General features: G+C 71.5%; 50 protein-coding genes and 1 pseudogene (1 of these 51 running past the window's edge). 31 read left to right on the top strand and 20 right to left on the bottom strand.

The annotated features are described in order from the left end of the window. Positions 1-231: 231 nt before the first annotated feature. Both OG943_RS10100 and OG943_RS10105 read right to left on the bottom strand, forming a co-directional pair. Positions 232-1041, bottom strand: coding sequence for an enoyl-CoA hydratase/isomerase family protein (locus tag OG943_RS10100; RefSeq protein WP_328609453.1), 810 nt, complete (start codon positions 1039-1041; stop codon positions 232-234). Between the two features lie 109 nt (positions 1042-1150). Beyond that, entirely contained in the window at positions 1151-3124 is a 1974-nt protein-coding gene (locus tag OG943_RS10105; protein ID WP_328609454.1) for a TIM-barrel domain-containing protein, read from the bottom strand. A 390-nt stretch (positions 3125-3514) separates the two neighbouring features. Here OG943_RS10105 and OG943_RS10110 point away from each other — a divergent pair, with 390 nt between their 5' ends. Both OG943_RS10110 and OG943_RS10115 read left to right on the top strand, forming a co-directional pair. Then, the gene (locus OG943_RS10110) at positions 3515-6538 is read left to right on the top strand and encodes a DEAD/DEAH box helicase (protein WP_328609455.1); all 3024 of its coding nucleotides are present in this window, start codon (positions 3515-3517) and stop codon (positions 6536-6538) included. Next, positions 6531-7262 carry an SWIM zinc finger family protein gene (locus OG943_RS10115; RefSeq protein ID WP_328609456.1) on the top strand — a complete coding sequence of 244 codons (732 nt, stop codon included), beginning with the start codon at positions 6531-6533 and terminating at the stop codon, positions 7260-7262. Before OG943_RS10110 ends, OG943_RS10115 begins: the two co-directional genes overlap by 8 nt. An 84-nt stretch (positions 7263-7346) precedes the next feature. Here the strand turns inward: OG943_RS10115 and OG943_RS10120 are convergent, their stop codons facing one another. After that, positions 7347-9899 (bottom strand): SMP-30/gluconolactonase/LRE family protein, encoded by a 2553-nt coding sequence (locus tag OG943_RS10120; protein ID WP_328609457.1) that lies wholly within the window; start codon positions 9897-9899, stop codon positions 7347-7349. A 269-nt stretch (positions 9900-10168) separates the two neighbouring features. On the opposite strand from OG943_RS10120, the gene OG943_RS10125 reads away from it, so the two are divergent. Beyond that, positions 10169-10948 carry an SDR family NAD(P)-dependent oxidoreductase gene (locus tag OG943_RS10125; RefSeq protein ID WP_328609458.1) on the top strand — a complete coding sequence of 260 codons (780 nt, stop codon included), beginning with the start codon at positions 10169-10171 and terminating at the stop codon, positions 10946-10948. A 213-nt stretch (positions 10949-11161) separates the two neighbouring features. On the opposite strand, the gene OG943_RS10130 is transcribed toward OG943_RS10125, so the two are convergent. The 3 genes from OG943_RS10130 to OG943_RS10140 are packed head-to-tail and all read right to left on the bottom strand — an operon-like array spanning position 11162 to position 13689. Further along, positions 11162-12208 (bottom strand): alcohol dehydrogenase catalytic domain-containing protein, encoded by a 1047-nt coding sequence (locus tag OG943_RS10130; protein ID WP_328609459.1) that lies wholly within the window; start codon positions 12206-12208, stop codon positions 11162-11164. Continuing rightward, the gene (locus tag OG943_RS10135) at positions 12209-12961 is read right to left on the bottom strand and encodes an SDR family oxidoreductase (protein WP_328609460.1); all 753 of its coding nucleotides are present in this window, start codon (positions 12959-12961) and stop codon (positions 12209-12211) included. Beyond that, complete coding sequence (locus OG943_RS10140; RefSeq protein ID WP_328609461.1) at positions 12958-13689, bottom strand: FadR/GntR family transcriptional regulator; 732 nt, start codon at positions 13687-13689, stop codon at positions 12958-12960. The genes OG943_RS10135 and OG943_RS10140 overlap by 4 nt, the downstream gene beginning before the upstream one ends. A 38-nt stretch (positions 13690-13727) precedes the next feature. Between OG943_RS10140 and dgoD the strand changes: the two genes are divergently transcribed. The 10 genes from dgoD to OG943_RS10190 all read left to right on the top strand — a co-directional run bounded on the left by dgoD (position 13728) and on the right by OG943_RS10190 (position 25170). Further along, positions 13728-14876, top strand: coding sequence for a galactonate dehydratase (gene dgoD, locus OG943_RS10145; protein WP_328609462.1), 1149 nt, complete (start codon positions 13728-13730; stop codon positions 14874-14876). Between the two features lie 134 nt (positions 14877-15010). Continuing rightward, a complete protein-coding gene (locus OG943_RS10150; protein WP_328609463.1) occupies positions 15011-16135 on the top strand; it encodes a substrate-binding domain-containing protein in 1125 nt (374 codons plus the stop codon). Next, positions 16132-17640, top strand: a complete 1509-nt coding sequence (locus tag OG943_RS10155; protein WP_328609464.1) for a sugar ABC transporter ATP-binding protein — start codon at positions 16132-16134, stop codon at positions 17638-17640. Before OG943_RS10150 ends, OG943_RS10155 begins: the two co-directional genes overlap by 4 nt. Then, positions 17637-18641, top strand: a complete 1005-nt coding sequence (locus tag OG943_RS10160) for an ABC transporter permease (RefSeq protein WP_328609465.1) — start codon at positions 17637-17639, stop codon at positions 18639-18641. Before OG943_RS10155 ends, OG943_RS10160 begins: the two co-directional genes overlap by 4 nt. 9 nt (positions 18642-18650) lie before the next feature. Further along, positions 18651-21008: an RICIN domain-containing protein gene (locus tag OG943_RS10165; protein ID WP_328609466.1), complete on the top strand. Its 2358-nt coding sequence runs from the start codon at positions 18651-18653 to the stop codon at positions 21006-21008. Positions 21009-21015: 7 nt separating this feature from the next. Next, positions 21016-21897: an SMP-30/gluconolactonase/LRE family protein gene (locus tag OG943_RS10170; protein WP_328609467.1), complete on the top strand. Its 882-nt coding sequence runs from the start codon at positions 21016-21018 to the stop codon at positions 21895-21897. Beyond that, positions 21894-22862, top strand: coding sequence for a Gfo/Idh/MocA family protein (locus OG943_RS10175; protein WP_328609468.1), 969 nt, complete (start codon positions 21894-21896; stop codon positions 22860-22862). Before OG943_RS10170 ends, OG943_RS10175 begins: the two co-directional genes overlap by 4 nt. Further along, positions 22859-23791, top strand: a complete 933-nt coding sequence (locus OG943_RS10180; protein ID WP_328609469.1) for a sugar kinase — start codon at positions 22859-22861, stop codon at positions 23789-23791. Before OG943_RS10175 ends, OG943_RS10180 begins: the two co-directional genes overlap by 4 nt. A gap of 1 nt (position 23792) precedes the next feature. Next, entirely contained in the window at positions 23793-24563 is a 771-nt protein-coding gene (locus tag OG943_RS10185) for an IclR family transcriptional regulator (protein ID WP_328609470.1), read from the top strand. After that, entirely contained in the window at positions 24553-25170 is a 618-nt protein-coding gene (locus tag OG943_RS10190) for a bifunctional 4-hydroxy-2-oxoglutarate aldolase/2-dehydro-3-deoxy-phosphogluconate aldolase (protein WP_328609471.1), read from the top strand. The genes OG943_RS10185 and OG943_RS10190 overlap by 11 nt, the downstream gene beginning before the upstream one ends. An 84-nt stretch (positions 25171-25254) precedes the next feature. On the opposite strand, the gene OG943_RS10195 is transcribed toward OG943_RS10190, so the two are convergent. The 4 genes from OG943_RS10195 to OG943_RS10210 all read right to left on the bottom strand — a co-directional run bounded on the left by OG943_RS10195 (position 25255) and on the right by OG943_RS10210 (position 29571). Continuing rightward, positions 25255-27000: a CocE/NonD family hydrolase gene (locus tag OG943_RS10195; RefSeq protein ID WP_328609472.1), complete on the bottom strand. Its 1746-nt coding sequence runs from the start codon at positions 26998-27000 to the stop codon at positions 25255-25257. A 77-nt stretch (positions 27001-27077) separates the two neighbouring features. Next, positions 27078-27689: an SDR family NAD(P)-dependent oxidoreductase gene (locus OG943_RS10200; protein WP_328609473.1), complete on the bottom strand. Its 612-nt coding sequence runs from the start codon at positions 27687-27689 to the stop codon at positions 27078-27080. 82 nt (positions 27690-27771) lie between these two features. After that, on the bottom strand, positions 27772-28359 hold the full coding sequence (locus OG943_RS10205; RefSeq protein ID WP_328609474.1) for a TetR/AcrR family transcriptional regulator: 588 nt from the start codon (positions 28357-28359) through the stop codon (positions 27772-27774). 189 nt (positions 28360-28548) lie between these two features. Beyond that, on the bottom strand, positions 28549-29571 hold the full coding sequence (locus OG943_RS10210) for a S1 family peptidase (RefSeq protein ID WP_328609475.1): 1023 nt from the start codon (positions 29569-29571) through the stop codon (positions 28549-28551). A 185-nt stretch (positions 29572-29756) separates the two neighbouring features. Here OG943_RS10210 and OG943_RS10215 point away from each other — a divergent pair, with 185 nt between their 5' ends. From OG943_RS10215 to mdoH, 3 genes and pseudogenes are all read left to right on the top strand, one after another. Then, positions 29757-29981, top strand: coding sequence for a hypothetical protein (locus OG943_RS10215; RefSeq protein ID WP_328609476.1), 225 nt, complete (start codon positions 29757-29759; stop codon positions 29979-29981). Positions 29982-30186: 205 nt separating this feature from the next. After that, positions 30187-31077, top strand: coding sequence for a glycosyltransferase (locus OG943_RS10220; RefSeq protein ID WP_328609477.1), 891 nt, complete (start codon positions 30187-30189; stop codon positions 31075-31077). A gap of 12 nt (positions 31078-31089) precedes the next feature. Further along, positions 31090-32037: pseudogene (gene mdoH, locus OG943_RS10225) on the top strand (glucans biosynthesis glucosyltransferase MdoH); the annotation flags it as partial. 159 nt (positions 32038-32196) lie between these two features. On the opposite strand, the gene OG943_RS10230 reads toward mdoH, so the two are convergent. Then, entirely contained in the window at positions 32197-32802 is a 606-nt protein-coding gene (locus OG943_RS10230; protein WP_328609478.1) for a TetR/AcrR family transcriptional regulator, read from the bottom strand. Between the two features lie 99 nt (positions 32803-32901). On the opposite strand from OG943_RS10230, the gene OG943_RS10235 reads away from it, so the two are divergent. Genes OG943_RS10235 through OG943_RS10275 form a run of 9 tightly spaced genes read left to right on the top strand, consistent with a single transcriptional unit; the run spans position 32902 to position 41788 of the window. Continuing rightward, positions 32902-33693, top strand: coding sequence for an MlaE family ABC transporter permease (locus OG943_RS10235; RefSeq protein ID WP_328609479.1), 792 nt, complete (start codon positions 32902-32904; stop codon positions 33691-33693). After that, a complete protein-coding gene (locus OG943_RS10240) occupies positions 33693-34544 on the top strand; it encodes an MlaE family ABC transporter permease (RefSeq protein ID WP_328609480.1) in 852 nt (283 codons plus the stop codon). The genes OG943_RS10235 and OG943_RS10240 overlap by 1 nt, the downstream gene beginning before the upstream one ends. Beyond that, complete coding sequence (locus OG943_RS10245; RefSeq protein ID WP_328609481.1) at positions 34541-35776, top strand: MCE family protein; 1236 nt, start codon at positions 34541-34543, stop codon at positions 35774-35776. Before OG943_RS10240 ends, OG943_RS10245 begins: the two co-directional genes overlap by 4 nt. Continuing rightward, positions 35773-36783, top strand: a complete 1011-nt coding sequence (locus OG943_RS10250) for an MCE family protein (RefSeq protein WP_328609482.1) — start codon at positions 35773-35775, stop codon at positions 36781-36783. Before OG943_RS10245 ends, OG943_RS10250 begins: the two co-directional genes overlap by 4 nt. Further along, the gene (locus OG943_RS10255) at positions 36780-37772 is read left to right on the top strand and encodes an MCE family protein (protein WP_328609483.1); all 993 of its coding nucleotides are present in this window, start codon (positions 36780-36782) and stop codon (positions 37770-37772) included. Before OG943_RS10250 ends, OG943_RS10255 begins: the two co-directional genes overlap by 4 nt. After that, on the top strand, positions 37769-38854 hold the full coding sequence (locus OG943_RS10260) for an MCE family protein (RefSeq protein ID WP_328609484.1): 1086 nt from the start codon (positions 37769-37771) through the stop codon (positions 38852-38854). Before OG943_RS10255 ends, OG943_RS10260 begins: the two co-directional genes overlap by 4 nt. After that, a complete protein-coding gene (locus tag OG943_RS10265; protein ID WP_328609485.1) occupies positions 38851-39894 on the top strand; it encodes an MCE family protein in 1044 nt (347 codons plus the stop codon). The genes OG943_RS10260 and OG943_RS10265 overlap by 4 nt, the downstream gene beginning before the upstream one ends. Then, the gene (locus OG943_RS10270) at positions 39891-41045 is read left to right on the top strand and encodes an MlaD family protein (RefSeq protein ID WP_328609486.1); all 1155 of its coding nucleotides are present in this window, start codon (positions 39891-39893) and stop codon (positions 41043-41045) included. The genes OG943_RS10265 and OG943_RS10270 overlap by 4 nt, the downstream gene beginning before the upstream one ends. Continuing rightward, positions 41045-41788: a hypothetical protein gene (locus tag OG943_RS10275; protein WP_328609487.1), complete on the top strand. Its 744-nt coding sequence runs from the start codon at positions 41045-41047 to the stop codon at positions 41786-41788. Before OG943_RS10270 ends, OG943_RS10275 begins: the two co-directional genes overlap by 1 nt. 10 nt (positions 41789-41798) lie before the next feature. Here the strand turns inward: OG943_RS10275 and OG943_RS10280 are convergent, their stop codons facing one another. Then, the gene (locus OG943_RS10280) at positions 41799-42455 is read right to left on the bottom strand and encodes a TetR/AcrR family transcriptional regulator (RefSeq protein WP_328609488.1); all 657 of its coding nucleotides are present in this window, start codon (positions 42453-42455) and stop codon (positions 41799-41801) included. A gap of 94 nt (positions 42456-42549) precedes the next feature. Between OG943_RS10280 and OG943_RS10285 the strand changes: the two genes are divergently transcribed. Next, positions 42550-43602 (top strand): oxygenase MpaB family protein, encoded by a 1053-nt coding sequence (locus tag OG943_RS10285; protein WP_328609489.1) that lies wholly within the window; start codon positions 42550-42552, stop codon positions 43600-43602. 41 nt (positions 43603-43643) lie between these two features. On the opposite strand, the gene OG943_RS10290 is transcribed toward OG943_RS10285, so the two are convergent. The 5 genes from OG943_RS10290 to OG943_RS10310 form a co-directional block, all read right to left on the bottom strand. Then, entirely contained in the window at positions 43644-44345 is a 702-nt protein-coding gene (locus OG943_RS10290; RefSeq protein WP_328609490.1) for a TetR/AcrR family transcriptional regulator, read from the bottom strand. Next, positions 44342-44797, bottom strand: coding sequence for a hypothetical protein (locus OG943_RS10295; protein ID WP_328609491.1), 456 nt, complete (start codon positions 44795-44797; stop codon positions 44342-44344). Before OG943_RS10295 ends, OG943_RS10290 begins: the two co-directional genes overlap by 4 nt. 16 nt (positions 44798-44813) lie before the next feature. Then, positions 44814-45905 (bottom strand): oxygenase MpaB family protein, encoded by a 1092-nt coding sequence (locus OG943_RS10300; protein ID WP_328609492.1) that lies wholly within the window; start codon positions 45903-45905, stop codon positions 44814-44816. A 112-nt stretch (positions 45906-46017) separates the two neighbouring features. Further along, complete coding sequence (locus tag OG943_RS10305) at positions 46018-47766, bottom strand: multicopper oxidase family protein (RefSeq protein WP_328609493.1); 1749 nt, start codon at positions 47764-47766, stop codon at positions 46018-46020. A gap of 120 nt (positions 47767-47886) precedes the next feature. Next, a complete protein-coding gene (locus OG943_RS10310; protein WP_328609494.1) occupies positions 47887-48447 on the bottom strand; it encodes an HAD family acid phosphatase in 561 nt (186 codons plus the stop codon). Between the two features lie 140 nt (positions 48448-48587). Here OG943_RS10310 and OG943_RS10315 point away from each other — a divergent pair, with 140 nt between their 5' ends. After that, positions 48588-49457, top strand: coding sequence for a helix-turn-helix domain-containing protein (locus tag OG943_RS10315; RefSeq protein WP_328609495.1), 870 nt, complete (start codon positions 48588-48590; stop codon positions 49455-49457). Between the two features lie 60 nt (positions 49458-49517). Here OG943_RS10315 and OG943_RS10320 read toward each other — a convergent pair whose 3' ends face one another. Continuing rightward, positions 49518-50468, bottom strand: coding sequence for a LysR family transcriptional regulator (locus OG943_RS10320; RefSeq protein WP_328609496.1), 951 nt, complete (start codon positions 50466-50468; stop codon positions 49518-49520). A 128-nt stretch (positions 50469-50596) separates the two neighbouring features. Between OG943_RS10320 and mdlC the strand changes: the two genes are divergently transcribed. The 3 genes from mdlC to OG943_RS10335 are packed head-to-tail and all read left to right on the top strand — an operon-like array spanning position 50597 to position 54854. Then, positions 50597-52144, top strand: a complete 1548-nt coding sequence (mdlC, locus tag OG943_RS10325) for a benzoylformate decarboxylase (RefSeq protein WP_442874779.1) — start codon at positions 50597-50599, stop codon at positions 52142-52144. A 12-nt stretch (positions 52145-52156) separates the two neighbouring features. Further along, complete coding sequence (locus tag OG943_RS10330) at positions 52157-53611, top strand: benzaldehyde dehydrogenase (RefSeq protein WP_328609498.1); 1455 nt, start codon at positions 52157-52159, stop codon at positions 53609-53611. 46 nt (positions 53612-53657) lie between these two features. After that, complete coding sequence (locus OG943_RS10335) at positions 53658-54854, top strand: MFS transporter (RefSeq protein WP_328609499.1); 1197 nt, start codon at positions 53658-53660, stop codon at positions 54852-54854. 17 nt (positions 54855-54871) lie between these two features. On the opposite strand, the gene OG943_RS10340 is transcribed toward OG943_RS10335, so the two are convergent. Together OG943_RS10340 and OG943_RS10345 are read right to left on the bottom strand one after the other, a co-directional pair. After that, a complete protein-coding gene (locus tag OG943_RS10340) occupies positions 54872-55087 on the bottom strand; it encodes a hypothetical protein (RefSeq protein WP_328609500.1) in 216 nt (71 codons plus the stop codon). A 170-nt stretch (positions 55088-55257) separates the two neighbouring features. Continuing rightward, positions 55258-55827 (bottom strand): carboxymuconolactone decarboxylase family protein, encoded by a 570-nt coding sequence (locus tag OG943_RS10345; RefSeq protein WP_328609501.1) that lies wholly within the window; start codon positions 55825-55827, stop codon positions 55258-55260. Between the two features lie 357 nt (positions 55828-56184). Between OG943_RS10345 and OG943_RS10350 the strand changes: the two genes are divergently transcribed. Beyond that, positions 56185-57139: the 5' portion of an alpha/beta hydrolase gene (locus OG943_RS10350; protein ID WP_328609502.1), read on the top strand. 383 nt of this gene lie beyond the right edge of the window; 955 of the gene's 1338 nt are visible here — the first part of the coding sequence; its start codon is at positions 56185-56187; the stop codon falls past the right edge of the window.

Consider the following 57139-nt stretch of genomic DNA (forward strand, 5'->3'; position numbering starts at 1 on the left):
CCCCGGGCACCGTCCAGATTCATGGCACTGGCCTTTCACCGCCGATCTGGATGGGGGCGCCGGGGCCAGGTGCGAGCCCACCCGTGGTTGCTCGATCGTCGCGAACAGGCCACGCGTTGTCTGTCCACAGCAGACTCAAGGTCGACCGAGATCGCGCGCTTCCCTTGTTGAGACCGGACCTGTACAGACTGTTGCCGGAGTCGGCGGGGGGTCAGCCGGGCCGCCGAGCGGTCATCCCTGCCACCGCTTGGGGTCGGGCTTGCGGTGTTCGCGGTGCGACGCCAGGCCTTCGTGTACCTCGGGGCCGCCGAAGCCGTAGAACTCGAGTGCCAGTGAGGAGTCGAACAGCGCGCCTGCGACCTGTCGGTACCACATGTTCAGCGATTGTTTGGTGAAGCGGATCGCGTTCGGGGCGCCGGTGGCCAGCTCGTGCGCGATCTCGCGCGCGGTCGGCAGTAGCTCGTCCGCGGTGTCGACGCACAGGGAGACCAGGCCGATCCGCTCGGCTTCCGCGCCGGTCAGCGGGCGGCACGTCATCAGGTAGTACTTGGCTTTGGCCATCCCGCACAGCAGCGGCCAGCAGATCGCCGCGTGGTCGCCGGCCGCGACGCCGAGGCGGGTGTGGCCGTCGATGATCTTCGCGTCCGCGGTGACGACCGAGACGTCGGCCAGCACACCGGCGACCAGCCCGGCGCCGACGGCGGGGCCGTGGATGGCGGAGATGATCGGCTTCGAGCAGTCGATGACGTTGTAGACGAGGTCTCGGGCCTCGCGCATGGTGCGGGTGCGGGCCTCGTAGTCGGTGGCCAGTTTCTCGACCAGGTCGAACGAGCCGCCCGCGGAGAAGCCCTTGCCCTCGCCGCGTAGCAGGATCGCTTTGACGGCCGGGTCGCGGTCGAACTCGCGCCAGATGTCGGCGAGGTCGGCGTGCGCGGCCTCGCTGACCGCGTTGAGGTTGGGCGCGTCGAGGACGAGTTCGAGCACGCCGTCTTCGTCCGGGCCGTCGACCCGCAGGTGTTCGAAACGTGCGTAGCGGCTCATGCCTTTCCCTTCCCGAGGAACAGGCCCTCGCGGTCGTACTTCCGAAGCTGCTGGACATCATCGTCCGAGACGGCCGGAAGTTCCGCCAGGCTGTTGGCCAGGACGAGGGTCAGCGGGTCAGTGCCCCGATGAGGTCCGCCCAGCCCGGAGCGCCGATCCGGACGAACATGGGCGCGGTGTCCAACGGCGCCGGGTAGTTGTGCAGCGTGCGGCCGCCCGGTTCGATTCGCTTGGTGTGGGGGTCGAACCACAGTCCGGCGGGCAGCGTGATGTCGCGGGCGGTGCCGGCGGTGATCATCGGCGCCGCCAGCACGGCGGGGCCGAGCATCCACTCGTCGTCGATCGTGTCGAAGCGGTGGTCCGCCGGGAAGTCGAAGTACACCGGACGCATGATCGGGGTGCCGTCGGCGACCGCCTGCTGCACCTGTGTCTTCAGATAGCCCGCCAGCTTCGCGTGGGTGCTGACAGCGTCGGCGTACAGCTTCGCCGTGTCGGCCGGGTAGACGACCGTCTTGCCCGTCGTCGTGTCGACCGTCGTCACCGGGGACGTCGACGCGTACATCAGCGGCATCAGCGACGCGGCCTGGGCCCAGCGGACCAGCACCTCGCGGGTGGGCGGCGGCATGCTGTTCGACCCGCCGATCATGTCCGTCTCGACGAACGGGTAGCCATCGGTCGAGATCGCCGACGCACGGCGCAGGGAGGTGCGCAGGCCGTCCCAGGTGGTGTCCGCGTCGACCGCCCGGATCACGAACCCGTAGTGCTGGTTGCCCCAGTGCGTGCGGATGCCCGCGCCCTGCTGGTCGAACGCGTCCGTCATGTCCGCGCCGAGCTTCTGGTAGTCCTGCGGGGTCAGGTTCCCGGTGGTGGCGCACCGGTCGTCGAAGAAGCGGGTGTCGAACTTGAAGCCGTCGACGCCGTAGTCCGCCATCAGCTTCCGCAGGTTGCCGGCGTACCAGTCGCGGGCCTGCGGGTTGCCGAGGTCGATGATGCCCGCGGTGCCGTTCCACCAGGTCACCGTGCACGGTTCGGACGTGCTCCCCTTGGCGTGCACCAGGTAGCCGTGGTCCCGGGCGTAGGCGTAGTTCGCCGAGTCCAGATTGACCCAGAACGTCGTCCACAGGCCGAACTTCTGGCCCATCGCGTGGATGTCGCCGGCCAGCTTCTTCGGGTCCGGGAACGTCTTGGCGTCGAAGGTCAGGTTGCCGTAGTTCGACTCCCATTTGTCATCGAGCTGCACGGTGTGACCGCTGACGCCCGCCTTCTGCAGGTCCCGCGCCCACGAGAGCACCTTGTCCTGGTCGATGTCCCGGTAGTACTGCGCCCAGGAATTCCACAGTGGACTCGTGAACTCGGCGTCGGTCGCGTCGCTCTTGGCGGGCTTGCCCACCTCGCCGATGTAGTCGTCGTACACCGCGCGGCGGCTCGACTCGACGAAGACCGTGCTCGTGTACTCCGCGGAGTTCGTGACGGTCAGGTCGGCGCGCCCGCCGGCCAGCGCGACCTTCATCGGCTGCGCGGTGCGGACGAACAGGCCGACCGACTTCGAGGTGAAGAAGTACGGCTCCTGCATCATGTAGCTGGCGGGGGAGAACTCCGGCTCGTCGACCACGCCGGCGGAAAGCGGGTACGGCTGGGCCTTCCCCTCGCTGGTTTCGCCGCCGCCGTACCAGTGGCCGGACGTCGCCAGGTCGAAGTGGGTCGCCCGCCGGCCGGCGGCGAGCCCGCCGACCGACCAGCTCAGGTCGAATCGGTCCGGGCGCGGGGTGATCCGCAGGGTCACCGTGCGGCCGGCGGTGCTGTCGGCCTCGGCGACGACGGTCGCGCCGTCCCGCGAGACGGACCGGACGCGGGTCGCCACGCCGCCGTCGAAGGTGAACGCGTCAGCCGCGGTGCGCAGCACCTGCTCACCGCCGCGCGACACGCTGATGCCCAGCCGGGCGGTGTCGATGCGCAGCTGGTAGCCGGGGGAATCGGGGCCGCGCGGCACCGAGACGGACGAGAGCGAATCTGCGGCGGCGGGAGCCGCGACGGTGCCGGCGAGGACCAGCCCGGCTGCCGCGTACGCCAGTCGTCGATGCACTTGAGCCTCCCGAAATGCAAGATGATGCTCGTTGGCGCGTTGTAATGTGCAGTAATAAGCACATGGGATGGGAGGGTTTGTCAAGGTCTGTGGGCCATCCGGCGATGTGGCGACGCGGCGGGGGCGCTGGGCCTGTGGCGACGTGACGGCAAACAGGCCGGACCTCGCGTCGCCGGCGGAGTGCGGGCTAGGCGCGGCGGTAGAGCCACCAGTACCCTCCACGGTGAACCCGGCCGACGAAGGAACACCCGGCCGAACCGCCCCGGGTGGCATCGGCCGGGACGGAGTGCGTCCGGCCCACCCCCGTTTCGGTCGCGAGAATCCTCAGGTGGACGCCTGCTGCCTGGCCCGCCGGCGCGGGAACCGGATCGGACGAAGGAGCCCCAGACCTTGCCCTTGGTGCACGCGGTGTGGTCTCCGGGCCGGGGTCTGCTGCTCTGGGCGGAGCACGACCGAGGACCGGTCGGCACGTCGAGTCGTTCGGCGCAGATCGCGCTGCCGCATCCGTTCGCGGTCTCCAGCGCGAAGCTGACCGCGCTGCATCCCGGCAAGCCCACGTCGGTGACGTTGCTGCTGCCGTCGCGGGCGAACCGGCCGCTCGCCTCCTCCGAGGCCGCGGCGGGCGGTAAGCGGCGTGGCCCGGCGCCGTCGTTGCGGCCGTGGTCGGTGCCGGCGTTGATCGTGGACGCGACCGAGCTGGACGATCTCGACGATTCGGCCTCGTACGGCGCCTCGGTCACCTACCTGCGGGCGGTGGCCCGCCTGGCCGCGGATCTGGTGCGGCGCGGACGGGTCCTGCCGACGCTGGTCCGCCGGGGCGATACGGCGGAGGCCCGGTGGCGCCCGGTGCTGCAGGGCGTGGATTTCGTCGCCTTCGACGCACTGGTCGCGGCCATGCCGCCGGTCGGGCGGGCCGAGCAGATCGCGCCACTCATCGGGGCCTCGCCGCGCGCGCTCGTCACCGATGCGCTCCACGCCCTGGCCGACGCGGCGGTCCGGGACCGCCTGGCGCGGGCGGATCCTCCCGTCGACCTGCGCGGGGGCCGGGGCGCGGCCGGGGTGTGGCTGGCCGCTTTGCAGGGCGGCGTTTCCCGCGTCGAGCTGCCACTGGGTGAGCTCGGTGTCGTGGCCGACGCCGTCGCGAAGTGGGACGAGGTCGCCGATACCGACGTCGTCGATGGCCGGGCGTGTTTCCGGCTGGCCGAAGTCGGCACACTGCGCCCACCGGCCGCGGACGATCCCGACGACCAGACCGGCGACGGCACCAAGTGGCAGCTGCAGTTCCTCCTGCGGGCGACGGCCGATCCGAGTTTGCTGCTGTCGGCGGAGCAGATCTGGTCGGGCCAGGCGCACGGGCTGGTCAGGGAACCGAAGGGGCTGTTCGTCGCCGAACTGGGCCGGGCCGCGCTGGTGGAACCGATGCTGGCGCCGGCACTGCGCAGGACTCAGCCGTCCGAGTACGACCTGACCGTCGAGGAAGCCGAACAGTTCCTCACCTCGGGCGCGACCCGGCTCATCGAGGCCGGGTTCGAAGTGCAGCTACCGGCGACCTGGGACGGCAGGCGCCGGCTCGGGCTACGGCTGTCGGTCCGCAGCACGCCTTCCGAGCAGGTCGTCGCCCGCAGCCGGGTGGGCCGCGACGAGCTGGCCGGGTTCCGCTGGTCGATCGCGGTGGGCGACGACGAAATCGGCGAAGACGAGCTGCTCAGGCTCGTCGCGGCGAAGACACCGCTGGTGCGGCTGCGGGGCCGGTGGATCAGCGTCGATGCCGACCGGCTCCGCGCCGGTCTCGAGTTCCTGCGCCGCGACCCGCACCGGCCCACCCAGCGCCCCACCGCGGCCGAGCTGCTGGAGCTGGTCCACCTCGCTCAGGAAACGCCGCTCCCGGTCACCGACGTCAGCGCCGACGGCTGGGTCGGGGACGTCCTGGCCGAGCGGGTCCACCAGGCCCTGCAGCCGGTCGAGTTGCCGCCGTCGTTCCGGGCCACGCTGCGCCCCTACCAGCAGCGAGGGGTCGCCTGGCTGGCTTTCATGTCGGCGCTGGGGCTCGGTGCGTGCCTGGCCGACGACATGGGCCTCGGCAAAACCGTCCAGACGCTGGCGCTCGAGGCCGTCGAGCGGGCAGACGACGATCGCCCGCCGACGCTGGTGCTGTGCCCGATGTCGCTGGTCGGCATGTGGCAGCGGGAGGCGGCGAACTTCGCCCCAGGCCTTCGTGTCCACGCCCACCACGGCAGCGCCCGCGCACACGGGGACGCGCTCGCCGAGCAGGTCGCCGCGGCCGACCTCGTCGTCACGACCTACGCCACCGCCGCCCGTGACGCCGACGAACTCGAGACGTTCACGTGGCGACGCCTGGTGCTCGACGAGGCGCACGCCATCAAGAACGCCGACACCGCGACAGCCAAGGCGGTGCGGCGGTTCACCGCCGGGCACCGGCTCGCGCTGACCGGCACTCCGGTGGAAAACCGGCTGGCGGACCTGTGGTCGGTGCTGGACCTGCTCAACCCCGGGCTGCTCGGCAGCCGGTTCGAGTTCCGGCAGCGGTTCGCGGCCCCGATCGAGCGCGGCGGCGACACCGCCACGGCCGCCGCCCTGCGCCGGCTCACGCAGCCGTACCTGCTGCGCCGGGTGAAGACCGACCCCGCAATCGTCCCCGAGCTCCCGGAAAAGATCGAAATCAGGCAGGAGTACCGGCTCACCCGTGAACAGGGCACGCTGTACCGCGCGATCGTCGACGAGATGATGAAGAAGATCGCGAACAGCCACGGCATCAAGCGCCGCGGCAACATCCTCGCCGCGATCACGAAACTCAAGCAGGTCTGCAACCACCCCGCGCACCTGCTGCACGACGGCTCCCCGATCGGGCACCGCTCCGGCAAGGTCATCCGCCTCGAAGAGATCCTGGCGGAAATCCTGGCGTCGGGCGATCGGGTGCTGTGCTTCACGCAGTACACCGAATTCGGCCATATGCTCGTGCCGCACCTGTCGGACCGGCTCGGCACCGAAGTCGCGTTTTTGCACGGTGGCCTGGCAAAAGGGTCGCGAGACGCGATCGTGGACCGCTTCCAAGCCGCCGGCGGGCCGCGGATCCTCTTGCTCTCGCTCAAGGCCGGCGGCTCCGGGCTCACGCTGACCGCCGCCAGCCAGGTCCTGCACCTGGACCGCTGGTGGAACCCGGCCGTGGAGAACCAGGCCACCGACCGGGCGTTCCGGATCGGGCAGGGACGGAACGTCCAGGTCCGGAAGTTCGTCTGCCCGGGCACCATCGAGGAACGCATCGACACCGTGATCACCAAGAAACGCGCGCTGGCGGGAATGGTCGTCGGCGAGGGCGAAAGCTGGCTCACCGAACTGTCCGCGGACGCGCTGCGCGGGGTGCTCACCCTGGGGGAGGAAGCGATCGATGACTGAGCCGCTCCCTTGGTGGCCGACCCGGTTCATCAGGGCGCTGACGGCGATCGGCATCCTCCTGCCCGCGCGCGGGCAGGGGCGCGTCGTGTCCTTGGAGGCCGGCGCCGGGCGCGTCGACGCCGAGGTCCAGGACGGACGCCCTTACCAGGTGCGAATCGGACTGACGGCGTTCGGGAAGTCGGACTGGGCGGCGATCACCCATGCCCTCGCCGCGAAGGCGTCGTCCACGGTCCTGCTGCTCAGCGGCGAGCTGCCCCACGACGTCGAACAGATCTTCAAAGCGGTCCGGCTGCCCCTGTTCCCGTCGTCGGCGCGGGAAGTGTCGCTGGACTGCACCTGCCCGGACGCCGAGGTGCCGTGCGGCCACCTGAACGCCGTGTTCTCCGCGCTGGTGGCGCGGGTCGGCGACGATCCGTTCACCCTCCTCGCTTTGCGCGGCCGGAACCGCGAAACTCTGTTGGAGGAACTGAAGAACCGGCTCATCTCCGCCGAGCCGCTCGATCCTGACGACCGGTCTCCGGCCCTGACCGAAGTCATGGACACCTTCTTCGACTGCGGTCCGGCCCCGGGCCTGGGCGGCGCGGCGCCGTTGCACGGGCCCCGAACGCCGTGCGACGCGCTACTGGACCAGGCCCCGCCGTTCGCGATCACGGTGGGCGGCGACGACGTCGCCGAGCTGCTTCGGCCGGTGTATCGGGCACTCGCCGGAGAGCATGGCACTTAGCTTCGGCGTGACGGAGGACTTCGAAAGATTGGCGCAATGAGCGACGAATTTCACCAATCGGCTGCCCATTGACGCGGGCTTGGCTCAATACGGCCAGCCTGGCACATTCAACCGGACACTGTAGAGCCCGAAGTTGCCGCTGTCACCGCCGCCGGATGGGACGCCGGAGGTGATGTAGAGCGTCCTGCGATCCGGCCCGCCGAAGGCGACATTCGTCGCGTTCGGCCCGGCCGAGATCGTTCCCAGAGCCTGGCCGGCGGGGGAGAAGACGTGCACCGTTCCGTCGCTGTAGGTGATCTGGTAGATGTTTCCGACGCAGTCGATCGTGCCGCCGTCGGTCCCGGCCAATGAGGTGAAGTCCGCGCGGGCGCCGGTGCTGCCGTCGGGGTTGACCGGGTACCGGTAGATCTTCCCGGTGGCGTTTCCTCCCACGTACAGGGTTTTGCCGTCCGGCGACAGCTCGATCCCGTTGGGCTCGCGGATGGTGTCGTCGATCAGCGAGACGGCGCCCCCGGTGATCCGGTAGACCCCGGTCCGGCCGGACATCTGGTCCGGCCGGCCGGCGCGCTGGAAGTCGGGGTCGGTGAAGTACACCGTGCCGTCCGCGCCCAGGGTGACGTCGTTCGGCGAGTTGAACAGGTGACCTTGGTAGTTCGCCGCGAGCGTCGTTCGCTGCTTCGTCGCCAGGTCGTAGGACGACACGCTGCGCTGGTCGTGCGTCGCCGCCACGACGGACTTGCCGTCCCGGCCGATGGCCAGGCCGTTGCTGCCCGAGCCGGCGAGGAAGGTGGTGAACGCCCCGTCCGCCGGTGTGTAGCGCAGGATGTCCGAGGGCTGGACGTGCTGCGGTCCGGTGCCGTCGTGCATGTTCGTCAGCAGCAGCGTCTGAGTCGCCGCGTCCCAGGTGGGGCCTTCGAGGAAGTTGAACCCGTCTTTGATCTTGGCCGCGCTCAGCGTCGGTGAGGGCAGGGGATCGGGGAACGGCCCGCCTGGGCAAATGCCGTCGTCCGTCGGCGAGCTCGACTGTGCCGGGACCGCCCACTGCTGGTGGGGCCTCGGGCCGGCGGGCGCGGCTGCCGCGCTGACCGTGCCGGCGGGGCCAGGTGTTCCCGGCGCCTCGGTCCGCGACTGCGGCTGGTTGCCGCCGGGGCCGGTGATCGCGCCGGTGCCCGGCCAGGTGAACGTGGCCATCGAGCCGCCGGGCAGGGAGTAGCCGAAGGACTTGCCGCCGAAGGACACCTTGAAGTTCTGAGTGCCCCCGCTGTTGAGCGCGACGAGCACGATCTTGCCGTCCGGGTTGCGGAAGGCGACGTTCTGGATGCCGCCGTCGCCGTAGGCGGTCGAGGAGATCCGCACGGCCCCGGGCCGCACGAACTTGCTCAGGTGACCGAGCACGTAGTACTCCGCGTTGTAGGTGACGCTGCCGCCGTTCACGGTGGCGACGCCCATGCAGTTGGTGCAGCTGCCGATCACCGGCCCGTGGTTGTTGTCCAGGGCCATGTTCCACGTCGTGACGGTGCGGGCCCAGTTGCGGGTGGCGCCGATCGCCAGGTTGATGCCCTGCCAGCGCAGGCTGTCCGCGAACGTGTTCGACGCGGTGGCCGACTGGGTGCCCGAGCACTCGGTGAAGAAGATGTCCTTGCCAGGCTGGGCGTTGTGCACTGTGGACTGTCCACTCGGGCTACCGCCGTAGCAGTGCCACGCGGACCCGGCGACGTTGGCGCCCGCACCGTTGTTCACGGTCTGGGCGTAGCTGGTGTCGTCCCAGTTGTGGTCGTACCCCAGGATCTTCGTGTTCTGGCCGGCCGCGCGGAGCTTGGGGGCCAGATTGTTGATGACGGTGGTCTGCTGGCCCGCCGTCATCAGCATGCCCGGGTAGCCGGGCGGCGAGAACTTCGGCTCGTTCTGCACGCTCAGGTAGTCGATCGGCACGCCCGCTGCCTGGTACGCCTGCGTGAACTTGGTCAGGTAGTCGGCGTAAACCCCGACGCGGCTGTCGTTGAGAGAGCCGCCGATGAGGTTGTTGCTGGTCTTCATCCACGCCGGCGCGCTCCACGGAGTGGCCATGACGGACAGCTTCGGGTTGAGCGACTTGGCCTGCTTCACCAGCGGCAGGATGTAGGCGTTGTCGTGTGCGACGGAGAATCGCGAGAGGCTGGGGTCGGCGGCGCCGTCGTCGTAGGTGTAGAAGCCGCGTGAGAAGTCGCTGGCGCCGATCGGCTGGCGGAGAAAGCTCAGGCCGACGCCGCTGCTGGGGTTGAACAGCGCGTTCATGATCTCGTCGCGGCGCGAGGAGCTGGTGATGTTCCACGCGGCGGCGTCGGTCAGGGAAGCGCCGAATCCGACCATCGACTGGTAAGTCGTGCCCGGGTCCACGGTGATGACGGGGCCGCTGCCGCCGCTGCCGAACGAGACGTCGCCCTGCCGGCTCAGCAGGTTGGCTCGGTCTGGGGTGGTGAGCCATACACTGGCGGTCGTCGCCGCGAAGGCGGGTGACACCGGGACGGCCAGGTACGTCCCGAGGGTGACGGTCACCGCGGCGGCCGTCAGGGCGGCTGTCCGCAGGTGCGAGCGGGTCCGTGGTACGGCGCCGGGCCGGGATTCCCGCCGGCCGGGACTGCCTGGGGTCGAGGGCATGACGCTCCTTGCCGCGGGGAGGACCCTCCACGCGATCGTGAAACAGGACAGAGCCCGTGGCGGCGGCGTGATCCATGAGACAGCTGTTCCCCCTGTTTCGTCAAGTCCTGAAAAAAGTCGGCCGGAGGCCGCCACAGGCCCCGCTGATGCCCTGCGGGTATCACAGGAGCCGGAAGAGGTCTTGGACGAGGGCGGGCTCGCGACGCACAGTGGAAGACGCACAGTGGAACAGGAGCGGGAGTCCGTCCCCGCAGGATGGAGGTTCTGTCGTGGCGCGGGTACTGATCACCGGGTCCTCGGACGGTCTGGGCCTGATGGCCGGCCGGCTGCTCGTCGGCCAGGGCCACTCGGTTACGTTGCACGCCCGCGACACCCGGCGGGCCGACGACACCCGTGCGGCCTTGCCCGATGCCGACGACGTGCTCGTGGCCGACCTGCTGTCCCTCGACGGGATCCGTTCGCTCGCCGGGCAAGCGAACGCCGCCGGCCCCTTCGACGCCGTGATCCACAACGCCGGCATCGGGTACCGGGAGCCCCGGCGCATCGAGACCGTCGACGGCCTGTCCCACCTGTTCACGGTGAACGTGCTCGCGCCGTACCTGCTGACCGCGCTCGTCGCCCCGCCGCACCGGCTGGTGTACCTGAGTTCGGGCATGGCCCACGGTGGCGACGCGGGCCTGTCCGATCCACAGTGGACGAACCGGCGGTGGAACGGTTCGCAGGCGTACAGCGACAGCAAGCTGTTCGACATCCTGCTGGCCTTCGGAGTCGCGCGGAGGTGGCCACGAGTGCTGTCGAACTCGGTCGAGCCCGGCTGGGTGCCGACCAAGATGGGCGGCCGCGGCGCGCCCGACGACCTGGACCTGGCGCCGGTGACCCAGGCGTGGCTGGCGGTCGGCGACGAAGAGGCCGCGACCGTCACCGGGCGGCACTTCTACCACGGACAGCAGCGGTCCGTCCCCCGTGAGGCGCACGACCCCGCGGTGCAGGACGGGTTCCTGGCCTATTGCGCCGAGCTGACCGGCGTGGAGATCGTTGACGCGCGCTGATCACTTCGGAGGTAGGCGAGTTTCCCGAACGTGGCCACCGCAGCCGGCGGCTCCGGCACGGCGAAAGGCAGACCGGCGGCGGCAAGGGGGCGCTTGGCGCGGTACCGGTGCGAGTGTCCCCGGATCTTCCTCGGTTACGCCGCGGTCTTCACGCCGGCGATCTCGCTTTCCCTTGGAGCGGCTGCGCTTTCGCTGCGTTCGCGCTAGCACCGGTCAGGGCGCCCCGAACCGCAGCAGGACCTTGCTCGACCGCTCCGGCCGGCTCGCCACGGCCAGGGCTTCCTCCGCTTCGTCCACTGTGTACTCCGTGGACACGATGGGCGCGAACAGATCCGGGTTCCCGGCGATCGTCGCCAGGGTCTCGGCCATCCCGCCCGCGAACCGGCTCGAGCCGGTGAACGTCAGCTCGCGGGGGACCGTCAGGTGCCACGGGGCGGCGACGCTGTGGCCGGGGAGCTGGCCCACCTGCACCAGCGTCCCGCCCGGGGGCAGCGCTGCCAACGCCGTCGCGACCGCCGCGGGCGCGCCCGACGATTCGAACGCGACGTCCACCGGCGGCAAGGGTTCGCCGGCGCTCAGCGTCCGGGTCGCGCCGGCCTGCCGGGCCACTTCCAGCGGGCGGGCGTGGAGGTCGGTGACGGTCACCTCGGCTGCGCCGTCGAGGTGCGCCAGGGCCACCACCAGCAGCCCGATCGGGCCGGCGCCGGTGACCAGGACACGACGGTCACGCACGCCGCCGGCCAGCGCGGCCATGCGGGTCAGCGCGTGCCGGGCCACGGACGCCGGTTCGGCGAGCGCTGCCGTGCGCAGCGGGAGTTCGCACGGCACGGGGACCAGGCGGTGGCCGGGCACCAGCAGCCGGTCCGCGAAGCCGCCGTGGGTGTGCGGGCGGCGGGCGGCGCTGCCCAGGTACCTCAGGGACGGGCACAGGTTGTCCCGGCCTTCGCGGCAGCGCGGGCACTCCCCGCACGTCTGCGCCGGGTGGACGGCGACGGGGGTGCCGGCCCGCGGCCCCGAGCCGTCGGCGGCCGCGGTGCGGACGGTGCCGACGACCTCGTGGCCCAGCACCATCGGGTCGGCCAGCACGGATTCGCCGACTTCGCCGCGCTGCCAGTAGTGGACGTCGGAGCCGCACACCCCGCCGTAGGCCACGTCGACCACCGCGTCGCCCGGTCCGGGGGAGACCTCCGGCCACTCCCGGACCGCCAGCCGGCCGGCGCCGAGCACCGTCACGGCCCGGCCCATCGGGATCACGGTCACTCAGATCACCGCCGTCAGTCCGCCGTCGACGTACACGACCTGTCCGTTCACGAAGTCTGACGCCGGCGACGCGAGCCACACCGCCGGGCCGGTGACGTCCTCCGGGCGTCCCCACCGGCCGGCGGGGGTGCGCCGGGTGATCCACGCCGAGAACTCCGGGTCCGCCACCAGGGACGCGTTGAGCTCGGTGTCGAGGTAGCCCGGCGCCAGGCCGTTGACCTGGATCCCGTGGCCCGCCCATTCCGCGCACATCGACCGGGTGAGGCCGGCGAGCCCGGTCTTCGCCGCGGCGTACGGCGCGGTCGTCGGCCGGACCAGGTGGGTCTGCACCGAGCAGATGTTGACGATCTTCCCGCTGCCGCGCGCGATCATGCCGCGCGCCAGCGTGCGGCCGACGACGAACGCGCTCGTGAGGTCGACGTCGACGACGCGGCGCCAGTCCTCGACCGGCAGGTCGGTGAGCGGGCCGCGGACCTGGATCCCGGCGTTGTTCACCAGGATGTCCGGGCAGCCGTGCTCGGCCACGAGCCGCTCGAGCGCCGCCTCCGCCGCGTCGCTGTCGGAGACGTCGAAAGCACAGGTGAGGACGCCGTCGCCCAACTCGGCGGCCGCGGCTTCGAGCTGCGCGGCGTCGGGGCTGTTGAGCACCACCCGCGCGCCGGCGGCGAGGTAGGCCTCCGCGATGGCACGGCCGATGCCGCGCCGCGAGCCGGTCACCAGCGCGAGCCGGCCGGTCAGGTCGAAGGGCGTCACGTCAGATCTCCTTCGGCCGCGCCGAGAACTTCGGCCCGGGCTTCGCGCACGAGTGCTCGGGACGCGGCTTCGGCCGCGGCCTGGTCGCCGGCGGCCACCGCGTCGACGAGCTCGCGATGCCGGTCGAGCGACACCGCGGTCTCGTCGCTGAACGAACGGTGGCCCGCGTACCGGGCGCGCAGGGTGGCCAGCACGGTCTGCACGAGCTGGCTGAGCACGTCGTTGTGCGCCCCGCGCAGCAGGGCTTCGTGGAACGCGGTGTCCGCGGTGGCGAAGTCGTGCGGTTTCCCGTCCTCGAACGCGGTTGTCATCCCGGCCAGCGCTTCGCGCAGGGTCCGCGTGGTCTCCTCGTCCCGGCCGGCCGCGGCGCTGCGCGCGGCCATCGGTTCGAGGGCCTCGCGCAGGGTGAGCAGCTCGCCCAGCTGACGCCGGGAGTCGGGCCCGGCCGCGCGCCAGGTGATCACGCGCGGGTCGAGCAGGTTCCACGCCGCGACGGGCAGCACGGTGGTCCCGACGCGGTGCCGCGGCTGGACCATGCCGAGCCCGGTGAGCGTGCGCAGGACCTCGCGCACGACCGAGCGGGACACCCCGTGGTCCTGCTCGATCCGTTCCGTGGACAGCACGGAGCCGGGGGCGAGCTCGCCCGTGGCGATCCGGCTGCCGATCGCGTCGACCACCCGTGCGTGCAGGCCGCCCGGTCCGCTCAGCGGGTTCACTTTGCCTCCCATTTGAGTATGATAAATCATACTCTAACGAAGGAGTGGGTATGCGGGTGACCGACGTCGAGACCTTCCTCGTCGCGCCGCGGTGGATGTTCGTCAAGGTCTCCACGGACGCCGGGGTCCACGGCTGGGGCGAAGGCGGGCTCGAAGGGGCGGCCGACGTCACCGCGGCGGCGGTCGCGGCCTTGGCCGAGCAGGTCGTCGGCGAAGACCCCCGCCGCATCGAGGACCTCTGGCAACGGCTCACCAAGGGCGGGTTCTACCGCGGCGGCCCGGAACGGTCGTCGGCGATCGCGGCACTCGACCAGGCCCTGTGGGACATCGCCGGGCGACGGCTGGGCGTGCCGGTGTACGAGCTGCTCGGTGGTCCCGTGCGCGACCGCGTCCGCGTGTACGGCTGGATCGGCGGCGACTCCCCGCACGACGTCGCCGCCGCGGCCACCGCACAGCGCGAGGCCGGGATGACGGCCGTGAAGATGAACGCCACCGCGCAGTTCCCGCCGATCCCGAGCGCGAGCGACGTCGCGGCCGCGAGCGACCGGGCCGGGCAGGTGCGGGCGGCGCTCGGCCCGGACCGCGACTTCGCCGTCGACTTCCACGGCCGGGTGAGCGCGGCCGCCGCGCCGCGCCTGATCGAGGCGCTGGAACCGTTCGACCCGTTGTTCATCGAGGAACCCGTGGTGCCGGAACACAACCACACGAACCTGCGGCGGCTCGTCGAGAGCACCAGCCGCCCGATCGCCACCGGCGAGCGGCTCTTCTCCCGCGGCGACTTCCTTCCGGTGCTGGAGGCCGGTGTCCGGGTGGTGCAGCCCGACCTCGCCCACGCCGGCGGGATCTCCGAGGTACGCCGGATCGCCGCGCTCGCCGAGACGTTCGGCGCGGTCCTCGCGCCGCACTGCCCGCTCGGGCCGCTCGCGCTGGCCGCGTGCCTGCAGGTCGACTTCGCCACCCCCAACTTCCTGATCCAGGAACAGTCGCTGGGCATCCACTACAACCGCACCGCCGAGCTGCTCGACTACGTGGCCGAACCGGAGGTCTTCACGTTCACCGACGGCCACGTCGCGCGCCCGGCCGGTCCGGGCCTCGGCGTGGAGATCGACGAGGGCGCCGTCCGGCGGGCCCACGAGCGCGGGATGCGCTGGCGCACACCGGTGTGGACGCACCCCGACGGCTCATTCGCGGAATGGTGATGTGCAGAGGGCGCAACAACGGCACTGCTTCGCCCGGGAAATCTTGACAGGAAAGGAGGCCCGGCGCAGTCTTCCGCGCTAGACGTGCTCACTGCGCACACGGGTGTGCAAATCGCGCAACAAAGGAGTTCGCCATGACCGTCACCCGCGTCCTCATCACCACGACCGCACTCGTCGCCGCGACGGCGCTCACCCTTTCCGGCTGCACGTCGGCGACCGACGACGCGAAACAGCAATCCGGCCAGGCCGCCGCGAAACTGACCGGCTCGACCGAGTTCAACGACGCGAAGCTGGGCGAGCTCGCCGGGAAGATCAAGCAGGCCGTGCAGGGCAAGGGCGCCGGTGCCGTCCGTGTCGCGATGGTGATCAACAGTCCGTCGGCGTACTGGACCGAGGGCCGCACGGGCATGGAGAACGCGGCCAAAGAGCTTGGGGCGCAAGCGAACTTCCAAGCACCGGCGGGCGGTGACCTCAGTGCCCAGCTGTCCATCCTGGACACCCTGCGTGCGGACAAGGTGGACGGGTACACCGTCTCGGCCGTCGACCCCCAGGCCGTCATCGGGTCGGTCGGCGCCGCCCAGAAGGCCGGGATCGGCGTGGTCGCGATCGACTCCCCGCTTTCCGGGACGCCGGATCCGGTCACCTACCTCGGTACCCCGAACACCGACGCCGGGCAAAAGGCCGGGGAATCGATGAAAACGCTCCTCGGCGGTTCCGGAAAGGTCGCCATCCTCACCGGTTCGCTGACCGCCGCGAACGCGACCCAGCGCATCGCCGGATTCAAGAAATCGATCGAAGGAACCGGCATCCAGGTCGTCGACACGCTCAACGATGATTCCGATCCGTCGAAAGCGCTGTCGAACGCGCAGACCGTGCTGCAGGCGAATCCGGACCTCTCCGGGATCTACACCGTGTGGTCCTACGACGGCCCCGCGGCCGGGCAGGCGGTCAAGGCGGCGGGCAAGGCCGGCGCGGTGAAGGTCGTCGCCGACGACGCCGAGCCGAAGACCGTGGAGTTCGTGCGCGACGGCGTCGTCCAGGCGATGGTGCTGCAGCGGCCGTACCAGCAGGGTTACCTCGGCGTGTACCTGCTGACCGCGCTGAAGGTGCTCGGCAAGGACGCGACGAATCAGCTCCTGCGGCCGTACCTGGCCGAGAAGGACGGCGTCAGCACGCTGAGCTCGGGCATCGGCCTGGTCACCGGCGACAACCTGCAGACCTATCTGGACGACCTCAAGAAGCTGGGGGTCACGCAGTGACCGCCGCCCACGTCGAGGCGGCCGGGCTGCGCAAGCGGTACGGCACCGTCGAGGTGCTCAACGTCGACCGGCTGGCGTTGCGCGGCGGCGAGGTCGTCGCCGTGCTCGGTGAGAACGGCGCCGGCAAGTCGACCCTGATCCGCGTGCTGACCGGCGCCACCGCCGCCGACGAGGGCCGGGTCGCCATCGGCGGCACGGCGTTGCGCAACGGCGACCCGGCGCACGCCCAGGAACTCGGGGTGGCGACCGTGTCGCAGGAGTTCCCGCTCGTGCCCGAGCTGTCCGCGGCGGAGAACCTCATGCTGGGCCGGCGCGCCGGCACCGGGCGGGTCGTGTTCGACCGCCGCGGGACCGAACGCGCCGCCCGCGCGATGCTCGCCCGCATCGGCGCCGACATCCCCGTCCGACGCCCGGTCGCGCGGCTGTCGGTCGCCCAGCGCCAGCTCGTGGAGATCGCGAAGGCACTGGGCCGGGAGCCGTCGGTGCTGGTGCTCGACGAGCCGACCTCGGCGCTCGGCCCGGTCGAGGCGCGCCGCGTGCTGAAGTGCGCGCGGGACCTGGCCGCCCAGGGCAAGGTCGTGCTCTTCATCGGCCACCGGCTCGACGAGGTGCGCGAGATCGCCGACCGCGTCATCGTGCTGCGCAACGGGCGGCTCGTCGCGGACCTGACCCCGGAGCAGGCGACGCACGAGGCGATGATCCGCGCGATGGCCGGCGACGAAGCCGAGGTGCTGGTCGAAGGCGATCCGCCGCCACCGGGCGACGAACCGGTGCTGACCGTGCGGGCGCTCGAGGCCGCCGGCATCGGGCCCGTCGGCTTCGAGGTGCGCCGCGGTGAGATCCTCGGCGTCGCCGGCCTGATGGGCTCCGGGCGCAGCCGGCTGGTGCACGCGCTGATGGGCGCCACACCGGTCACCGCGGGTTCGATGCGCCTCGACGGCCGCCCGTACGCGCCGAAGCACCCCGCCGACGCCGTCCGCGCGGGCGTCGGCCTGGTCCCCGAAGACCGGAAGCACCAGGGGCTGCTGCTCGACGCCCCGGTCCGCTGGAACATCTCGCTCGCGTCGCTGCCCCGCCTCGCCCGCCACGGCTTCTACCTCGGCCCGCGCGCCGAAAAGGCGTTCACCGACGAGGTGCGGCGCTCGGTGCGGGTCCGCTGCGCCACCCAGGAACAGCCGATCGGCACGCTTTCGGGCGGCAACCAGCAGCGCGCGATCTTCGGCCGCTGGTTCGCCACCCGCCCGAAGCTGCTGCTGCTCGACGAGCCCACCCGCGGGGTCGACGTCGGCGCGAAGGCCGAGATCTACCACCTGGTCGAGTCCTTCGCCGCGCAGGGCATGGCCGTGGTGATCGCCTCCTCCGAACTGGAGGAGCTGATGCGGCTGACGCACCGGACCGTCGTCCTCGCCGGTGGCCGGCTCGCCGCGACCGTCCCACGCTCGGCGTACAGCAAACAGGCCCTGATGACCGCCGCCAACGGCGTCCCGGAAGGAGTGGCACCGTGACCGCCACGGAGACCGGACCGGCCGCGCCGGACACCGTGCCCGAGCGGGGCGGCCCCTCGTTCCTGCGCGGCAAGGAGATCGGCGTCGTCGGCGCCGTCGTGGTGGTGTTCGCCGTGTTCGCGCTCGGCAACGCCAACTTCGCCGGCCTGTCGAACCTGCAGACCATGGGCGTCGACCTGGCCCAGTACGGCCTGCTCGCGCTCGGCGTCAGCTTCGTCATCATCACCGGCGGCATCGACCTGTCGGTCGGCTCGGTGGTCGCGCTGTCGGGCGTGTGGTCGGCGTGGCTGAACGTCCACGCGGGACTGCCCGACCTCGCCGCCATCGCCGTCACGCTGGTGACCGGCGCGGCGATCGGGCTGATGCACGGCTTTTCGGTGACCATCCTCGGCGTACCGCCGTTCGTCACGACCCTGGTCACGCTCGTCGCCGCCCGGGGCGCGGCGCTGGCGCTCACCCAGGGCTTCCCGATCGACGGCGTCGGGGCGACCTTCACCAGCGTCGCGCAGTACCGGATCGCCGCGATCCCGGTGCCCACACTGCTGTTCGCCGGCGCGTGCGTGCTGGCGTGGTTCTTCCTCGAACGCACCCATGTCGGCCGCCAGCTCTACGCGGTCGGCGGCAACGCGGAAGCGTCCCGCCTCGCCGGGATCCGGACGCGGCGGCGCGTGGTGCTGGCCTACGTCGTCAGCAGTGTGCTCGCCTCGGCGGTCGGCGTGCTGGTGACCGCGCGGCTCACCGTCGGCCAGCCCAGCGTCGCCACGGGCTGGGAGCTCAACGCGATCGCGGCCGCGGTCATCGGCGGGATCAGCCTGAGCGGCGGCGTCGGCCGGGTGATCGGGGTGGCGTTCGGCGCGGTCCTGCTCGTCTGCATCAACAGCGGCCTGGTCATCCTGCACGTTTCGCCCTACTACCAGCAGATCGTGCTCGGCGCGGTGCTCGCCGTCGCCGTCGTCACCGACCGGCTGCGCGCCCGCCGGTCCGAACGCCACCAGAGCTGAGGAACCACCATGAGACGCACTCTCTTCGCCGTGCTGGCCCTCGCGCTGGCCGCGACCGTGCCCACCCCCGTCCGCGCCGAGGCCGCGGAGACCACATACACCATCGTCGAGGCGCAGAGCGGCAACGCCTTGGGCCTGACGCGCACCGGGACCGACCCGGTCGTCACCGTCGACCCGTACGCCGGGAACCGCGACCAGCTGTGGCGGCTGGCCGACCTCGGCGACGGCTGGAACGAGATCGTCAACGACGGGACCGGAAAGGCACTGTCCACAGTAGACGGCCACGCCGACGACGGCGCCGTCGTGCACCTGTGGGACTACCTGGGCACCTTCCCCGACCAGCACTGGCGCGTCGCCGACGCGGGCGGCGGCACGGTCGCCATCGCCAACCAGGGCACCGGCAACCGTCTGCTGTCCACCAAGGACGGACAGACGGCGGCCGGCACCGAGGCCCAGTTGTGGAGCCCCGTCGCAGGCCGCGCCGGGCAGACGTGGAAACTCGTCCCGACCACCTTCGAGCGCGGCGTCACCGTGCACGACGACGCCGTGGGCCAGGCCCCGCGGACCGACGTCGCCACCGGGCTCGAGGACGTCAACCACGAGATCTACGGCGGCATCTACAGCCAGCTGCTGTTCGGCGAGGCGTTCCAGGAACCCGAGCACGACGCCGGCGTCAGCGGCATGTGGCGGCCGGTCACGACCGGGGGAGCGCGGGGCGCCTACGCGCTCGACGCGACCGCGCCGTTCAAGGGCAAGCAGGACCAGCGGATCACCTTCGTCTCCGGGCGTGGCAGCGTCGGCGTCGAGAACCGCGGCCTCAACCGCCAGGGCATCGGCTTCGTGAGCGGCAAACCGTACGAAGGCAAGATCACCCTGCGGACGACGCGACCCGTGAGCCTCGCCCTGCAGAACGCGGACGGCAGCCGGACCTACGCCCGGACGTCGATTCGCCCGCAGGGCTCCGGCTGGCGCACCTACAGCTTTTCGCTCACCTCATCGGCCACCGATGCCCACGCGCGGTTCACCGTCGAACTCACCGCGCCCGGCACCGCCGACGTCGGGTACGCCTTCCTGCAACCCGGTGACTGGGGCCGTTTCCACGGCCTGCCCGTCCGCAAGGACGTCGCCGACGCGATGGTCCAGCAGGGCCTGCGCGCGATCCGGTTCGGCGGCTGCGCCAACAGCGGCTGCGGCGACGTCTCGGACTACAAGTGGAAGACCATGATCGGCGACCCGGTGACCCGGCCGGTCACCCAGGGCTTCTGGTACCCGTACGAGTCCAACGGCTGGGGCATCTTCGACTTCCTCCGCCTCGGCGAGGCGATGGGCATCGAAGCCGTGCCTTCGCTGAACATCGACGAGACCCCGCAGGACATCGCCGACCTGATGCAGTACCTCTACGGCGCGAAGGACACGACGTGGGGCGCGAAGCGCGTCGCCGACGGCCACCCCGCGCCGTACGCCGTGCACCGCCTCGAACTCGGCAACGAGAACGCCGTCGACGAGACGTACTGGACGAAGTTCAAGGCACTGGCCGACGTCATCTGGTCCTACGACCCGGCGATCAAGCTGGTCGTCGGCGACTTCACCTACAGCGACGTGATCACCGACCCGTTCCACTTCACCGGCGGCGGCAAGGTGAACACCCTTGCCGCGCACCAGAAGATCCTCAACCTCGCGAAGCAGTACGGCGCCGAAGCCGACTTCGACATCCACCTGTGGACCCAGGACGCCGGTGGCGTGCCGTCCCAGATCCGGGCGCTCGACAGCTACGCCGACCAGCTGGGCCGGATCGCCCCGGGCGCGAAGTACAAGGTCGTCGTCTTCGAGCTGAACGCCGACAGCCACGACCTCGCCCGGGCGATCGGCAACGCCTACGCGATCAACGCCCTGCAACGCCGGCCGAAGGTCGACGTCGTCTCCTCGGCCAACGCGCTGCAGGTGGACGGCCAGAACGACAACGGCTGGGACCAGGGCCTGGTGTTCCTGAACCAGAACCAGGTCTGGGCCCAGCCGCCGTACTACGTCCACCGGATGAAGGCGGCCTCGTGGCAGCCGGACGTCCTGCGCACCGACGTCACCGGCGGCGACGAGCTGTTCGACGTCACCGCACTGGCGAGCCCCGACCGGAAGAAGCTGACGATCGACGTGGTCAACGCCTCGGACACGCCGCTGACCTACACCCTCCGCCTCGACGGGCTCCGCGGCCGGGCCGCGGTGAGCGTCCTGGAAGGGCGGCCGAACGGCGTGAACACCGCCGGGAATCCGCGCAACGTCGTCCCGGAGGAGTCCACTGTGGACCTTTCGACCGGATCGGTGACCCGGGTTTTCCCGGCCCACTCCTACACGTCCCTGCGACTCGGTTAGGCGGGCCATGCGCACCTACCAGGCCCAGGCGTGCCTCGACGAGCGCGCCGACCACGCGGAGGGCCCGCTCTGGGACGACGTCCGCGGCGAGCTGCTGTGGGTCGACCTCGACGCGGGGCTCGTCCGCCGCGCGATTTGGGACCCTCCCCGGCTTTCCGTCGTGGAGACGTACTCGCTCGGCGAAGCGGTCGGCGCGGTCGTGCCGTGCGCCGACCCGGCCGACGGCTGGGTCGTGGCGAGCGAGTTCGGCTTCGCCCGGCTGGGCACCGACGGCTCGCTGCGAAAGCTCGCCGAGCCCGAACGTGGCCGCCACTCGCGGATGAACGACGGCGCGGCCGACCCCCGCGGCCGGTTCTGGGCGGGCAGCATGGCCCGCGACCGCAAGGCGGGCGCGGGTTCCCTGTACCGCCTCGACGGCACCGAAGCCGTGCGCGTGCTGGCGGGCTCGACGATCTCGAACGGCCTCGCCTGGCGGAACCCCGACGAGTTCTACTACATCGACACGCCCACCCAGCGCGTCGACCTGGTGACCGCGGACGGCCGGCGTGAACCGGCGTTCGCCGTCGACCCGGCCCTGGGCGCGCCGGACGGGATGGCCATCGACGCCGAAGGCGCGCTCTGGGTGGCGCTGTGGGGCGGCTCGGCCGTCGTCCGGTTCAGCCCGCGCGGCGAGGTGCTCGCCCGGGTCGACGTCGCGGCCGGCCAGGTGAGCAGCTGCTGCTTCGGCGGCCCGGACCTGGCGACGCTGTTCGTCACGACGTCCCAGGAAGGCTTCACCCCGGAGCAGGCCGCCGCGGAACCCCACGCGGGCAAGCTCTTCGCCGTGGACACCGGGATCGCCGGGCTGCCGGCCGACCGGTACCGGCCCGACGAAAGGACCGCCTCGTGACCAGGGTGGCACTGGCCGGCTGCGGGGCGATGGGCGAGATCGTCGCCCGCACCGTCTACCCGGCCCTCGGCGGCCTCACCGCCGCGATCGACCCCGACCCGGCGCGCGCCGGCGCGGTCGCCGAGCTGACCGGCGCGCGGCCGTTCACCTCGCTGGCCGAAGCCCGGCGGGAAGCCGGGATCGAAGCGGTCGACGTCCGCGTGCCCCACCACCTGCACGCGGCTGTGGTCCTGGAGGCCCTCCGGTCCGGGTGCCACGTCCTCGTCGAGAAGCCGTTCGCCACCACGCTGTCCGACGCCCACGCCATGGTCGCGGCGGCCGACGATGCCGGGCTGGTCCTGGCCGTCGCCGAGAACTACCCGCACCTGCGCGCGGTGCGCGACGCCCGGGCCGCCTTGGCCGCGGGCCGGATCGGCGACGTCGTCGCGCTGCGCTCCACCCGCGCGTACCAGGTCGGCGGGGTGTGGGTGCGCGACGGCTGGCGCCATGGCGGCGGGCCGTCCGGCGGCATCCTGCTCGACCAGGGCACCCACCAGGTGAGCCTGCTGCGCTGTCTCGGCGGGCCGGTCGCGGCGGTCGCGGCCGCCGGTGACGCCGACACCGTCGCGCTCACGCTGCGGATGGCGAGCGGGGTCACCGCCCAGTCCGTGCTCACCTGGTCCGCGCCGGGCCCGGCCGCCCAGGCCGAGGCCACCGTGCTCGGCACCGGCGGCCGGCTCGGCGTCGTCGTCGACTACGACGCCGACGAGGGCGGCTGCCACGTCTGGACGCCGGCGAGGAGCGAGCACACGGGCAAGGAGAACTACTACGACAGCCACCGCCGGATGGTCGAGGACTGGCTCGGCGCGATCCGCACCGGCGCCGAACCGGTTGTGCCCGGCCGGGAAGGCCTCGCCGACCTCGCCGTGGTGCTCGCCGCCGCGGAGTCGCTGGAGCGCGGCGGCGGTTTCGTGGAGATCCCGTGACGCGGCCGGACGTCGTGTGCCTCGGCGAGAGCATGGCCCAGCTGGTGCCCGCCGACGGCGAGCCGCTGCGCCACGCGACGCGGTTCGCCCTCACCACCGCGGGCGCGGAGTCCAATGTGGCCCGGGCGCTCGTCCAGCTCGGCAGCACGGCGTCCTGGGTGAGCCTGGTCGGCGAGGACGCACTGGGCACCAGGCTGCTCGACGACGTCGCCGCGGCCGGAGTCGATGTCTCGCTGACCCGGCGCCGGCCCGGACGGACCGGGTTCTTCGTCAAGGACCCGCACCCGGGCGGCTCCACGGTCACGTACTACCGCGATGGCTCGGCGGCCACCCGGCTCGGCCGCGCCGACGTCGACCGGGCGCTGGCCGCGCGGCCCCGGCACCTGCACCTGTCCGGAGTCACGCCTGCTCTGTCGGCATCGTGTCGCGACGCGGTCGGCTACGCACTCGGCTGCGACATCGCGACCAGCTTCGACGTCAACCACCGTCCCGCGCTCTGGCCGGACGCCGGCGAAGCCGCGACCGTCCTCAGTGGACTGGCTCGCCGCGCGGACGTCGTGTTCACCGGGCTCGACGAAGCGGGGGCGCTCTGGGGCGCCAAGACCGCCGGCGACGTGCGCGAGCTGCTGCCCGAGCCGGCCGTCGTCGTGGTCAAGAACGGCGGGACCGACGCGACGAGCTTCGGCCCGGACGGCGTGGTCATCGTGCCCGCGCTGCCCGTCGACGTCGTCGAGCCGGTGGGCGCGGGCGACGCCTTCGCCGCCGGCTGGCTGCACGGGATGCTGACCGGCCTGGCGCACCCGGCCCGGCTGCGGCTCGGGCACCTGCTGGCCGGCGCCGCGCTGACGTCGCTGTCCGACCACTTCCCCCTCCCACGGCCGCCCGCCGAACTCGTCCGGGCCGCCGTCGCGCCGACCCCAGGGAGCTGACATGTCCCAGTCCGTCGACCGGGCCGCCGTCATCCTCGACGCCTGCGCCCGCGGGCCACGCCGGCTCTCCGACCTCGCGCAGGAACTCGACGTGCACCGGTCCACCGTGCTGCGGCTGCTGCAGACGATGGAACGGCACCGGCTGGTGCGGCGGCTCGACGACCTCACCTGGGCCATCGGGTTCGGCCTGATCGGGATGGCGCTGGAGTGCCTCGACGGGATGGACCTGCGCACTGCCGCCCGGCCCCGGCTGGAGCGGCTCGCCCGCGAAGTCGGCCACACGATCCACCTGGCCGAGCTCGCCGGCACCGACATCGTCTATGTCGACAAGGTCGAAGGCCACGGTGCGGTCCGGATGGCTTCGCGGATCGGCGCGCCGGCCCCGGTGCACACCGCCGGCGTCGCGAAGGCCATCCTGGCCGGCCTGGCGCCCGACCGGCGTGACGCGATCCTCGCGACCACGACGTTCGAGAAGTTCACCGCGTCGACGATCACCGGCCCCGGCGACTTCGCCGCCGAACTGACCCGGGTACGCCAGCAGGGCTACGCCGTCGACGACGGTGAGTACGAGAGCTTCCTGGCCTGCATCGCGGTTCCGGTGCGCGACCACGCCGGCGCCGTCCACGCGGGAGTGTCGATCACGGCGCTGTGCGCGATCGAACCGCTCGAACGCCTCCGCCGGCACCTGCCGCTGCTCTGGGAACTGGCGTCGGAGATCTCGCAGGACCTCGGCTGGGACGGCACTTCGGGGGTGCGCCGCCATGCCGGCTGACGACCTCTTCGCCCGGCGCTTCACCGCGCTGCCGGTCATGGTGATCCTGCGCGGCCACGATCCCGCCACCACCGTGCGGCTCTGCCGCGACGCCCGGGCGCTGGGCGTCGAGCTGATCGAAGTTCCTTGGCACGGTGAGGAATCCGCGCCGTCACTGGCGGCCGCCGTCGAGTGGGCGCGCGAAGAGCCGGGCGCGTGCGTCGGCGCGGGAACCGTCACCACGCTCGACGCCCTCGACGTCGTCCGGGGGCTGGGCGCCGGGTTCACCGTCGCGCCGGGCTTCGACGCGCGCGTGGCCCAGGCGAGCGTCGGGCACGGCCTGCCGCACCTGCCCGGCGTCGCCACCGGAACCGAGGTGGGTGCCGCGCTCGCCGCCGGTTTCCGTTGGCAGAAGGCCTTTCCCGCGAGCGTGCTGACGCCCGCCTGGATCACCGCGCTGCGGGCGCCGTTCCCCGGCGTGCGGTTCGTCGCGACCGGCGGGGTCGACGCCGGCAACGCGGCGGCGTTCCTCGGCGCGGGGGCCCGCGCCGTCTCCTTCGGCAGTTCCTTCACCCCGGAGGCCGTGCTCGCCGTGCGGCCTCCGAGAACGGCGGACAACGAGGTGTGAGCGCCGGTCGGTCTCCGCGGACTGGGCCAAGGCACGCGTCTTCCGGCACGGTTACCGCAGCTCTGCCGGCCCAGGGTGGATGACCTACCGCGACGGAATGACCGGCAGCAGCAAAACCGGACGCTGCCCGGCTCGGCTGGCCAGCGTGGTCACGCCGCGGTAAGCCGGACGGTCACGATCACCCGGCAGCTCGTGCCAGTAGGCGCCGCTGCCGCGGAGCTCCCGGCCGTAGGTGAGCTCGTGCGGGCCGGGCAGCTGGTGGGTGTAGTCCTGGCCTCGGACCGAAACGCCGATCCGGTACCCGGCCGGGGCGACGATCGAGAACGGCCAGATCTCCACGTTCGCCTCGTAGGTTTCCCCGGGGGTCACCGGCGCCGGCCCGGTGTGGGCGTGCCACGGCCGGTACGGCAGGGAACGGTCCGGGTCGAGCGCTCGCTGCGAAAGGCGCAGCCAGCCCTGGCCGAGCGGGCCGTGGGGTTCGAACGCGGTGGGGAAGAGCACCTCCTCGCCGCCGGGGGAGAACAGGTGCATCGTCACGAAGAGGTCCGCGTCCTCGGTGGTCGAGGCGACGAACAGGTTCACCGCGGCGGGGCCGGTGATCTCCACCTCCCGGTCCAGCGGGGGCAGGGTGAAGAGCACTCCCTCGGACCGGGCCTCGAACGCGGTCTCGTGCTCCCCGGCCGGTTCCTCCCCGACGAGCGAACCCGCGCCGAGGTCGAGGTGATAGCGGGTCCAGTCGGTGCGGGCGAGCGGCCACTCCTGCTCCGTGCGGACGAAGAAGCTGTCCGGCGTCCTGACCTTGAACTGGACCGGTGGCCGCCGGTCCCAGCCGTTGTCCTCGCCCTTGAGGAAGTGGTCGAAGAACTCGCGCTGCAGCTCGACCCCGTAGTCGGTGTAGAACTCGGTCCAGTGCTCGAGACCGTGGACTTCCAGCCACTTCCGGCTCGAAGCGATCCGGGAGTACGCCTCGAAGTTGCCCCGCGAATGCAGGCCCATGCCACCCCAGTTGGAAGCCGACAGCACGGGCACGGTGATCTTCTCCAGCACTGCGGACCGGCGCCGGTAATAGTCGTTCTCGTACGGGTTCGCGCGCAGCACGTCGCCGATCGCGATGGCGTTGGCCGCCAGCTCTTCGGGCGTTCGCACCGGTTTCCCGGACACCCGGCGGCCGGTGTGCGGGTTCAGCGGCGCCTCACCGCGCCCGTGCTGGACGCGGGTGACCTGGTACGGCATCCAGCTCGGCAGGAACTCGGTCGGGATGCCGCCGTGGTGGGTGTACTCGCGGTAGTAGTCCGAGGCGCCTTCCCACGGGCAGATCGCGGCCAGGTGCGGCGGCGCGAGCTCGGCCACCTGCCACTGGTTGCTGGCCAGGTAGGAGATGCCGAGCAGGCCCACCTTGCCGTTGCTCCACGGCCGGGTGCCGGCCCATTCGATGCTCTCGTAGAGGTCCTGCGTTTCGCGGGGGGAGAAGAAGTCGATCGCGCCCTCGCTGCCGCCGGCGCCGCGGGTGTCGATCCGCACGCAGACGTAACCGCGCGGCACCCAGCGCTCGGGGTCGGGGTACTCCCACACCTGGTAGGCGTTGGTGGAGTGCGCGGCGACCTCGGGGTGCTCGGTCAGGAGCGAGCGGAACTGCGAGGGGAAGCCCTCCTGGAACGAAAGTCCCTTGCCGTACGGGCTCGCCGCGAGCAGCACGGGGTGGGGCGCGTCGTCGTCGGGGCGGAAGATGTCGGCGGCGAGGGTCACCCCGTCGCTCATCGTGATGCGGACGTCCCAGTCGACGCGCATGCCGTCACGCAGTTCGCTCTTGGGCGGGTAGTGCTCGGTCATGAGGGTTCCCTTTTGTTGGGGCTGGTGGGTTTCAGCGCCGCCATCGCGGCGATCCCGGCGAGCGGGAGAACAGTGGGCTAGGGACAAGGCGGTCTGCACCGGAAGCGGGGCCGCGAACGCGAAGATGCCGACACCGAGCACACCGATGCCGGCGAAGCCGCCGATGTTGAGCAGCTGAGGCTTCCGACGTAGGTATCGAAGACGTTCTCGGCCGGCCTTCGGTCCGCGGCGTCCTGCGCGCCGCTCACCTTGACGAGTGCGGCGCCCGCCGGGCCGCGCCGCACGAAGGTAGCGACCCAGCCGCCGTCGATCAGCAGGCTCGACCCGTGGAGGTAGCCGGGGCCGGCGAGCAGCTCGTCGATGGTGTCGCCGAACGGCGTCGGCAGGAACACACCCGCGGCGTGGGCCAGCACGTCGATGGCGCCGAACCGGTCGAGGGCGCGGCCGACGACCTCGGCCGGCCCGCCGTCGGTGGTGACGTCTGCGCGGACGGCCGCCGCGCCGGCCCCGGCGCTCTCGAGCTGTGCGTGGACTTCGCCGAGCCGTGTGCGGTCCCGGCCGACGAGGACCACCTGCGCGCCGGCGTCGCCCAGCTCGCGGGCGATCTGGGCGCCGATGCCGGCGCTCGCCCCGGTGACGACCGCGACCTTGCCCTCGAGTGTCCTGCCCGTACCCGGCACTGTGCGCACCCCGCGTTCACGTTAGAAAACTTGCGTTAAGCGAGTATGCGCAGGGGTGGGCCACTAATGCAAGATTTCTTGCAAAACAGGGTCAGTGATCACCCAGGAGGCGGTCGACCAGCACGTCGAGGGCCTCGTCGGGGTGCTGGTAGCCGAAGATCGCGCGCAGGTAGATGGGCGCGAGCACGATGTCGAAGACCTCGGCGACGGTCGGTGGGCGCGAAAGGCCGGCGGCGTTGTGGTCGATCGCGCGCTGGATCTGGTCGGTCCGCTTGCGCAGGTAGGTCGCGGCCTCTTCACGCCGGGGCGACACGCCCGGGTTGTCAAGCGCCGAGCCGGCGGCGGCCAGTGCCCGGTAGAGGGCGAAGCCTTCGTGGGTGCTGACCTGCCCGGCCACCGAGCGGGCCCAGGCGAGCAGGTCCGCGCGCAGGTCGCCGGTGTCCGGGAACGGCGACTCCTCGTTGAGGTGGGTCACGGCCACGTCGAGGACGAGGGCCTCGATGGTCTTCCAGCGCCGGTAGATGGTGACCTCGTGGATGCCCGACCGTTCGGACACCTCGCGCACGGAGATCGTGTCGCGCCCCTCGCCGAAGAGCGCGCGGACGGCCGTATGCACCGCGTTCCGGGTGCGCGCGGTGCGCCCCCCGGGGCGGGTCCGGTCGTCGGATGCCTCAGTCATCCCCGCAGATTAGCCGAGCGCCCCGATCCTCGGCCCGCTGACGGCGAAACCGAATTCGAGGGGGCGGTAATTTTTGGTTTATTCTCGGCGCGGTTCCGTCATTCCGTGACATATCCGGGAATCCCGAAGGCCGCCTCCGGAAGATTTCCCGGAGGCGGCCTGGGGTCATTCAGCCGCTTTTGGCGGAGCTCACGCCAGGGTGAGGCCGTAAGCCGAAAGCTCACGGGTCAGCGGGTAGAAGTAGCTCACCGACGGGCTGCCGCCGGAAAGCGTGCCGAGGCCCTTCGAACCGTCGTACGCCGGGCCGCCGGAGTCACCGTGGTCGGTGTGGGCGGTGGTGCCGAACTCGTGGTTGAGCACGCCGACGTCGAAGTTCACCGACTGGTCGACCGAGGTCACCTGGCCGGTGCCGCCACCGGTGGTCGAACCCTGCTTGGAGATGCGCTCGCCCACCTTCGGGGCCGCGGCGCTGGTGATGGCCTGGCCGGTGTTGATCCGGCCGGGCCCGGTGCCGTTGGGGCGGGTCAGCAGGCCGGAGTCCGCTCCGGGGCAGTCGCTTTCGACGACCCGCGCACCGCTGACGTCGCCGCCGCTCCAGGTGCCGCCGAGGTTGGTGCAGTGGCCGGCGGTCAGCAGGTAGGGGGTGCTGCCGCGCTTGACGTTGAAGCCGAGGGAGCAGCGGCCCTGGCTGTTCTGGATGGCGTCGCCGTCGGCGATGTAGAGCTCCAGCTTGCCGGTCCGGTGCTCGATCCGGACGCTGTCGCCGTACTGCTTCGTCGCGGTGGTGACCTTCTCCGCGGTGGCCGGGGTCGCCGCCGAGTAGACGGTCACCACGACCTGGTTGGTCGAGGTGTCGATGCCCCAGGCGGTCTGCGGGACGTCACGGACCGAGTCCAGCTTTTCCTTGACGCCGGTCAGCGCCGCGGAGCTGTGCCTGACCTTCTTCGCGGTGAGCCCGGCGGCCCGGACCTTCTGCGCGCCTGCGTCATCAAGGACGTTGACGACGGCCTTGCCGTTGTCGAGGTAGTAATCCCCGGACGCGTCCCCCAGCGAGGCGACCACCTGATCGGCCTGCGCGATGGCCGTGTTCTGGGCGAGCGCGAACGCGGCTTCGCCCGACAGCGGCGCGGCACCGGCGGGCGCGGTGCAGAGCGCACAAGCGAGAGCGCCTGCGGCGAAAGCGGTAAAGGCGAATTTCTTCCGTGCGGTCATCAACATCCTCCGAGCGGGGTTTGGGAAGACGAAAAGAGCTGCGGTGCGCGCACAAAGGGAAGCAGGGAAAACTATCCCCAGCATCGGAGTCGGACACCACCCACGAAAGTCGCCTCTTCACCCAAACTTCACATCGCTTTCCCGTCGCCGTCCGGACCGCCGCAAGCGGTCCTGGCCTCCTTCTGATGAAGACGGCACGAGCGGTACTGATGGTCGCAGCGCTCACCGCGGCCGCCGGAGTACTCGGCGCGACCGGCGCCTCGGCGTCCCCGGCGATGATCTTCAGGTCCACTTCCCAGGGCGCGATGGCCTGGTTGGCGGCAACGCTGCCGGTGGCCGGGACGACCGCGGTGGACACGCTCGACCAGCTCGGCCGCACTTCGGGCAAGGTCGTCATCAAGGTGACCTGAAGTAGTTTTTATCCATTAGGGCAGACCGAATAGCCATCGGTTGACGTGGTGCAGAATCCGGACACATCCTCGGTTTTGTTCGGAGCTCGCCATTTCGTTTCAGCCCGTTGGAGATCGTGTGGGTCCCGATAGTGACAGACGACCACTGTGTCGTGCTCCACAGCCGGTCAGTCTGTCCGCGGCGGAACGCGCGGACTGAGCGGCGATGGATGTTCAGACCGGAACCGCCGGGCTTGACGCGGGGGAAGCCCGGCTGCCGGCCGAATCCCCGCTGGCCATGCCAGAGCAGTCCCTGCGTGAAGGCAGCCTGCGTGTGCGCCGCCACCGCACCTCGCCGCGCCTGATCGGCCTGCGCCGCCTGTACATCCTGGCCGGCACCGCGGCGATGACGGCCGCGGCCTCCTTCATGATGTGGAGCGCGCTCTCGGCCGACGGCGTCACCGTGCTGGAGCTTTGTTTATTGTCGCTGTTCACGGGCTTGTTCGCGTGGACCGCGCTTTCCTTCACCAGCGCCGTGGCCGGCTTCCTCACCGCTGTGTTCAACCGTGGTCACCGGCTGGGCATCGACCCGGACGCGCCATTGCCGGCTGTGCACAGCCGGACCGCGCTGCTGATGCCCCTCTACAACGAAGATCCGGGCCGGGCGCTGGCCGGACTGCGCGCGATCTATGAATCGGTGGCCGAAACCGGCTCGCTGGACCGGTTCGACTTCTTCGTGCTCAGCGACACGCGCCGCGAGGACATCGCGCGCTCCGAGGAACAGGTTTTCGCCGAGCTGCGCGACACCGCGCGGGATGGCCACGAGCGGCTGTTCTACCGCCGCCGTGGCGACAACGGCGGCCGCAAGGCCGGAAACATCGCCGACTGGGTGCGCCGGTTCGGTGGCGCCTACCCGCAGATGCTGATCCTGGACGCGGACAGCCTGATGTCCGGCGACACCATCGTGCGCCTGGTCGCCGGGATGGAGAACAACGCCGGCGTAGGCCTGATCCAGACCCGGCCGGCGGTGATCGGCGGGCACACCCTGTTCGCCCGGACGCAGCAGTTCGGCGGCCGGGTCTACGGCCCGGTGATCGCCCGCGGCGTGGCCTGGTGACATGGCGCGGAAAGCAACTACTGGGGCCACAACGCGATCATCCGGACGCGCGCCTTCGCCGAACAGGCCGGCCTGCCGGCGCTGCCCGGACGCAGGCCGTTCGGCGGCCACGTGCTCAGCCACGATTTCGTCGAGGCCGCGCTGATGCGCCGCGGCGGGTGGGCCGCGCACATGCTGCCGTACCTGAAAGGCAGTTACGAGGAAGGCCCGCCCACCCTGGCGGCCCTGCTGGTGCGCGACCGCCGCTGGTGCCAGGGAAATCTGCAGCACGGCAAGGTGGTGGGCAGCCGTGGCCTGCACTGGATCAGCCGCGCGCACATGATGATCGGCATCGGCGACTACCTCACCGCGCCGATGTGGGCCCTGCTGATGGTGGCCGGCATCGCCGTGCCGCTCTCCCAGGGAGGCGTCGCGCAGGGCGAGGAACAGGTGGTGGGCCTGTTCGGCGTCACGATGGCCGTGCTGCTGGCGCCGAAGGTGCTGGGCTACCTGGCTTTGCTGTTCGACCCGGCCGGCCGCCGCGGCTGTGGCGGCGCCGCCCGCGCGTTCCTCTCCATGGTGGTGGAAACCGTGCTGTCCGCTCTGCTGGCACCGGTGGTGATGTACGCGCAGTCGCGCGGGGTGGCCGAAGTACTGCTCGGCAAGGACTCCGGCTGGGACGCGCAGCAACGCGACGAGGGCAGGCTGCGCTGGTGGGCGTTGCTGAAGAGCTACGGCTGGCTGAGTGTGCTGGGTGCTTTCATGGGTGCTCTGGCGTGGGCGGTGTCCCCGGCGCTGGCGGTGTGGATGTCGCCGCAGGTGGTGGGCATGGTGCTGGCCGTCCCGCTGGTGGCGCTGACCTCTTCTCGCGGCCCGGGCGGCCGGCTGCACCGGCTGGGCCTGCTGGACATCCCCGAGGAGAACGCCCCGCCGCCGGTGCTGGCGCGCGCGGCACAGCGCGGAGAAGGCGCGGGTCAGTAAGGGGCTGGCCGGTCAGCTTGAGCGGGGTGTGGGGGTAACCCGTCGCTGGAGTCTCGGGTTACCTCGGCGCGGACGGCTTCGACGAGCGTTTCGACTTCGGGCTGGACCTGATCCTCAGTTCGTGACGATGATCGCCACCGATCCGTGCTCGTGACCCGCTCAGTCGGCCTTCGACAGCTGCCCGAGGTGCTCCGCCAGCATCCGCGAAGACCGCTGGCCAGCCGGGCCGAGCAGCTGCGGCGCCCCGCCGGTCACCACGCCCAGCCCACCGATCAGCACCAGCAGCCGGTCGGTTTCGTGCGCCGGATCCAGGGTCGCGGGCAGCTCCCCGCGCGCGATGGACTCGGTGAACGCGTGCTTCAGCCAGGCGGTCAGGGCGCCGTAACCGGATTCGCGGCCTTCGCGGGCCACGAGGCGGTGCGCGCCGCGGTCGCCCCAGAAGGCGAGCCAGACGGTCCAGGTGTGGAGGCGGTCTTCGTCCAGGGGCAGCAGCGCCTGGGCGCCGCGGCTGATCGCGTCGAGGCCGGTGCTGCCGTGGACCGCGTGGACGATCCGCTCGGCCGCGACCTTGTTGTTGTAGCGCAGGACCGAGGCCATCAGCTCGGCCTTGTCCTCGAAGTAGTGCGTCACCGAGCCGGTGGTCACCCCGGCTTCGGCGGCGACCGCGCGCACGGTCGTGGCCGGCACGCCCTGGACCGCGACGAGGCGCCACGCCGCCGCGATCAGGCGATGGCGGCTGCCGGGGTCCCGCGTGCGACGTGCCACGAATGGATCCTAGCGGGCATAACAAACGTTGCGTAACCTGCGTCACGTAACACTCGTTCTTACTTTCGAGTAGGCAGTGACGCCGGCGAGGGAGGACGCATGACCGCACCGCCGCGTGGACGCACGGTGACCGAGGTCGGCGTGCTCTTCGGCTTCGGCGCCGACGCCGTCGTCGCGGCCTGGCGGGCGGTGCGGCTCGGCCGGTTCGCCTGGCGCGAGGCCGTGGGGCAGATGTGGTTCCTCGCCGGGGTGACCGCGCTGCCCTCGGTGCTGGTGATGATCCCGTTCGGGGTGGCGGTCGCCGCGCAGGTCGGCTCGCTCACCGCGCAGATCGGCGCGCAGGCCTACAGCGGCGCGGTGGTCGGGCTGCTGGTCGTCGGCCAGGCCGCGCCGCTGGTCTGCGCGCTGATGATCGCCGGGGTCGGCGGGTCCGCGATGTGCGCGGACCTCGGCGCCCGGACGATCCGCGAGGAGACCGACGCCCTCGAGGTGATGGGGCTGCCGGTGCTCGAACGGCTGGTGCTGCCGCGGGTCCTCGCGGCGGTGGTGGTCACGATGCTGCTGGACGCCCTGGTCATGGCCCTCGGGATCACGGTGAGCTTCGTGTTCCAGGTCAGCGGCCAAGGCGTGGCCGCGGGCAGCTTCCTCGGCACGATGACGGACTTCGCGCACCTGTCGGATTTCGTTGTCTCACTGGTCAAATCGGCGGTCTTCGCGCTGCTCGCCTCCGGTGTCGCGTGTTTCAAGGGGCTCACCGCGAAGGGCGGGCCGGCGGGCGTCGGCAACGCGGTGAACGAAGCCGTGGTGCTCGCGTTCCTGCTGGTGTTCATCGCCAATATCGGCATCGGCGAGCTGTACGCGCTGATCGCGCCGCCGGACGGTGGGGCCTGATGGTCTTCCCGCTGACCCGCAGGCTCAGCCGGCCGGCGCACCGGGTCCACCGGGCGCTCGCCGAGTGCGGAGCCCAGTTCACGTTCTACGCCAAGGCGATCGCGGACGTGCCGGTCGCCGTCACCCGGCACTGGCGGCACATCGTGCGGCTGATCGCCGAGATCAGCTTCGGCTCGGCGACGCTGCTGGCCGGGGGCGGCGCCGTCGGCGTCGTGTTCGCGATGAGCTTCGTCACGGGCTCCCAGATCGGGCTGGAGGGCTTCCGCGGACTGGACCTGGTCGGGCTCTCCCCGGTGTCCGGCGCGATGTCCGGGCTGGTGAACACGCGCGAGCTGGCGCCGGTGGTGGCCGGGATCGCGCTGGCCGCCAAGGTCGGCACCGGGTTCACCGCACAGCTGGGCGCGATGCGGATCGCCGAGGAGATCGACGCGCTCGAGGTGATGTCCGTGCGCTCGCTGCGGTTCCTGGTGACCACGCGGATGGTCGCCGCCTTCGTCGCGGTGATCCCGCTGTACCTGGTCGGCCTGTTCGCCTCCTATGTCGCGACCCGCTTCGTCGTGGTCGAAGTGAACGGGCAGTCCGGCGGCACCTACGACTACTACTTCCACCTCGTGCTGCCCCCTCAGGACATCGCGCTCTCCCTCGGCAAGGCCCTGCTGCTGGCGATGATCGTGACGATGGTGCACTGCTACTACGGCTATCACGCCTCCGGCGGCCCGGAAGGCGTCGGCCGGGCGGCCGGACGGGCCCTGCGCACGAGCATCGTGCTGATCATGGTCGCCGACATCCTGGCCACCTTCGCCTTCTGGGGCGTCTTCCCGACGCTTCCCGGCCTCGGGGCGGGCCAATGATGGCGTTGCGCGGAATTCTGGGCCTGATCGCCGCGGCGGCGCTGATCGGGTTCGTGATCGCGTACGGCGCGGGGGCGTTGAACACCGATCCGCGCGTGGTTTCGGACCTGCCGCCGCAGAGCGCCGGGATCGCCGAACGGTCCACTGTGGAATACCGCGGCGTGGTAGTCGGCACGGTCGAATCGGCGAGCGGCGACGCGCACCGCACCCGGCTGGTCCTGCGGCTCTCGCCCGGGCAGGCGGGGCGGATCCCGGCCGGGGTGCGCACCCGGGTCCTGCCCCGCACCCTGTTCGGCGACCAGTACGTCGACCTGGTGCCGCCCGAGGTCCCGTCGGGGCACCTGGACCTCGGGGCGCCGATCCCGCCGGACGACTCGGCCGGCACCGTCGCGCTGTACACCGCCTACACGCGGCTTTACGGTGTGCTGCAAGCACTGCAGCCGGCCAGGATCACCGCCGCCCTGGCGACGGTGAGCGAGGCGCTGGACGGCCGGGGAGCGCGGCTCGGCCGCCTGATCGACCAGGCCCACGACCTGACCGACGAGGCCCCCGCCCTGCTGAAGACCTTCGGCGACACGTTGGGCTTCGTATCCGATCTGAGCAGCCGGCTCAGCGACGTGGCGCCGCAGGGCATCCAGGCGCTCAAGGACGCGACGGTGCTCTCGGAACACCTGACCGGGCACCGCGAAGACATCGAAGCACTGCTCAGCGGCGGGCTTGCGCTGAGCGATCAGGCCCGGCAACTGCTGGACGGCAACCAGGACCGGATCATCAAGATGGTCGACAGCGGCGGGAAAGTCCTCGGCACCACCGCACAGCACGCCTCCGGGCTCGGCGACCTCCACGACGGGCTCGACCGGCTGCTGACCGCCCTGCCGGGGCCGTTGAGCCAGGGGCCGTGGCTGTCGACCGAATCGGACGTGACCTTCGAGGGGAACCGGCCGTACACGGGAGCCGACTGCCCGCGGTACGGCGAGCTGACCGGGCCGAACTGCACAGTGTCCCAAAAGGATGTTCCCGAAAAGGAGCCGCCGCCGAACGGTGCGTCCACAAAGGATAGTACCGCGCCGGGCGGCACGTCCGGCCCGGTCGGCAGCGAGCAGGAGGCGGCCGCGCTGAGGGCGTTCGCGGCGCGGCTGCCGGACGCGGCCCCGGCTTCCGCCTCGCGGGACGGGCTGCTCGGCCTGCTCGCGGGCCCGCTGCTGCGCGGTGCGGAGGTGCTGGTGCCATGAGGCGGGGCGAACTGATCCGGACGCTGGTCAAACTCGGCGCGTTCGCCGTGGTCTGCGTCTTCTGCGCGGTATTGGTGACGAACACGCTGACCCGGCCGCTCGGCCAGGCGGCCACCGGGTTCACCGCGCTGTTCACCGACGCGGCCGGGGTGCGGCCGGGCAGCGACATCCGGATCGCCGGCGTGCGGGTGGGCCAGGTGGACGCGGTGAAGGCCCGCGACGGCGTCGCGGTGGTGTCCTTCGAGGTGACCGACGACCAGCCCGTGCCCGCCGACGTCACCGCGGCGGTCCGGTACGCCGATCTGCTGGGGGAGCGGTACATCGCGCTGTCCGCGGGTGGCGGGCACGCCGGTGCGCTGCCGCCGGGCGCGACCGTGCCGTTGGAGCGCACGAAACCGGCACTCGACCTCACGGCGCTGTTCAACGGGTTCAAGCCCGTCTTCCAGCTGCTGCAGCCGGCGGAGGTGAACCAGCTGGCGAAGGAGATCGTCGCGGTCTTCCAGGGCGAGGGGCCCACCATCAACGCACTGCTGTCCAAAACGGTCTCGCTGACCCGGACCTTCGCCGGGCAGGACCAGGTGATCGGCCGGGTGCTGGCCAACCTGCAGCCGGTGCTCGACACGATGATCGGGCACGAGCAGGACTTCAAGGACCTGGTCAGCGGGCTCGGTGCGCTGGTGCACGGACTGGCCGGCAACCGCCAGGAGATCACCGACGCGCTGGACAGCGGCGCCGAGCTGTCCGCGACCGTCTCGGACCTCGTCCGCGCGGCCCAGCCGGCCGCGCAGCGGGACATCGCCGCCCTCAACGAGTTCTCCGGCGCGCTGGTGACGAACCAGCGCCCGATCGCCGAGGCGCTGGGCGACCTGCCGAAAGCGCTGGGCAAGCTCGACACCGTGCTCGGGTACGGGGCCTGGGCCAACGTCTACTTCTGCGGCCTGGGCATCAACCTCGGCCCGGCCACCATCGACCTCGGCGCCGGCCCGCATTCGGCGGTGTGCCGATGAGGACGCCGTTCCGGCACCGGGACCCGGCCCGCCTGGCCGGGGGCGGGATCGCGCTGCTGCTGGTCACGCTGGCGGTCACCATCGGCCTGCCGCAGCTCGTCTTCTACGGGCGCACGGCCGAGTACTCCGCCGAGCTGGCCAACGCCGCCGGGCTCCGCGCCGACGACCAGGTGCTGATCGCCGGGGTGCCCGCGGGCCGGGTCGCCGCGATCACCCTGGCGGGCGACCGGGTGCGGATCGGCTTCCGGCTCGACCGGGACCAGCCGCTCGGCACGGCCACGACGGCGGCGGTGAAGATCCAGACCGTGCTCGGCAAGCGGTACCTCGACGTCCACCCGGCCGGCGGGCCGCCGCTGGCGCCGGGCGGCACCATCCCGCTCGCCCGGACCTCGGTGCCGTACTTGCTCGACGACCTCGGCCGGTCCGCCGCCGCGACCACCCAGGGGCTGGACCTCGGCGGCCTGCGCACGATGATCACCACCCTGCAGGCCAACGCGCCCGACGCCCGGCTCGCAGGGGAGGCGCTGCAGGGCGTCGGCGCGGCCACCGCGGTGTTCGACAAGTACAGCCGGCAGCTCCAGGACCTCCTGGCCGGCGCCAAGGCGGTCACCGGCACCCTGGCGGGCCAGCAGGACAGCCTGGTCCGGCTGCTCGGCGACACCGACCTGATCACCAGCGCGCTGGTCCGGCGCAAGAACACGCTGAACACGCTCATCAGCCAGGTTTCGGCCACGAGCGGCAGCATCCGGTCCTTCCTGGACACCAACCGGCCGCTGCTCGACCCGCTCCTGGACCGGCTCGACCGCGCACTGCGCGTCCTCGCCGACAACCGCGCGCAGCTGGACCGGACCGTCGAAGAACTCGCGCCGACCGGCCGGTACCTGGCGAACGCCACGGGCAACGGCCCGTGGCTCGACACCCTCGGCCCCGCCGGCCCGGTGCCCGACAACGTGCTGTGCCTGGCCGGCCTGGTGAAGGGGTGCAAATGAGCGCGGCGGCGAAAGTGGTGAGCCTCTTCTGCGTGTGCGGCCTGCTGGTGGCCGGCGGCTTCCTGCTGCTCCGGCCGGCGCCGCAGACGACGGTCGTCGCCGAGTTCACGCAGGCCGAGGGCATCTACCCGGGCAGCAAGGTCAGTGTGCTCGGGGTGCCGGTGGGCAGCGTCGGCGCGGTCGAGCCGGACGGCGCCGGGGTCCGGGTCACCCTGTCCCTGCCGGCGGGCACCGGCGTGCCCGCGGACGCGCAGGCCTGGGTCATGTCGCCGGCGGTGATCAGCGACCGGTACGTCGAGCTGACCCCGGCCTACACCCACGGCGCGCGGATGCCGGACGGCGGCGTGATCCCGGCCGGGCGGACGCATTCGCCGGTGAACTGGGACCAGCTGATGAGCTCGCTGAACACCCTGCTCACCACGTTCGCCCCCGGCACCGCGGACCAGGGCGCGCCGCTGGGCGAGCTGCTGCACTCGACCGCGCGGCTGCTGGCCGGGCACGGGCAGGAGTTCAAGGACGCGGTCACCCGGATCGACCAGAGCAGCGGGTTCGCCGCCGGGCAGCTGCCGGACGTGGCGGGCCTGCTGGACACCCTCGGCGGGCTGGTGTCCACACTGGACAAGAACAAGTCCGCTGTGGACTCGGTGACCGCGTCGGTGAACCTGGCGGCGGACGAGTTCGGGCGGCAGCAGGACGCCGTCGCGTCGGCGATCGGCGACCTCTCCGTGGCGATGGACGATCTCGCGAAACTGCTGAAGGACCACGGGGCGACCCTGACCGAGGACGTCACGCTGGCCGGCACGCTCGCCGGCGACCTGGCGCGGCGGCAGCAGCAGCTCGCGGAGATCCTCGACACCTTCCCCCTGGCCGGGCAGAACCTCGGCAACGCGATCTCACCCGACGGACGGCTCCGCGTCCGGCTGGACTTCTCCACCAACCTCAGCCAGTTCGAGGCCGGGCGGGCGCTGTGCGAAAAGTTCCCGATCCCGCTGTGCTCGGGCGCCGGGCTGGTCAACCCGATCGCCTTCCCGCCGGACGCGGGCGATCCGCTCGGCCTGCCGGTCTCGAAGGGCGCGAAATGAGGAAGATCGCCTACTGCGCGGCGGTGACGCTGGTGGCCACCACGGTCGGCGGCTGCGGGGTGAGCCTGCAGAACCTCGACCTGGGCCGGGATGTCGACGGGCCCTCCTACGAGCTGAGCGCGGTGTTCACGGACGCCTCCGGGCTGCCGGTCGGCGGGCAGGTCAAGCTGGGCCCGGCGGAGGTGGGCCGGGTCGTCGCGATGCGGTCGGAGGACTTCACGGCGCACGTGACGCTGCGGCTGCGCCAGGACGTGCGGCTGGCCGACGGCACCCGCGCCGAGCTGAAGCTGAGCACGGCGCTGGGCGACCAGTACGTCGACCTGCAGCCGCCGGCCGAGGCGGGGGCGGGGTTCCTGGCCCCGGGCGGAACCATCCCGGTCGCCGACACCACGCGCGGGCCGGACGTAGAAACCACGCTGGCCACGCTCGGCACGGTGCTCGACAACAGTGGTTTCGAGCATGCCAGGACGATCGTGACCGAGCTGAACACCGTGCTGTCCGGCCGCGAGGGGAAGGTCCGGGACCTGCTCTCGCGGGCCGACGGCATCCTCGGCACGCTCGAGGACCGGTCGGCCGACTTCACCCGCGCCCTCGGCTCGATCGACCGGCTGAGCAAGCTCGCCGCGGACAACAAAGCCGTGCTGGACCAGGCTTTCGGGCAGATCACCCCGGCGATCGAGATGCTGCGCGGCGAGCAGGGCTCGCTCGACGCGCTGCTGGCGGGGCTGACCCCGCTGGCCAAGAGCGCGAACGACACCCTCGGCCGGGCCGAGGACACGGTCGCCGGGATGACCCGCGACCTCGGCCCGGTGCTGGACGCGCTGAACGGGTTCAGCGGCCACCTCGGCGACACGCTCGGGAAGCTCAAAACGGTGACCGGGCTGCTCGAAAACGCGGTCCCGGGGGACTACCTCGACATGCGGCTCACCCTCGACGTGCCCGGTTCGCTGGTCTCGCTGTTCAGCCCGGCGACGGTGTCGGCGCTGGGCTCCGGGGTCACCGGCGACCTCAGCGGGCTGTTCCTGGGCGGCACCCGGTGAACCGGCGGCTGCCCTGGGTGCAGCTGGCGGTCTTCGTCGTGATCGGCGGGTTCTGCTCCGCCTACCTCGCGGTCACCGCGGTGGGGCCCGCGCAGTTCCGGGCCGCCACCTCGGTGACCGTGGAGATGCCCGACGCCGGCGGTCTCTCGCCGGGCGCGCCGGTGACCTACCACGGGGTGCGCGCGGGATCCGTCGACGCGGTGCGGCTGCGCGAAGACGGCCTCGGCGCGGACGTGCGGATCAGCATCGACGGGAAGCTGCGGGTCCCGGCCAGCGCCACCGTCGCCGTCACGCAGGACACCGCCGTCGCGCTCAAGCATCTCGACCTGCGCCCGGCCGACGACCGCGGCCCCTACCTCGCCGACGGCGGGGTGATCCGGGCCGGGCAGGTCGTCCGGGCGCTGCCGCTGGAAACCTTGCTGGCCAACCTGGTCAAGGTGACCGGCAGCGTGGACCCCGGAGACCTCACCACGATCGCCGACGAACTGTCGGCCGGCCTCGCCGGCACCGCGCCGCAAGCGGAGTCCCTGATCGACCGGGGCGAGCAGATCACCACCGAGCTGGGCCGGATGCGGCCGACCGTCACCACGCTGCTGACCGGGGCCGGCTCCTTCCTGGGCCAGGGCACGGGCGACCGCCTGCCCGCGCTGGTGAGCTCGCTCGGCCACCTGACGGCGGAACTCCGCGGCCTCGAACCGAAAGCGACGCCGCTGCTGGAAAAGGCCCCGGCCCTGCTCGACCAGCTCGTCCCGCTGCTGCGGGACAACCAGCAGGGCGTGAGCGTGCTGCTCGCGAACCTCGTGTCGCCTCTGCAACTGGTGGCGAGCCGGACCGACGCGCTCGGCGAGCTGCTCACGGCCGTGCCCCAGGGGCTCTCGGACCTGGCGAAGGCGGGACGGGGCGACCACGCGGTGCTCACCCTGGTACTGGCCCAGGGCGGGCTCTGTTACTACCCGGCGCAGCGGCGCACGCCGACCGACACCGCCCCGCGTGATCCCGGGCTGGACTACGGGTGCACCGGCGGCCAGACCGGCGGCTTCGGCGTCCGGGGCGCCGCGAACGCACCCCGCCCGGACCCCGGGCCGGCCGGACCCCCGCCCGCCGCGGGCACCGGCTCGTGGCCAACCCTCTATTCCCAAGGAGCGCGATGATGAAGAAGGCAGCCACCGGTGTGGTGAAAACCCGGACGAGGGCGGTGGCCGGCCGGAAACCGGCGGCTCCGGTCGTGCCTTCGCCCAGCCCGCGGCTCAGTCCCCAGCCCAGTCCCAGTCCCCGGCCGCGGCCGGAGGTCCTGGCCGAGCCGGTCGAGGAGCCGGTGTCCACCGTGGACTCCATGCCCACCGCGGAGCCGGTGTCCACTGTGGAACCGGTGGCGGCGGACGAGGCCGGGGAACCTCCGGCCGCGCCGGCGAAACGCCGGTGGCCGCGGCCCCGCGTGATCGTCGCCGGTCTCGTCGCGCTCGTGCTGCTCGGTGCCGCCGGATTCGCGGGATGGCAGTGGTACCAGCAGCGTCAGCTCGAATCCGACCGCAGCGAGGCGGCGGACGCGGCGAAGCTCTACGCCGCGGACCTGACCGATTACGACTACGGGAAGATCGCCGAGAACTTCAAGACCGTCGCGGCGAACTCCACGCCGAACTTCACCCAGCAGTACCAGGCGGTCACGAACAACCTGACCGGGGTGCTGGCCCAGTACAAGGCGGTGTCGAAGAGCAAGCTGGTGCAGGCCGGGATGGTGTCGGCGACCGGCGACCGCGCGGTGGTCCTGCTGGCGGTGGACCAGACCATCACCAACACCAACAGCCCGCAGCCCCGGGTCGAGCGCAACCGCATGCAGCTCACCCTGCTCAAGCAGGACGGCAAATGGCGCCTCGACGACGTGCAGCTGGTCTGAGCGGCCGGGCTCAGGCGTCCGACGTCCGGCGCAGGGCCAGCCCGACGGCGGCCCGCAGCGAGGCGGTGATCCGTTCGGGGTGGAACCGGTCGGGGTCGGTGAGCACCAGGCGGGCCGCCGACTCGAACAGCGCGACCAGGGTGTGCGCGACGATCTCGGGGTCCAGCTCGGGCGGGGCGGACAGCGCGCCGAGGAATCCCCGGGCCAGTCCTTCGGCTCGGCCGAGCACGAGGGTGCGCGCGCGGTCGCGGGCCGCGTGGAACTCCGGCGGCATCCCGGGCGCGGGCATGACGACGCAGAGCCAGCGGTCGGGGGTCGCGCGCACGGCGGACAGGAAGCCGTCCAGGGTCCGGGCCAGCGCGTCGCCGACGTCCGGCGGGCCGGCGGCCGGTTCCAGGTCCAGCGCCGCCATCACCTGCTCCATCGCCTGCCCGGCCTCGCGCTGGAGCAGGTCGTCCAGCAGTTCGGCGCGGTTGGCGTAGATCCCGTAGACGACGGGCTTGGTCACCCCGGCCTGCTCGGCGACCGCCTCCATGGTCACGGCGGTGTGGCCGCGGGCCGCGACGAGGTGCAGCGCGGCGTCCAGCAGCTGGGCGCGCCGCTGTTCCGCCGGCACGCGGGGCGCGTAGGCCCGGCGTTTGCGGCCTTCGGCTGAGCTGGTGGGCACCGCGTTCCTCCTCGGGTTGGTGGACAGGAAAACTACGGTACCGTAGGATAATGCTACGCGAGCGTAGTAATTGGATTGCGTGAAGGAGCTTGGGATGAGCCGCAGCAAGGACGTCACGCCTGCCGAGGACTACGGGTTCTTCGGGCCGGGCTCGATCACCTGGAAGGTGTGGGGTTACCCGACCTCGCTCACGGTCGGCCTGCAGCGCGCGGTCGTCGTGGAGGAGATGGATCCCGCGCTGGTCGCGGCCGTGACGGAGACGCACGGCATCTACGACCGCCCGCGCACCCGCTACGACCGCACGGTGCGGTACTTCGCCATGGTGGCCTTCGGGGACAGCCGGTCCACCTCGAAGGTGGCGGACGTGCTGGTGAAGGTGCACTCGCGGGCGGTCGGGATCGAGCCGTACAGCGGCGCGGTCTACGACGCCAACGACCCGCGGTCGCAGCTGTGGATCCTGCTCACCGGCTGGCATTCCGTCCTGCACTCCTACGAGAAGTACGGGCCGGGCAAGCTCACCCCGGAAGAGGACGCGCGGTACTGGGCCGAGTGCGCGGTGGCAGCGGAGCTGCAGACCTGCGACCCGGCCGACGTGCCGCGGGACAGCGAAGGGGTGCGCGCCTACTTCGAGCGGATGCGTCCCCAGCTGTCGGCCTCCGAATACGCGCGCAACGCGATGAACCACCTGCTCAATGGCGAAGCCGCGCTGCCGCCGGTGCCCGCTTTCGCCCGCCCGCTGGCGAAGCTGGTCTCGCGTGCGCTGCGCGCCGCCACCCTGGCGACGATGCCCCGCTGGATGCGCGAGGCAGTGGGCATCCACCAGTCACGCCTGGTCGACGCCCTGATCACGCCGGGCGCCCGCACCGTCTTCCGGCTCCTGCACGTCAACCGCCGGGTGGAGCTGCGGCTGCTGCGTTTCCTCTCGCCCGGCACGTTCCCGGTGGCGGCGCCGGCCCTGGCCGGGGTGCCCGCCGTCAACCCCGCGGTACTCACCCCGGCCGAGGCCCGCGAACGTTACGGCTACGACAAACCCGCCGAGGCGCACCTCGAACTGCGCCGCCGCCAGCGCGACCGGGCCCTGGCCGGCACCACCCCCAGCGACGACGTCATCCGTGACTCACAACCGGTTCTGGGGCCGATCGCCTGACCGCCGCGAGGACCGGAATCTTCCGTGGCGTGCGTCTCGGATCACGGTTCCTCGGCGGATGCCGGTTTCCGGAGTCCTTCGATGATCAGGTCGGCGACGGCTTCGGCGTGCCGTTCGATCGCGGCGGGTTCGAAAGGCGAGTCGCCGAACAGCCGCCGGGTCATGCCTTCTTGGCTGAACATCGCCCCGCCGCCCGAGGTGATCAGGTAGTACAGGGTGTTGGCGGGCACGTCGCGGAGCCGGCCCGACTCGACCAGTTCGCCGTACAGCGGGGCGAAGGCAGTCAGCACCGGGAGGACAAAGGTCTCGAGGAGGTGGTCGAGCCGTTCGCTCTGCTGTCCGGCTTCGCTGGTGATCACCCGCTGGAGGTCCGGGTTGCGCGCCGAGAAGCTCACGAACGTACGGACCATGGTCCGCAGGCGGACCTCGGGATCGGCGGTGGCGTCGTCGGCCTGGGCAAGCTCGGCCACCAGACCGCCGAAGCCCCAGTCGACCGCCGCGTGCCAGACGCCGTCCTTCGACCCGAACCGTTGGTGCAGCAGGTTGTGGCTCACCCCCAGCGAGCGGTTGAGATCCCTGACCGAGACGCCCTGGTAGCCGTGGACGGCGAAGGCGTGCAGCGCCTCGGCGAGCATGCGGTCTTCCGTCGCCGGCGCGGCTCCGTTCTTCGGCCTGCCGCGCCGTCTCGGCCCCACCTCGGTCATGTCCGCGATCCTACCGGCGGCCCGGCGGTCCCGGTTCACCGCTCAAGGACTGCTTTCACCGCCTCCAGGTACCCCTCGTGCGCCGATCCGTCCGACAGATTCGCGAGCATGGACTCTTCGACGTCCGCGGTGTCGTCGACCAGTACCGACATGTCGCGGCGGAAGTATGTCCCTTGTGGATGGTCGGTGAAGGTGTACGCGATCTGGCAGCGGACGCCCGCGGTGAGGAGGCGGTCGGTTTCGATCACCCAGGTGTGGCCCGGCGCGGCGAGGGTGGCGAGCCACTCCGTGCGGAATCCCGTCGGGTCGTCGGGCGGGCGGATGACTTCGATCCACCGGGCACCGGCTGCGGCGGGTGCCTGCGTGGCGCCTTCGACCGCCGCGGTCACCGGGTGGGTGCCGACCCAGTTGGCCGGTGTGGTGACGAATTCGTAGACCTGGCCGGGGTTTCGTCCGATGGTGGTCTCCGCGCTGGTCTGCACGATCCGCATGAACTGTCCTTTCCGGTCAGGCTTTGACGGCGGCTTCGTGCTCGTAGCCCGTCAGCTCGCCCGGGTCGGCGTCGGCGGCACGAGCGTCCGCGATCTGTTTGGCCTGGTTGCGTTGCCAGGCTTCGGGATCCTGTCGGAGTTTCGCGCGTCGGGCTTGGACGACGCGGATGGCCGCGGAGAGCACGCCTTCGGCCGGACCGGCGGCGGGCAGGCCGAGTTCGTCGCACAGGGTGTTGCCGTGGAACCGGCGGGTCAACGCGTACATCGTGTGCAGGCCCAGGTGCGGCGGGATCGAGAGCACTTCGTGGAGTACGTCTACGACTGCCTCGATGGTGGCTTTCGCGAGCACGCCGGATTCGGGGATGAGGGGGCCTGTGACGGTTTCGAGGAGGTCGTCCACGCGCTTGGCTTCGTCGTGGCCGGCGATGCCCTCGATCAGCCGCGGGTCGATGCCCAGGACGTGCCCGACGTACCACCAGTAGCGGTAGAGCGAGTGTTGTTCGGTGCTGGTGAGGTCGAAGCCCATGAGCGCCTCGGCCCGGTAGGAGGTCACGGTGAAGTCCATCCAGGTCCGGGCGAGGTCGACCTGGTTGATGGGGGCGCCGAGGGCGGCCTCGTCGTACCCGCGGGTCCGCGCGAGACGCCGCATGTGTGCGTGCAGCATCCGCACCTGGAGCGTGCCGATGTAGCCGGGTGCGCCGCGGCGCATGGCGCCGGGCAGAGTGGCGATGCGGACCCACTTGCCGGTTTCGTCGATCCGCCTGCGGGCGCCGTCGATCAGGCGTCCGGTGGTCGCGAGGACCGTGGAGATCGAGGGTGATTGGTACACGCGGACCAGCGCGCCGGCCGATAGGGAGATGGCGTGTACCGGATTGGGCATGCTGTACTGCGGCAGCGGTCCGTCGTCGAGGAGCGCGTCGTCGACGTAGTCCGGTACCGATTCGGCTTGGGTGAGTAGCGCGGCGACGGCCGGTGGCGGATCCGTGAGCGAGGCGAGGCCGTCCGCGATTCCTTGCGCGAGCGCGATTCGCACGGTTCGGCCGTGCTCGTGGATTTCGTCGACGACGGCGTCGGCGAGCGGGTCGGCTGTGGTCAGTGCCCAGGCCATCGGGTCTGCCCGGTCCGTGCCGAATTGGGCGGCCACGGTCGATCGCCGGCTGCGCTGCGTGGGCCAGGCCGGTGCTTGCGGTGTCTGTCCGATACTCACGGGTCGCTCCGATCTAGGCGCTGACCAGGCGATAGCGGGCCATCATGCACTGGTCTTCGTGGTCGATGATGTGGCAGTGCCAGACGTAGCCCTGCAAGTCCATACCGGACGGTGCGCGGAACACCGCGTCGGGATCGAACCCGAGCTCGTCGGCGGTCGGGAAGCGGACCACGAAGCGGGTGACCATGTTCTGCGGGCAGCGGATCGTGTCCTTGGGCCCGGCCTCCCAGGCGGCCGGGGGCTGCGGCCGGCCGGTCAGGAAACGGTTCGCCGACGGCGCCCAGAAGGTGCCCTGCTCCGGGCGCGGGTAGGCGCGCAGGTAGCCCGCGAGGTCGAACGCCTGGCGGTTGAGAATCCGCATGTTCACCAGGTGCAGGTGGATCGGGTGGTCCTCCAGTGACGCGTTGACGACCTCCCACAGTTCCGTGGTGCCCTGCCGGGGTGTCACCATGGGGTCCTGGCCGTAGCAGAGGTTGTTCAGCCCCATGCTCACCGGCGGCCAGGTCTGCGCGAGGGCCTGGGTGAGCGAGACGACCCGGGTGCGCGTGGGCGCCTGCACCGCGGGGAGCGCCGTCGGCTGACGGGCGCCTCCGCGCAGGCGGTCGGGCAGGCTTCCGGTGTCCCCACTCGATCCGGTGCCGACAAAGCGCACAAGGTCACGCAGCGCCTCCGCCCCGGTCGCGGCCCGGACGGAGACGGCTTCTTCCTGATCGTTGGTCAGCTCGACGGTCTCCCCGGAACTGAGGCCGGAGAAGTCCACCACGAGGTCGATGCGTTCCCCCGGCGTCACGCGCACCTTCGTGGTGCGCACCGCCGAGTCGAGCAGGCCGCCGTCATTGCCGATCACCCAGAACGGCATCCGGTTGGTGAAGAACAGGTGGTATCCGCGGACATTGGACGCGTTGAGCACCCTGAACCGATAGCGGCCCCGGGCCACCCGGAAATAGGGCGACACCATGCCGTTCACCGTCATCCGGTCGCCGATCATGCCGCCCTCCCAATGCCCTTGGGGGACGTAGCGGACGGTGCGGAAGTTCAGCGACCCGTCGTCGTGGAACCGCCGGTCGGCCAGGATCAGCGGGATCTCGAACTCGCCGCTGGGCAGGCCGAGCGGGTTGTCCGCGGTGCCCGTGTCGAACTCGTCTCGCAGGAAGTACATCCCGGCCAGACCGGCGACGACGTTGAGCCTGGTGATGCCCATCGCGTGGTCGTGGTACCACAGGTTCGCCGCCTGCTGGGGGTTCTCGTGCCGGTAGGCCATCGAGCTGCCGGGCCGGAAGGTGTCCTCGGGATGCCCGTCCATTTCCGGGCTGGTGACCGCGCCGTGCAGGTGCACCGAAAGCCGCGGTTTCGTCCGGTCCTCCTCGGACGCCCCGTCCAGGCTCGGGTCGACGTCCGCGGCGAACAGGTGGGTGCCGAGGGAGTTGTCGAAGGTCAGCGCGATCGGCTGGCCGGTGTGCGCCTCGAGCGTCGGGCCGAGGTACTCCTGGCCGCCGTAGGACCAGGTCGGCGCGGTCCCGAGGTCGCGGTGGAACCGGTGGCTCGACGCGGCGACGGCCAGCGTCCGGTCGCCCGTGAGGACCGGCGGGACGGGCATCTCGTCGACGTAGGGAGTCAGTGCCGGCGAAGGAAAAGTGAGGCCGCCCTCCGGTGGCGGCGGGGGCAGCGCGGCAAGAGCGTGGCCCGGAGTCTGGATCGCCACGCCCGCGGCCAGGCCGAGTCCGGTCGCCAGGAAGCCACGCCGGGACAGGTAACTCGTCATGCGTGCGAACGTAGGTTCGTAAGTTGTCACCTGTCAATATTTAGCTCTGGTTGTCACCACTTCGGGGAGTATGCGGAAGTGCGCATGACAAGCTGCTGACCCGTCCGGCTCACCCGCGGCTCAGGACAGCTGCCCGTCGTAGTCCGGCAGTTTGAAGCCCTTTTCGTAGTTGCCGCCGGTGAAGTCGCCGGGGCGGTTGCCGACGTTCGCGATGATCGTGTAGCCCGCGGCCGCGTATTCCTTGCGGCAGCGCTGTTTCGTGTCGGTCGCGTGCTCCTCGCCGTGCTCGCGCACGCAGACCTGGTCGACGCTGTACCCGACGTCGGTGAGTGCGCTCCTTGCCTCTGCGGCGTCGCTGCGGTAGCTGGCGACGAGCACGCTGACGCCGAGTTCCTTGGCGTGCTGCGCGAAGTGGAGGACGTCCGCGGTGGCGTGCCCGGGCTGGTAATGGGTTTCGAGGGCGGTGTTGTCGATATCGGTGACGATGGCGAGCTTCGTGCCGCCTTCGCCGACCCGGTCGTCGAGGTAGCCGATCCCGCCGTCCATGGCCTGGTCGACGTCCGAGAGCCAGGTGTCGAAGCTCGGCACTCCGCTCGCCGAGGCCGGCGCGGCCGCCCCGGTGGCGACAGCGGCGCAGGCCAGCGCGACCGTCGCGACGCGGCCGATCAGATGGTTCCGCATAGCGGTTCTCCTTCGTCGGTGACGGCAACTGTGCTGCCGGAGGGGATGCTACGGACGCCGTGTGCTGGGTGAACCCGGCGAAAGTCGTTAACAGAGTCGGGCAGCTGGCGTGGCGCCGCCGCGGCGTGAATCATGGGGCGGTGCCCGAGACGACGTTCGCCCGCGCGCTCACGGCCGCCGCCGGGGAAGCCGGCCTCAGCCTGCGGCAGCTCCAGTACGCGCTGGCGCGTCGGGGCACGACGGTGAGCGTGGCTACCTTGAGCTACTGGTGCAGTGGCCGGAGCCAGCCCGAACGAGGTGCGCCGGCCGCGATGGCCGCGCTGGAAGACGTCCTCGGCGTACCCGCCGGAGAGCTGGCCGGGCTGGTCGGCGAGCGCCGGCCTCGTGGCCGCGGAACCCCCGCCGCGCAGGAGGTGCATCGGCTCGCGAACGTCTGGGGAGGCCCGGACTCGCTCCGCGACGCGCTCGGCCGGCTCACCGTCCCGCCGCTGCGCACGGTCGCCCGGCACGAGACGCTGTTCCTCGACCACAATGGCGCGAACCGGCGGCTGGTCACGTCGGTGACGCTGCGCGCGACCGGGCCCGCCCGGACCGTGGTCGCGCTCGTCCGCGGCACCGCGACGGACCGGATCCCCACGCTCGGCCGCACCCGCGGCTGCTCGCTGCGCCGGGCGCACGTCGTCGCCGATCAGGGGATCGCACTGCTGGAACTGGACCTCGGCCGGTCACTGTCCACAGCGGACACCCGGCGGATCTGGTACGAAGTGCTGTTCGACGACGACGTCCGCAGCGACCATTGGTTCCACCGCCCGTACCGCACCCCGGGCGAGTTGCGGGTCACCGTGGTGTTCGAAACACCCGCGACCCCGGCCGAGGTCACCGTGGTGGCGCCCGGCCCGCACCCTGGCCCGCACCTTTCCCGGGCCAGGGCAACGGCTTCCACGCGCAACGCCCGCCCGGGCTGCTTCGGGCTCCGCTGGAGCTGGCCCGGACGACCGGTTGGTCCCTGAAGGCCACCTTGAGGGCATTTACGTCCCTGAAGGTGGCCTTCAGGGACCTTGGGAATGCGGTCAGAACGGATGCCGGGCCGCGCGTTGGTGGTTGTCGGCGGGCCGGCTTCCTGGAGGCGCGCTGAGTTTCTGGTGCAGGAACTCGACCAGCCAGCGTTCGGCGGGGGAGCGGGATCGTTCGGGGCGGGCGTAGAGCGCGATCTCCAGTGGCTCCAGTGCGATCGGCAGCTCCAGGAGGCGCACGGGGTGGCTGGCGGCGTAGGCGCGGCCGGCGAGCTCCGGGACGATGGCGACGAGTTCGGAGTGCTCGACGAGGTAGGGCACCACGGAGAACTTGGCGACCTCCAGGACGACGCGGTCGAGCAGGTCGAGGGTCGCCAGCGCGAGTTTGGGGCCGATGTGGCCGGACGGGCCCTCGACCAGCACGTGCCCTTCGGCGCGCAGTTCCGCTCTGCTGATCGCCGGACCGTGGACGCGCGGGTGGCCGTCGGCGACCATGGCGAGGTAGCCCTCGGCGAACAGCGCGAGCCGGCGGATCTGCGGCGCGGACACGACCGGGGTCGCGACGAACGCGTCGATCTCGCCGCGGTCGAGCTGCCGCGGCGAGTCGGCGAGGTCCAGCGGACGGATCGCCAAGGACACTCCGGGCGCGAGGGCGCGCAGCGGCCCGACCAGCAGGGGCAGTAAAGACGCCTCGCCCAGGTCGGACAGGCCGATGGTGAACCGGGCCCGCGCCGTGCCGGGGTCGAACGAGGACGCCGGGTCGACGGCCTGCTCGATCCCGGCGAGCGAGTGCTGCAGCGGATCGTAGAGCCGGTCCGCGAGCGCTGTCGGCACCAGGCCGTGGCGGCTGCGGTGGAACAGCACGTCGTCGAACCGGCGGCGCAGCTTGCCCAGCCCGTAGCTCACCGTCGGCTGGCTGACGTGCAGGGCCGCCGCGGTGCCGGTGACGCTGCGGGTCTCGTAGAGCAGGACGAAGACCCGGACCAGGTTGAGGTCGAAGTCGGTCATATTCATCTCATCTATGCGGCAGCGGCAAAACATCTATTGGATAAGTACTACACCCGTCTCTACGGTGAAGCACACCGCGACGGACCAAGGAGGGTGCCGTGCTGATCCGCGAGCTGGCGCACGAGGTGATGCGACGGCAGGGGCTCGACACCGTCTTCGGGAACCCCGGCTCGAACGAACTGCCGTTCCTCACCGGGCTGCCCGCCTCGTTCCGCTACGTGCTCGGCTTGCACGAGGGAGCCGTGGTCGGGATGGCCGACGGCTACGCCCAGGCGACCGGCCGCCCGGTGCTGGTGAACCTGCACGCCGCCTCCGGCTCGGGCAACGCGATGGGCGCGCTGACCAACGCCGTGTACAGCCGGTCCCCGCTGGTGGTCGTCGCCGGCCAGCAGGTGCGCCCGGCGATCGGCGCCGAGGCCATGCTGTCCAATGTGGACGCCACTGCGCTGGCCAAGCCGCTGGTCGGCTGGGCCGCCGAGCCGAGCTGCGCGGGCGACGTCCCGCGTTCGCTGACCCAGGCGATCTTCGAGGCCCGGTTGCGGCGCTGTCCCACCTACCTTTCCGTCCCGTACGACGACTGGGCGGCCGAGGCGGACCCGGGTGCGGAAGCGGTCCTCGCCCGCACCGTCCGGCGGTCCGCGTGCCCGGGCCCCGCCGAGGTCGAGGCACTGGCCGCCGACCTGCGCGCCGCCCGCCGGCCGGCCCTGGTGCTGGGCGGCGACCTCGACAGCGACGGCCACTTCGACGCGGCGACCGCGCTCGCGGAACGGCTGGCCGCACCGGTCTGGGCGGCGCCGTCGCTGTTCCGGCTGCCGTTCCCGAACCGGCACCCGCTGTTCCGGGGCGTGCTGCCCGCCGGGATCGCGCCGGTCGCCGACGCGCTCGCCGGCCACGACCTCGTGCTGGTGCTGGGCGCGCCGGTGTTCCGCTACCACGAATACCTGCCGGGCGATCACCTGCGCCCCGGGGTCCGGCTGGTGCAGGTCACCGACGACGCCTCGGCCGCGGCCCGCGCCCCGGTCGGCGAAGCCCTCGTCACCGACCCGGGGGCGGTGATCCACGCCCTGCTCGACCTCCTGCCGGAACGCCCGCAGAAGCATTGGGAGCACACGGTTCCGGCGGCTCCGGCCGGCGGGACCGGCGCGTTGCTGCATCCCGAGCAGGTCTTCGCCGCCCTGCGCGAAACGCAGCCGCCGGACACCAGCTACGTGGTGGAATCCACCTCCACCAACGGTTCCTGGTGGCGGCAGATGGACCTGCGCCGGCCGGGCTCGTACTACTTCCCGGCGGCGGGCGGCCTGGGCTTCGGGATCCCAGCCGCGGTCGGCGTCGCGCTGGCGCGGCCGGACCGGCCGGTGGTGGGCGTGATCGGCGACGGGTCCGCCAACTACGGCATCACCGGCCTGTGGACCGCCGCCCAGTGGCGGTTGCCGATCACGTATGTGCTGCTGCGCAACGGAACCTACGGTGCGCTGGAGTGGTTCGCCGGGCTGCTGGGCACACCGGACGTGCCGGGCACGGCCATCCCCGGACTGGACTTCACCGCCACCGCCCGCGGATACGGCGTCCACGCCACACACGCCGAGGATCTGGCCCAGCTGCGCGCGCTGCTGGCCGAACCGGCCGATGGGCCGAGGCTCATCCAGGTCGACACCGCCGTGACCACCCCCGCCTGATCGGAGCCGAACATGCTGCTGGAACCGGAAACCTGGGCCGCCCGGATCTACTCCGGCGGGTGGCGGGCGGGCGGTGGCGGGGCCCGGGACGTCGTCGAACCCGCGACCGGCGCCACCCTCGGCCGGCTCGGCCTGGCCGACCCGGACGACGTGCGCCGGGCCGCCGCCACCGCGGCCGCCGCGCAACGCGGATGGGCGCGAACGCCGCCGTCCGAGCGGGCCGCCGTGCTCCGCCGCGCGGGCGGCCTGTGGGCCGCGCACCGGGCGGAGATCGAGGACTGGATCGTCCGGGAGTCCGGCTCGGTCCCGGCCAAGGCCGCCCTCGAGACCGGTATGGCGGCCGGGATCTGCCACGAGGCGGCCGCGCTGCCCACCCACCCGCAGGGCGAGGTGCTGGCCTCCGACGAACCACGCTGGTCGTTCGCGCGATCCCGCCCGGCCGGGGTGGTGTCGGTGATCGCGCCCTTCAACTTCCCGCTGATCCTCTCCATCCGGTCGGTCGCTCCGGCGCTCGCGCTCGGCAACGCCGTGCTGCTCAAGCCCGACCCGCGGACCGGGGTCTGCGGCGGCGTCGCGCTGGCGCGGATCTTCGAGGAAGCCGGGCTGCCCGAGGGCCTGCTGCACCTGCTGCCGGGCGGCGCGGACGTCGGGCAGGCGGCCATCGACGCGCCCGAAGTGCGGGTCATCTCGTTCACCGGCTCCACCGCGGTCGGCCGCCGGATCGGTGAGCGGGCCTCCCGGCTGCTCAAGCGCGTGCACCTGGAACTGGGCGGCAACAACGCATTGGTGGTGCTGCCGGGCGCGGACGTCGAGCGGGCCGCGAGCGCCGGCGCGTTCGGCTCGTTCGGCCACCAGGGGCAGATCTGCATGGCCACCGGCCGTCACCTCGTGCACGAGTCGGTCGCCGGCCCGTACCTCGACGCGCTGGCCGCCATCGCCCGCAAGCTGCCGGTCGGCGACCCCGCCACCCGGCCGGTCGCGCTCGGCCCGATCATCGACGGCAAGCAGCTCGACCACGTCGACCGGCTGGTGCGGGCCGGGGTCGCGGCGGGGGACCGGGTGCTCGCCGGTGGTGAGCCCGCCGCTCCCTATTACCCGCCCACCGTGCTCGCGTGTGGCGACGCCGGATCACCCGTCTGGCAGCAGGAGGTCTTCGGCCCGGTCGCCCCGGTGCTGACCTTCGGTGGCATCGACGAGGCGGCCCGCCTCGTCAACGACTCGCCCTACGGCCTGTCGGCCGGCATCCTCGGCGACGTCGGCACCGCGATGCGGCTGGCCGACGAACTCGACAGCGGCAAGGTCCACATCAACGAGCAGACCGTCGCCGACGAGCCGAACGTGCCCTTCGGCGGGGTCGGCGATTCCGGCAACGGCTCCCGATTCGGCGGCGCCCGTGCCAATATCGAGGCCTTCACCGAGACGCAATGGCTGACCGTCCGCTCCGAGATCGCCGCCTATCCGTTCTGACCCCGTCCCTTCGCTCCCCGTCACCTCACTCACTGTGGAGAGAGACATGCAGTTCGCCGGGAACCGCTTTTCCTGGGCCGCCGTGCTGTGCTGGCTCACCGTGCTGATCGAGGGCTTCGACCTGGTGGCCCTCGGCGCGACCAGCCTCGCGCTGCAGCACGCCGGGGGCCTGGAGTTCACCCCGTCCAGGCTGACCACGGTCGCCACGGTGTCACTGGTCGGGGTGGCCCTCGGCGCGGCGCTGGTCACGCCGCTGGCCGATCTGGTCGGGCGCCGCACCATCCTGATCGCCTCGGTCGCGTCCTTTTCCGCGTTCACCCTCGTGCTGCCGCTCTCGTCCGGCTTCGTGATGTTCGCGGCACTGCGCCTGCTGGCCGGGCTCGGGCTCGGTTCCTGCATGCCCACCGCGCTGGCGATGATGTCGGAGCACCGGCCGGCGCGGCGGCGGGCCCGGGCCAGCACCACCACCATGACCGGCTACCACTGCGGCGCCGTGCTGGCGTCCCTGCTCGCGCTGGCGGCCGGGAACACCTGGCAGATCCTGTTCTACGCCGGCGGGGCGGCCGGGCTGGTGCTCGCCGCGGTCATGTGGTGGAAGCTGCCCGAGACCGCGCCCGCCCGCCGGGACGCCGAAACCGAGCGGGTCACCGTGGTGGACCTGGTGCGGCCCCGGTTCCTGCGCACCACCCTGGCCGTCTGGGTGAGCACGTTCATGGGCCTGCTCCTGGTGTACGGCCTCAACACCTGGCTGCCGAGCCTGATGAAAACCGCGGGCTACGGCGTGTCGACGTCGATCACGCTGCTGTTCGTCCTCAACGCCGGTGGCATCGCGGGAATGCTGCTGGCCGGCTACGTCGGCGACGCCCGCGGCATCCGCCGGACCGCGCTGGCCTGGTTCGGGGTGGGCGCGGTCCTGCTGGCGGCGCTGAGCATCCGCATCCAGGTCAGCGTGGTGCTGAACCTGGTCATCTTCCTCACCGGTGTATTCGTGTTCTCGGCCCAGGTGCTGGTGTACGCCTACGTCGCACAGTCCTATCCGGACCGGATCCGCGGCGCCGCACTCGGCGTCACCTCCGGCGTGGGCCGCCTCGGGGCCATCACCGGCCCGCTGATCACCGGCGTCCTGGTCACCGCGGGCGTCGCTTATCCCTGGGGCTTCTACTTCTTCGCCCTCGCCGCGGTCCTCGGCCTCTTGGCCATGGCACTGGCTCCCCGCGGAACCGCCCCCGCGCCCGTCGCGTAGTCACCTCGGCCGGCGGGTCAGGACGGCGAGTACCACGTGGGGTTCGCCGGGTCGTGGGTGGCGGCGTCCTGATCGACCACGCCATCACATCCGCTGCCGGAGCCGCGAATGAAGGTGATTCCGTGGTCGTGCGCCTTCGTGATCAACTGCTTGATGCCGGTGATCAACTGGCCGGCGGTGGGCTGGGGGCTGGTCGAGCCGAGATCGTTGATCGGGTCGTCGGAGAAGATCACCCAGCGCACTCCGGATTGGCCGAGCACGTCACGGTCGAAGCGTTCAGCCGGGAGGCCAGCACGTCCGTCCAGCGATCGTTCGCGCCGGCGGTGGAGCCGATGCCGTCGGTGCCGCTGTCGCGGGCTTGCCCGGCGTCCAGCCGTCGAAGCCGATCCGGGCCAGGTGCGATTCACTGGTCGAGACCGGTGGCGTCGGAGGGGACGTCGTAGGCCATGAGCGTCAGGGACACGGCGGTGAACCAGCCCATCAGCGTGGTCACGTCGACGATGCCCGCGTCGCCGAGCAGGTCACGAGCACGGTGGTACAGCCCGAGCGGTACGTGGCGTGCCTCGGCCAGGGTGCACGCGAGTTCGTACACCACCTGCCGGCGAGGGTCGTCGAAGGCGGTGGGCAGGCCGGCGATCAGCGCCGCGGCCTGCTCCGGCGCCAGATGACCCTGTTCGACGCCGATCTTCTCGTGTTCGTAGTTCGCGTACGCCGCGCGCCAGTGGCCGTTGATGACGTTCGTGGCGATCTCGATCTCGGCCTTGGTCAGGGTCGAATCGGTCTGGTAATAGGCGCCGGTGGGCACGATCGTGCGCGACAGCCGGGGGTTGGCCAGCCAGATCTTGTGCGGCCCTGGCACCAGTCCGCGCACCTTCACGGTGAAGTCGAAGGCCTGCTTCATGTCCTCGGGCATCTCGGTCGTCGGCGTTTCGGTGAAACGCCCGAATGTCCCGAAATCGGCGTTCGAGGTCATTCCATCACTTCCTGCCTGTCGGGGCCGATCACGGCTGCGGGCCACCTTTCCGACGGCCGGGCTGATCGGTCAATCACCCTGTTGGTGTGATGCTGTGGCTTTACCGCTATTCCGTACGGCCGGCCGGCGCTGATGCCCGGAGGACGAATCACCCCGACTGAGCGATGCGCGGTCACCCTCGCCGGGCGGAGGCTGGAATCCACCTGGCCGCCGGATCGACCGACCGAAGGAATGTCCATGTCAGACGTTCGTCAACCACGACCCGACCATCAGGGCCGCGTGGGTGCGGGATCACCGGCAGAGAACCACGCGGCCGGGGTTTCCCGCTACTCCCGGCGCTCGTTGTTGCGTGCCGGGATGGTCGGAGGGAGCGCCGCGGCGGTGCTGGCCGCGTCCGGCGTTGTCGGCCCGGGTTCGGCCGCCGCCACTTCTTCGGCCACGCCTGCCCTGATGCAGAACCTGTTCACCGAGCCCGACCTCGACTTCGAGACGCTGTTCGCGTTCGGCAGCGCCGGATACGGGTGCGCCGAGTTCGGCGAGCTGGTGACGGTGGTCAACCAGGTCAACGCCGCGGGCGCGTCGTACCAGACCTACTACGACGCCTTTCTCGTGCTGGCCCAACGCATCGAGGCGCTGGCCGGCCACGAGCTGGCGGCCGGGCACACCGCCGGCGCGCGCAGCGCCTACCTGCGGGCCTCGACGTACTACGACATGTGCCTCTACTTCATCCTCGGCACCACCGCCCGCGCTCGGGAAGCCGATTCCTACGCGGCCGTGCAGCGCTGCTGGGACCGGGCCGCCCAGCTTTTCGGCACGCCGTTCGAGCGGGTCCGCATCCCCTACGGCAGCAGTTGGCTGCCGGGCTACCTGCTCAAACCGGACGACCGGCCGGTACGGCGGCCCACGATCATCCTCAACAACGGCCAGGACGCCCAAAGCGTCTCCCTCTATGCCATGGGCGGCGCGGACGCGATCGCGCGCGGCTACAACGCGTTGATCTTCGAAGGGCCGGGGCAGGGTTCGCTGCTGTTCGAACGGCAGATCCCGTTCCGGTCCGACTGGGAGAACGTGATCACACCGGTCGTGGACTACCTGCGGTCCCGGCGGGACGTGGACCCCCGGCGCATCGTGCTGAACGGGTCGAGCCTCGGCGGGGGACTGGTCCTGCGCGCGGCCGCGTTCGAGCACCGGCTGGCAGCGGTCGTCGCCGACCCGGCGATCTACAGCCTGTGGGGCTGCTGGCAGGCAGGCGAGCAGCCGATCACCTCGCTGTTCGCCAATGGCGCGAGCAAGGACCAGGTCAACGCGGCGT

Origin of the sequence: Amycolatopsis sp. NBC_00345 (assembly GCF_036116635.1) — a bacterium.
GTDB lineage: Bacteria > Actinomycetota > Actinomycetes > Mycobacteriales > Pseudonocardiaceae > Amycolatopsis.

What these genes read in the sequence shown, in the direction of transcription:
- OG943_RS10100 (WP_328609453.1), bottom strand. Translation starts at nt 1,041, where the DNA reads ATGAGCCGCTACGCACGTTTCGAACACCTGCGGGTCGACGGCCCGGAC.
- OG943_RS10115 (WP_328609456.1), top strand. Translation starts at nt 6,531, where the DNA reads ATGACTGAGCCGCTCCCTTGGTGGCCGACCCGGTTCATCAGGGCGCTG.
- OG943_RS10120 (WP_328609457.1), bottom strand. Translation starts at nt 9,899, where the DNA reads ATGCCCTCGACCCCAGGCAGTCCCGGCCGGCGGGAATCCCGGCCCGGC.
- OG943_RS10140 (WP_328609461.1), bottom strand. Translation starts at nt 13,689, where the DNA reads ATGGGAGGCAAAGTGAACCCGCTGAGCGGACCGGGCGGCCTGCACGCA.
- dgoD (WP_328609462.1), top strand. Translation starts at nt 13,728, where the DNA reads ATGCGGGTGACCGACGTCGAGACCTTCCTCGTCGCGCCGCGGTGGATG.
- OG943_RS10150 (WP_328609463.1), top strand. Translation starts at nt 15,011, where the DNA reads ATGACCGTCACCCGCGTCCTCATCACCACGACCGCACTCGTCGCCGCG.
- OG943_RS10165 (WP_328609466.1), top strand. Translation starts at nt 18,651, where the DNA reads ATGAGACGCACTCTCTTCGCCGTGCTGGCCCTCGCGCTGGCCGCGACC.
- OG943_RS10170 (WP_328609467.1), top strand. Translation starts at nt 21,016, where the DNA reads ATGCGCACCTACCAGGCCCAGGCGTGCCTCGACGAGCGCGCCGACCAC.
- OG943_RS10185 (WP_328609470.1), top strand. Translation starts at nt 23,793, where the DNA reads ATGTCCCAGTCCGTCGACCGGGCCGCCGTCATCCTCGACGCCTGCGCC.
- OG943_RS10190 (WP_328609471.1), top strand. Translation starts at nt 24,553, where the DNA reads ATGCCGGCTGACGACCTCTTCGCCCGGCGCTTCACCGCGCTGCCGGTC.
- OG943_RS10195 (WP_328609472.1), bottom strand. Translation starts at nt 27,000, where the DNA reads ATGACCGAGCACTACCCGCCCAAGAGCGAACTGCGTGACGGCATGCGC.
- OG943_RS10205 (WP_328609474.1), bottom strand. Translation starts at nt 28,359, where the DNA reads ATGACTGAGGCATCCGACGACCGGACCCGCCCCGGGGGGCGCACCGCG.
- OG943_RS10210 (WP_328609475.1), bottom strand. Translation starts at nt 29,571, where the DNA reads ATGACCGCACGGAAGAAATTCGCCTTTACCGCTTTCGCCGCAGGCGCT.
- OG943_RS10215 (WP_328609476.1), top strand. Translation starts at nt 29,757, where the DNA reads ATGAAGACGGCACGAGCGGTACTGATGGTCGCAGCGCTCACCGCGGCC.
- OG943_RS10220 (WP_328609477.1), top strand. Translation starts at nt 30,187, where the DNA reads ATGGATGTTCAGACCGGAACCGCCGGGCTTGACGCGGGGGAAGCCCGG.
- OG943_RS10235 (WP_328609479.1), top strand. Translation starts at nt 32,902, where the DNA reads ATGACCGCACCGCCGCGTGGACGCACGGTGACCGAGGTCGGCGTGCTC.
- OG943_RS10240 (WP_328609480.1), top strand. Translation starts at nt 33,693, where the DNA reads ATGGTCTTCCCGCTGACCCGCAGGCTCAGCCGGCCGGCGCACCGGGTC.
- OG943_RS10245 (WP_328609481.1), top strand. Translation starts at nt 34,541, where the DNA reads ATGATGGCGTTGCGCGGAATTCTGGGCCTGATCGCCGCGGCGGCGCTG.
- OG943_RS10250 (WP_328609482.1), top strand. Translation starts at nt 35,773, where the DNA reads ATGAGGCGGGGCGAACTGATCCGGACGCTGGTCAAACTCGGCGCGTTC.
- OG943_RS10255 (WP_328609483.1), top strand. Translation starts at nt 36,780, where the DNA reads ATGAGGACGCCGTTCCGGCACCGGGACCCGGCCCGCCTGGCCGGGGGC.
- OG943_RS10260 (WP_328609484.1), top strand. Translation starts at nt 37,769, where the DNA reads ATGAGCGCGGCGGCGAAAGTGGTGAGCCTCTTCTGCGTGTGCGGCCTG.
- OG943_RS10265 (WP_328609485.1), top strand. Translation starts at nt 38,851, where the DNA reads ATGAGGAAGATCGCCTACTGCGCGGCGGTGACGCTGGTGGCCACCACG.
- OG943_RS10275 (WP_328609487.1), top strand. Translation starts at nt 41,045, where the DNA reads ATGAAGAAGGCAGCCACCGGTGTGGTGAAAACCCGGACGAGGGCGGTG.
- OG943_RS10285 (WP_328609489.1), top strand. Translation starts at nt 42,550, where the DNA reads ATGAGCCGCAGCAAGGACGTCACGCCTGCCGAGGACTACGGGTTCTTC.
- OG943_RS10295 (WP_328609491.1), bottom strand. Translation starts at nt 44,797, where the DNA reads ATGCGGATCGTGCAGACCAGCGCGGAGACCACCATCGGACGAAACCCC.
- OG943_RS10300 (WP_328609492.1), bottom strand. Translation starts at nt 45,905, where the DNA reads ATGGCCTGGGCACTGACCACAGCCGACCCGCTCGCCGACGCCGTCGTC.
- OG943_RS10305 (WP_328609493.1), bottom strand. Translation starts at nt 47,766, where the DNA reads ATGACGAGTTACCTGTCCCGGCGTGGCTTCCTGGCGACCGGACTCGGC.
- OG943_RS10310 (WP_328609494.1), bottom strand. Translation starts at nt 48,447, where the DNA reads ATGCGGAACCATCTGATCGGCCGCGTCGCGACGGTCGCGCTGGCCTGC.
- OG943_RS10320 (WP_328609496.1), bottom strand. Translation starts at nt 50,468, where the DNA reads ATGACCGACTTCGACCTCAACCTGGTCCGGGTCTTCGTCCTGCTCTAC.
- mdlC (WP_442874779.1), top strand. Translation starts at nt 50,597, where the DNA reads ATGCGACGGCAGGGGCTCGACACCGTCTTCGGGAACCCCGGCTCGAAC.
- OG943_RS10330 (WP_328609498.1), top strand. Translation starts at nt 52,157, where the DNA reads ATGCTGCTGGAACCGGAAACCTGGGCCGCCCGGATCTACTCCGGCGGG.
- OG943_RS10335 (WP_328609499.1), top strand. Translation starts at nt 53,658, where the DNA reads ATGCAGTTCGCCGGGAACCGCTTTTCCTGGGCCGCCGTGCTGTGCTGG.
- OG943_RS10345 (WP_328609501.1), bottom strand. Translation starts at nt 55,827, where the DNA reads ATGACCTCGAACGCCGATTTCGGGACATTCGGGCGTTTCACCGAAACG.